Origin of the sequence: Streptomyces sp. NPDC001530 (assembly GCF_042894545.1) — a bacterium.
In the GTDB taxonomy this organism is placed as follows: domain Bacteria; phylum Actinomycetota; class Actinomycetes; order Streptomycetales; family Streptomycetaceae; genus Streptomyces.
On the sequence record NZ_JBIAVS010000020.1, the window covers coordinates 167017 to 217546 of the forward strand.

Genomic DNA, 50530 nt, shown 5'->3' on the forward strand with positions numbered 1-50530 from the left:
CAGCCCTTCGACGCCGTGGCGCAGGAGGGGCTCAAGCGTCTGGTGCACACCATCGAGAACCCGGATGCGGACCCCCTGCCGTCGAGCGACCCACCGGTCGACCTCATCATCCGCACCTCGACCGCGCCACCGCCGAGCCGGACGACCCCGGCCCGCGGACGGCGTACCGCCTCCCGTGCCCGCGGGGGCACGCACCATCCACCGCTCCCGAACGGAGGCCCGTCCACCCCGTAATGCGCACCACCGGTCGGCCCGGGCAACACACTTCACGGCCGGGCGTGTGCCCCCAAGACCAGCCGCTGTACCGGTCGCGCCCGCGCCCTTCCGGACGACCCCCGTCGCACGGGCGACGCAGGCCGCTTCTGAACGCAGCGGGACCTGAGTCAGGTTTCTGAATCTGCTTCCGCTCCCCCCTTCTCTCCCCCGGCCGCGGCCTTCACCCGCGCAGCACGTGGAACGCACGCCGGTCCCCGTCCACGAGGACGTGCACCAGACCGCGTCGGCGTTCAAGCCCCGGTCGTCACGTCCGCGCCTTGCCTCCACCACGCCACCGCACGCCCTCGCCAGGCGTGCCGTCACCTACGCCATCGGCGGGAGTTCACCATGCCCACATCCACGTCCGTATCCAGCCCTTCTCCGATGAGCCGTCGGCTGTTCCTCACCGCGACGGGAGCCCTGTCGCTGGGCGCCGCTCTCACAGCGTGCGGCGGCGGTGACTCCGGCGGTTCCTCCGCCTCCGCCAAGCCGGTCAGCCAGGCCGACATCGACAAGGCGATGAAGACGCCCACCGAGCTGACCTTCTGGACCTGGGTCCCGAACATCGACAAGGAGGTCGCCCTCTTCGAGAAGAAGTACCCGGCCATCAAGGTCAAGGTCGTCAACGCCGGCCAGGGCGTCACGCACTACACGAAGCTGCGCACCGCCCTGAAGGCCGGCAGCGGTGCTCCGGACATGGTGCAGATCGAGTACCAGGCCATCCCGACGTTCACGATCACCAACAGCCTGCTGGACCTGCGGCCGTACGGCGCCTCGGGGCTCAAAGGTCAGTTCGTCGACTGGACTTGGGGCCAGGTCAGCGGCCCCCGGGGCGAGGTCTGGGCGATACCGCAGGACACCGGCCCGATGGGCATGCTGTACCGCAAGGACATATTCGACAAGCACGGCATCCAAGTCCCCGAGACCTGGGACGAGTTCGCCGCCGCAGCACTCACACTCCACCGGGCCGACCCGGACGTCTACCTGACCAACCTCGCGGCGAACGAACCCGCCGCGTGGCACGGCCTGCTGTGGCAGGCGGGCGCCAAGCCGTACACGACGTCCGGCAAGAGCACCCTCTCCATCAGCGTCGACGACGCGGTCTCCAAGAAGCTCGGCGAGTACTGGGGCGGGCTCGCGAAGGAAGGGGTCATCAGCGCCGATCCGGACTTCGCCGACGCCTGGTACGCCGGGTTCAACAAGGGCAAGTACGCCACCTGGCTCACCGCGGCCTGGGGACCGGCCTTCCTCTCCGGATCGGCCAAGTCCACCGCCGGCAAGTGGCGGGCGGCCCCGCTGCCGCAGTGGGACGCGGCCAAGCCGAGCTCGGGCAACTGGGGCGGCTCGACCACCGCGGTCATCCGCTCGACCAAGAACCCCATCGCGGCAGCGGTGTTCGCGCAGTTCCTCAACAGCGACCCGGCCAGCGCAAAGATGTTCGCCACCGAGCAGTTCTTCTTCCCGGCCACCAAGGCGCTGCTCACGGACGCGGAGTTCGTCTCGGACGCCCCGCCCTTCTACGGCGGACAGAAGGTCAACCAGGTCTTCGCCCACATCAGCTCCACGGTCAACTCCTCCTTCCCATGGCCGCCGTTCCTCGACCAGGCGGCGACCGACTGGACCGAGACGGTCGGCAAGTCCCTCGCCGACAAGACCGACACGGTCCGCGCGCTGGGCACCTGGCAGACGCGGCTGACCACGTACGCCAAGAACCAGGGCTTCACCGTCAAGGGGGGCTGAGATGGCCTCCCCCAAGTACTCGGCTGCGCTCGAACAGGGGGCACCCCCATCCACCGCGGCCCGCGTCAGGAGGAAGCGCCGTACGGCCGGGCCGCTCTTCGTCGCCCCCTTTCTGGTGCTGTTCCTCCTGCTCTTCCTCGCCCCGCTCGGCTACGCCGCCTACCTCAGCCTGTTCCAGGAACGCCTGGTCGGCGGGACGGTCTTCGTCGGGCTCGACAACTACGTGCAGGCCCTGGGCGACCCCCAACTCCTCCACGGCGTCGGACGGGTCGCGCTGTTCTTCGTGATCCAGGTCCCTGTGATGCTGCTGCTGGCGCTGCTGTTCGCCCTCGCGCTCGACAGCGGGCTGCTGCGGCTCGCGCGCGTGATCCGGCTGGGCATCTTCGTCCCGTACGCCGTGCCGAGCGTGGTCGCCGCGCTCATGTGGGGCTATCTGTACGGGCCGGACTTCGGCCCGTTCGCCCAGCTGAGCCGGAAGCTGGACCTGCCGGTCCCCCACTTCCTCAGCGACGGCTGGATGCTCGGCAGCCTGGCCAACATCGTGACCTGGGAGTTCGTCGGCTACAACATGATCATCCTGTACGCCGCCCTGCGCACCATCCCCCAGGAGCTGTACGAGGCGGCCGCGGTGGACGGCGCCGGCGCCTGGCGAATCGCCTGGTCGATCAAGCTGCCGGCGCTCCTGCCGGCGCTCCTGCTCACCCTGCTGTTCTCCGTCATCGGCAGCTTCCAGCTGTTCAACGAGCCGAGCCTGCTGATGAAGATCGCCCCGGACGTCATCAGCAGCTCCTACACCGCCAACCTCTACGCCTACTCCCTTGCCTTCACCGGCCAGCAGGTCAACTACGCGGCCACGGTGTCCTTCCTCCTCGGCCTCGTCATCGTGATCGCCTCCTACGCCGTCCTGCTCACCGCGAACCGCAGGAGGACCCCGTGACGACGACAACCCCGGCGCCGCCGGTGGCACCGACGGCGGCGAAGCCGGTGCACACCGCTCCTTCCAAAAGGCGCCCGGCCCGCCGCAGTACCCCCCTCACCATCGCCATGCTGGCCGCCCTGGCCTACTTCCTCCTCCCTCTGTTCTGGCTGCTGATCGCCTCGACCAAGAACACCCAGGACCTGTTCAACAGCTTCGGCCTGTGGTTCTCGCACGCCCCGCAGCTGCTGGCGAACGTGAGGGAGACCTTCACCCAGGACGACGGGGTCTTCGTGCGCTGGCTGCTCAACACGCTGATGTACGCCGTCGTCAGCGCGCTCGGGGCCGCGCTGCTCGCGGCGGCCGGCGGCTACGGGTTCGCCAAGTTCCGCTTCCGCGGCGACCGGGCCGCCTTCAATCTGGTCCTCGGCGCCGTCATGGTCCCGACCACCGCGTTGGCGATCCCGACCTACCTGCTCTTCGCCAAGGCGGGTCTGGTCAACACCCCTTGGGCCATCATCCTGCCCTCCCTCGTCAACCCGTTTGGCCTCTACCTCATGCGCATCTACGCACAGGACGCCGTCCCGGACAGCATCCTGGAGGCCGCCCGTATCGACGGCGCCGGCGAGGCCCGGATCTTCTTCCGGATCGCGCTCAGGCTGCTGGGCCCCGGCCTGGTGACGGTCCTGCTGTTCACCCTCGTGGCGACCTGGAACAACTACTTCCTGCCGCTGATCATGCTCAACGACCCGGACCTGTACCCCATCACGGTCGGCCTCTCCTCCTGGGCCGCGCAGGCGCAGAACGGCGGCGCCGGCGCCAGCAGCGACATGCTCGCGCTCGTCGTGACCGGCTCCCTGATCTCGATCCTTCCCCTCGTCGTGGCCTTCCTCCTGCTCCAGCGGTACTGGCAGAGCGGCCTGGCCACCGGCGGCGTCAAGCAGTAGGACACGCAGCCCTCGTATCACTCCCTGTCTTCGGAGGTTCCCTTCATGGCGGCTCTGCCTGCCCGCGTCCTCTTCGGCGCCGCGTACTACCACGAGTACCGGCCCCCCTACGGCACCGACCGCCCCGACGAACGCCTCAAGACCGACCTCGACCTCATGGCCGACGCCCATGTCAGCGTCATCCGGGTCGGCGAGTCGGTCTGGTCGACCTGGGAGCCGGAGAACGGACGGTTCGACCTCGACTGGCTGCAGCCGGTGCTGGACGGCGCCCACGAGCGCGGCATCTCCGTCGTCCTCGGGACGCCGACGTACGCGGTGCCGCCGTGGCTGGCCCGCCAGTACCCGGAGATCACGGGCGAGCGGCACACCGGTGAGCGCATCGGCTGGGGCGCCCGCCAGGAGGTCGACTTCACCCACCCCGCCTTCCGCTTCCACGCCGAGCGGGTCATCCGCAAGATCGTCGCACGGTACGCCGAGCGCCCGGCGGTCATCGGCTTCCAGGTCGACAACGAACCGGGCAACGAACTGCTCCACAACCACGGCGTGTTCCAGCGCTTCGTCGACCACCTGCGCGCCACGTACGGCGACGTCGAGACCCTCAACCGCGAGTGGGGCCTGGTGTACTGGTCGCACCGGCTGTCGACGTGGGCGGACCTGTGGACGCCGGACGGCAACGTCCAGCCGCAGTACGACGTCGCGTGGCGGGAGTTCCAGGCCCGTCAGGTCACCGAGTTCATCGGCTGGCAGGCCGACATCGTCCGTGAGTACGCGGGCCCCGAGCAGTTCGTCACCACCTGCATCTCCTACACCCGCCCCGCGGTGGAGGACGACGAGCTGACCGACCGCCTCGACATCGCCTCCGGCAACCCGTACTACGACATGCAGGACGGCCTCCTTCTCCCCGAACCCACACCCGACGACCACGAGCAGAAGTGGCGGACCACCGGCGTCTGGGCGCTGTACCAGACCGCCGACTGGATGTTCTCCTCGCGCCAGGAGCCGTTCCTGGTCACCGAGACCAACGCCGGTTCCATCGGCGAGCCGTGGCACAACCGTCCCGCCTACGACGGGCAGTGGCGGCAGGCCGCTTGGGCGCTCGTCGCGCGCGGGGCCCGCATGATCGAGTACTGGCACTGGCACACGTTGCACTTCGGCGCGGAGACCTACTGGGGCGGCATCCTGCCCCACACCGGTCGGCCCGGTCGCACGTACGCCGAACTCGCCCGTCTCGGAGCCGATTTCGAGAAGGCGGGCCCCCTCGTCGCGGGACTCGAGCCGGACGCCGACATCACGATGGTCTACTCGACGCCGAGCAAGTGGCTCATGCAGAAGTACCCGCCGCTGGCCAAGCCGGACGGCGAGCCGGACCCGGCGGCCTACCACGGCATCTTCGATCCCTTCTACCGAGGCGCCTTCGACGCCGGCCGCCAGGTCCGCATCGTCCACGCCCGCCAGCTGCACGACCCGCGCGACGAACGGGAGGGCCTGACCCCCGAGGAGGCCGTCCGCCGCCACCCCGTCCTCGTCGTCCCGGCGTTGTACATCGCCGCCGACTCGACGCTCGACTGGCTCGCGGCCTACGCGGAAGCGGGGGGCCACCTGGTTCTCGGCCCGCGCACCGGCTACGCCGACCACGGGGCCAGGGCCCGGCACGAGCCGGCGCCCGGGCGGCTGGTGGAAGCGGCGGGCGTCCAGTACGACGAGTTCAGCAACCTCGTACGTGACATCCCGCTGCGCACCGCGCCGGACAGCCCGCTGAAACTGCCGCAGAACGCGACGGCGACGCGCTGGGCGGACGGTCTGACCGTCACCGACGCCGACGTACTCGCCGCGTACGACCACCCGCACTTCGGCCGCTGGCCCGCGGTCACCACCCGCCGCCACGGCGCGGGCCGCGTCACCTGCGTCGGCACCGTCCCCGGCCGCGACCTCGCCCGGGTACTGGCTGCCTGGCTGGCACCCGCCCCCCGCAGCGCCTGGCGGGACCTCCCGGCGTCCGTCACCGCGACGACCGGCACCTCCCCCGACGGGCGCCGCATCCACATCGTCCACAACTGGAGCTGGGAACCCGCGAGCGTCCCCGCACCGGTGGACCTCTCCGACGCCCTGAACGGCACGTCCGTCCCCACGGGCACGGCGCTGGACCTCGGCGCCTGGGACGTACGCGTGTTCGTCTCCTGATCCAACCCTGGTGAACATCACCGTGGTCAACCCCGAGGAGGGGCTATGCAGAGAAGAAGGCTGGGACACGCACTGGGAACCTTCGCCGCGGCATCAGCGATGCTGGCGATCCCCATGACCAGTGCGCAGGCGTACAACCCGACGGGCGGGATCCTCTACCAGCTCGGAAACGAGCCGTGCCTGAAAGGGCGGGGCAACTGCGCGATCTATCCGAAGTCCGCGCAGCTGCCGAGCGGACGTCTGGTCGCATCGTTCGAGAAGTCAACTGTCGTACCGGAGACGGGAAGCGCCGACAGACAGACGCTCCCCGTGTACAAGAGCGACGACCACGGAACGACGTGGCAGCCGCTGTCCGAGGTCAAGGCTCCGGCGTACCTCTCCAGCGACCCCAAGTACGCGAAGTACACGAGCAACTGGACGAACCCGTACCTCTACGCGCTTCCGCAGGACGTCGGAAACCTCAAGCAGGGCACGCTGCTCCTCGCGAGCGTCGTGTCCGGCGACGACTACTACTACCGCGAGCACAAGGCAGCCGACCCGAGCTGGACGCCGGCCAACGACGGAGACCGCAAGGACCTGGCGATCGCCCTGTACTCCAGCACCGACGACGGCGTGACCTGGAAGGTCGTCAACGTCATCGCGACCGGTGGCTGGCAGGGCGGCAGCGCGGGCGCGCTCGGCCAGAACATCGCGGGCGCGAACACGAACAAGCAGGCGGATCCGCTGTGGGAGCCGTACCTGATGGTCTACAAGGGCAGGCTCGTCGTCTACTACTCCGACGAGAACGACTACACCGGCTTCGATCCGGCCACCGGCGTCCCGACGTTGGACCCCGCGAACGACACCGCCAAGGATTCGCTCGGCCAGATCCTCGTCCACAAGACCTGGGACGGCCGCAGCGCGACGTGGAGCGCTCCCGTCGTCGACCTCGCGGGACTGACCCAGGACATGGGAGGCGGCAAGACCGAGATCGGCGGCGGGCGTCCGGGCATGACGAACGTCGTCCGGACGACCGACGGCAAGTGGCTGCTCACCTACGAGTACTGGGGCGGCGGAGCCAACACCAGGTACCGGATCGCCGACAACCCGTTGGAGTTCTACCGCGGCTCCCCCACCGGCGAGGGCGTCACCTCACTGCCGGTCGACGCCGGCTCCCACGCTCTCGCGACCGGCGGCAGTCCGGTGATCATCAGGCTTCCCGGTGGGCGCCTGGTGTACAACGCCGCAGGCAGCGGCAATGTCTGGGTCAACGAGAGCGGACGCAGCGACGGTGTCTGGAAGGAATACCAGACGACCCTGGGGTCCGGCTACAGCCGCAACCTGCAGTACGTGGAGGGCACCGGCCGCATCGCGATACTCCGCAACCAGGGCACATCGACGCTCGCCTACGCCGAGGTCGACCTCGGTCACTCGGCCGGCGCGTACTACCAGCTGGTGAACCGGAAGACCGACCAGGTGATCGGCACCGGGAGCAGGACCAACGACGCGAACATCGGTAACGGCGACGTCCCTGACGTCGTCCTGGAGGACCCCGGCTCGGCGACGAACATGGACACCCAGTACTGGCACATGGAGACCGAGCCGCAGGGCGCCGTGACGCTGCTGAACAAGTCGGGCGGCCGCGCAGCAGCCATCTGGACCGGCAACGCGACGGTCGGCCAGCGGATCGGCCAGTGGGTCGACAACAGCGCCACCGGCAGCTGGAACCTCATCAAGACCAACGACGGCTTCTACAAACTGCAGGCAGTCAAGAACACGAACCTCTACCTGACCGGCGCGTCCGACGGGGCACCGCTCACCTTGCAGAACGCGATCGCGGACGGCTCGCAGGAGTGGGAGCTCGTCCAGTAAACGCCCACCTCCGGGGACCTGCCGAAGGACCAGCGGTCGGCAGGAGATGGTGCCCCACGAGTCGGCGGGACTCGTCCGGTGAGCAGGCGCGGGTCTGACCGGCATCGGGCTACGTAGCCGACAACCACGCGATGCACCGGCAGCCAGTCACGCTCGCTCCGTCCGCAGGTCAACCCTGGCGCCTTCGCCGCGGTCTTTACGAGGGCGGCCGGAAGGGGCGGGGGATTGTTGCTTCAGGGGGCGGAGCTGTGAGGGACGGTGAGCGTCGGCAGCCGCTGCTCTCGGTGCTCCGCGCGGCGTTGTTCGTACGGCGTACGCTGCGAGGCGAGTGGCACGGCATGGTGGTGTTGCCCGTGCGGCAGCTCCGGCGGCGTGGGCTGTCGGGCCTTTCGTTGGCGTTCGTGGCCGCGTTCGGTGTCATCTTCTTCCACGACCTCGCGCAGCGCCCGGCCGGCGCGGTGGTGGTGTGGCGGCTCGGCGGCGTCAACGCCGACCTGCCGCTTTGGCTGGCCCTGCTGCGCACTCCGGTGTCGCTGTACGTCCCCGCCCTCGATCTGCCGGTGTGGGCGGGCATCACCCAGCTCTTCCTTGCCTTCGCCCTGGCCGAACTCGCGCTCGGCCGTGCCCGGACGCTGGCCATCGCGTACGGCACCACGCTGGCCGGGACCCTCGCCGTGCGGGTGATGATCGCGCTCGGCCCGGGCTGGTGGGGCCTCGGGCTGCCGCCCGAGACGGGACAGGTGCTCGACACCGGGCCGTCCGCCGCGGTGGTGGGTCTGTTCACCTACCTGTCGGTCGTCCGGCGTGCTCCGGTGGTGTTCACGCTCACCGGTGGGTCGATGGTGTGGGAGTCGATCGCCGCGCCCAATCTCGCCGGCCGCGAGCACCTGATCGCGGTGGGCGCCACGATCATCCTGGGCCTGTACCACCAGCACCGTGGCCGACACGGCTCCTGCCGCGTGGACGATGCGGCAGGGTCCGCTGCCGCGGAGGACAAGCGGGCGGCCCCCGCCGCCGCAACTGCGACGGACGCGCTCCCTCGGCACGCCCCATCGACCGAAGTCAGTGGCGCACCTCGGCCATTGATCAGGCTTCAGGCCAGCTGCCTTACCCGCCATAGCGCGAGGAGCCGAGAGTCACCTGGTGACCGGCAAGGCTGATCTCGACGCCTTGCGCGGTGGCGCGCGCCGCGGTGAAGCCGACACCCGCCGGGAGGCTCACGCGCCACACCGTGCTGGCCCGTTCGGCACCGGGCACGGTCAAGGAGAGTTCGCTGCCCTGCGCCAGCAACGTTCCGGTGCTGTTCAACGGCGTCCCGCCGACCGTGCCGGAGACCTTGACGCGCGCTGCCTGGCCACTCGATCCCGGGGCCTGGGACACCTGGAGCGGGCCACCGTCGCCCGCAAGCCGCGTCACCACGCCGGACAGCTCCTTGTACGAGAGGGTCAGCGTCCCGGTCGCGAGGTTCGCCTCCGCGCTGCGCGCCGTCAGCGATCCCACCTTCACATCACGCAGGTCGAGGCGCAGACGGTCGATGTGCAGATAGCCGCCCTGCGCATTGGTCGTGGTGTCGACGTAGAACTTCCCCGCGGTCAGCGTGACATGGCCGAAGTCACCGCCGGCCGCCTGGGTCAGGAACGGGAAGCCCTCGATCCCCACGTCCAGATAGCCGTCGGTGGTGTTCTCATAGCCGTACTTCTCCTTCGCGAGCTGCGCGGCCTCCTTGTCCGCGTAGTGCACGGCCACGCGGTCGATCACCGTGAACAGCACGGCCAGCACCACTACGGTGATCGCCAGCACCTTCACCCATCGACGTCCCACGCCGAACCCCCATGCCGTTTACGCCTGTTGCAGGCGAGCCGTGTGGGGCGATCATGCACTGACCCGGGACCTGGCACCAGCCCCCCCGATCTGGACGCCAGACCTCACTCCTGCGTGTCCGCGTGCGTGGCAGGCGTGCCAGTCTGAGGGTGCAACCGTGCCCAAAGGCAGGACATGTCTCGCCTGCAGGCTGGTGCCGCCTCAAAGGCGCCGGCGCGGCCAGGGTTTCGGCCGTTGGGTGAAGCGTGGTGCCATGGTCGGTGGGAATGCCCCGGTTGTGGAGCGGCGACATGCAGGCGACAGCGCGCTGATCAGCACCGTGGTGAGCGTGACGAGGATGCCGCACTGGGTGAACTGCCAGAAGCTGATGAGCTGGCGGTTGCGTTCGGCGACACCGAGGACAACGACGTTGGCGGAGACACCGATGGCGCTGGCGTTGCCGCCGAGGTCGGCGCCGAGGGCCAGAGCCCACCACAGCACGTGGTGGCTGTCGCCTGCGGCGCCGATGTCCTTGACCAGGTCGGCGGTCATGGGGGCCATGGTGGCCACATAGGGGATGTTGCCGATGATCCCGGACAGCAGTGCGGAACCGACCGGCAGGGTGAGAGCGGCGCCGAGTTCACGGCCGCCGGTGGCATCGGTGAGCGTGCGGGACAGCTCGCCGATGCCACCGGTCGATGAACGCGCCGACCATGACGAACAGCCCGGCGAAGGAAGGCCGGCGTGGGCCACTCGACTTCTCGGAGCACCTCCGAGCACTGGCGCCGGATCACGGCCAGGGACCAGCCCGCGCGATCAGCTGCAGCAGGAGGGCCCGCCGCACGAAGGGCCTGACTCGACGACCGGCAGCGGCGCAGCCAGGACCGTCGTCGTTACGGCCGTGACCGGTTTGGTGGCGCGCACGATGGCGGAGTGCATGCTGTCGGCGACCTGACGAGTCGGTGTGATCTCCACGTTTGTGAACCCGGCCGCCTCCAGCCCCTGCCGGTATTCGCCGAAGGACAACGCCCCGGCGATGCAACCGACGTAGTCCCCACGCTCGGCGCGCTGCTTCGGGGTGAGGTGGTCGTCCGCGACGACGTCCGAGACGCCGATACGACCGCCAGGGGCGAGCACCCGGAACATCTCGGCGAACACGGCCGGCTTGTCGACGGACAGGTTGATCACACAGTTGGAGATCACGACGTCGACGGTGTTCGCGGGCAGCGGTACGGACTCGATGGTGCCCTTGAGGAACTCCACATTCGTCGCGCCCGCCTTCTTCGCGTTGGTCATGGCGAGCGCGAGCATCTCCTCGGTCATGTCCAGGCCGTACACCTTGCCCCTCGGCCCGACGCGGCGCGCGGAGAGCAGGACATCGATCCCGCCGCCCGAACCGAGATCCAACACCCGCTCCCTCTCGCGCAGTTCGGCGACGGCGAGCGGATTGCCGCAGCCGAGGGAGGCGGCGAGCGCCTCCGCGGGCAGCCCCTCGCGGTCCTCGGCCGCATACAGGCCGGGGCCGAAGTTGTCGTCGATCTCGATGCTCGCGGAGCCGCAACACGCGGTGCCACCCTGGGTGACCTGGACGGCGGCAGCGGCGTAGCCGGCCCGGACCTTCTCGCGCAGTTCGCTGCTGCTCGCCTCGGCCATGACCAACCCTCCACTGATTCGACGCCTATGGAAACAACGCTCCCTCTTGAATCGACAGCTGTCAACATAGAGGAACGTCTAATCACTCCGTTCCTCGGGCCAGAGGTCTTCCCCCCGATCAGCAACAGGTGGTCTCCCGGCCCGGCGATCCAGGTCTGCAGTCCGCGCGGGAGGTCCGGCAGCCGGTCACCGGCGCGGCGGCCCGCGCCGGGGCGCGCGGTCCGGTCGCAGACAGCGGGCTGCGCCGGTAGTGGGTGCCGAGCTCGGAGAGGGTACGGAAGGCGGTAGCGCGCAGGCGGAGGGCGATGATGAAGGCCCGGTCGGTGAAGAGCAGCACGCTGCGGCCGACCGGGGCGCGTTCGGCCCCGTAGGTGTCGAGCACGTCGTCGGGTGCAGCGCCTCGGCACACGTACGCCAGCTTCCAGCCCAGGTTGATCGCGTCCTGGATGCCGGTGTTCATGCCCTGCGCGCCCGCCGGACGGTGAATGCGGGCGGCATCCCCGGCGAGGAAGACCTGTCCGGAGCGGTAGTGGGTGGCGCCGCGCTTGTGCAGCCGGAACACCGTCATCCACACCGGATCCCGCAGCCTCAGCCCCTCCCCCACGTGGACCGGTCGGTGATCGCCTGCAACTACCCGAGCGTGACCTCCGCATCCAGCGCTCCACGCGGCCGCATCGCCAGCATCCGCCGACTCGCCGGCGTCTCGAGCGGAAAGAAGAACAGCATCCCAGCGGCGATCACGGGTACGGCGGCAAGAAGTTCGTGGCCGCGTACGCCGTCGATGCTGATGTCGGGCGTGTTGGGCAGGCGTGGCTTCACGGGTCCGCTGCGAAGGCAGATGCAGCAGCCCCCTTCGTCCCCTGGGCCACCCGGTTGCGCAGGAAGACAGACCACCTGTCCCGTCCAGGGTTGTACGGCAGCAATATATGGCGATCGTCTCCTGGAGGCTCTCTCGACGAATGGGCTCGTCACCCTGGTCCTCATCGCGTTCTTCGCGCGGCTGACAGCAGTGAACGCCCGTGGTGTGCCGCAGGCGGAGTGCGGGCTCACCGACGCGTACGCGAGGGCGCCCCAAGCATGCCGTGCGCGGCTGGCGCAGCAGTGTGCTCCCAGGGTGGCGGCCTGAAGGGTCTACCGCTGGTCAGGGGGCCATCAGACCCTCCGCCATCGACCTTTGCGAGCGAGACTGTCAGTGGGGCCACCGTCCTGATTCGGTGCCGTGGACGCCCCGTCGCATCGGCCCGAACGGAGGACCGCCTGCTTCAGCCCGCAGGAGATGGCGATGAAGAGCTCGGTACGGATGGGACAAGTTTTCGGGGTGCCGCTGCGCATCCACTGGACGGTGCCTCTGCTCGTGGTGCTCTTCGGGTATGGCCTGGGCAGCCAGACGCTCCCCGTCTGGATCCCGGACCAGTCGAACGCCACCTACACGGTCGCTGGCCTGGCCGGGGCTCTGCTGCTTCTGGGCAGCCTGTTGGCTCACGAGGCCGCGCACGCGCTCACGGCCCGGAGGAAGGGCATCGAGGTCAAGAGCATCACCCTCTGGGCGCTGGGCGGGCTGACCGAGATGGGCAGGCCGCGGGCGGCGGGCGCAGCCTTCCTGGTGGCCGTGAGCGGGCCGCTTGCCAGTCTGATTGTCGGTGCGGCGGCGCTCGGGGCGGGGATCGCGCTGTCCGGCTGGGCGGTTGGTGCCGCCGTCCTGGTGTGGCTCGGCTGGGTGAACTTCGTCCTGGGCGTGTTCAATCTGCTGCCTGCCGCACCGCTCGACGGTGGACGCGTGGTGCAGGCGCTGATGTGGTGGCGTACCGGAGATCGGGACCGGGCCGACCGAGCAGCCGCACGCAGCGGGCAGGTCCTCGGCATCGTGCTGATCGCCGCCGGTTGGATCCTCGTCCTGCGCGGCGCCCCGAGCGGTTTGTGGCTGACGGTCATCGGTTTCTTCGTCGTGATCGTCGCCGGCGCGGAACGCCAGCGCGCCAAGCTGGCCCCAGCCCTGCGGGGCGTGCGAGCCAGCGAGGCCATGGCAACTCCCGTCGAGACCTGCCCGGACTGGCTGACCGTGCAACGCTGCGTCGACGACGTGGCCCTGCCGGCCCGCCACGCGACGCTGCCCCTGATCGACTTCGAAGGACGCCCTAGCGGCCTGCTCCACCTCCCGCAGCTCGCAAGGATCCCCGCCGCGCAGCGAGAAACCTCCCGCGTGCGCGACGTGGCGACCCCGCTGTCGCAGTGCACCACCTGCGCACCGGACGACCTCCTGGAAGATGTCGTCGAAAAACTCCGCCCGGGCAGCGGCATGCGCATCCTCGTCACCGACGGCCAGCGCCTCGTCGGCATCATCACCTCGCGTGACATCACTCGAATCGTCCAGCGCCACGCACTCCGCGGCACGGAGAGCAGGTGACTACTCCCGGATTGTGGACAGAGGTCCCACACAGCAAGGCCAGATCCAGGAGCTGACGCCGTACAGCGCCGTTCATACAGACCATCACCGCAGGCTTTTTGGGGCGGCTTGCCGTTCGTGCCGGGCGGCCGGGCGGGGCCACAGACCAGGGGGAGATGCGGCGTTGGGCGTGGGCGGGCGCCCTGTGTGACACGTTCCAGAGCCGTCTCCCTCCGCCGGTCCCAGGCCAGGACGGTGAGCGCCTGGTCGATGTCCGCCGCTCGGCTTCGGCCTTGACCGAGGCGAGGGAGGCGGCAACCGAGCGGGCGGCCACGGCGGCGCCCCACCACTGGCCAGGGCGCCAGAGGTCGGTGCCCGTCCGCCCCTCATAGGCCAGCCGGGTCCCCGATACGGTGTCGGTCAGCACGAAGGACTCGGTCACTTGCGGCACCGGGCCGCGGACGAGCTGGAAGTCGATGCGTTCGGGGCGGGTGAAGCGCACCGTCTCGATCGTGGTCGCAGTCAGCCGGCCGCCCGCGACGGGGGGGTGAAGTGCTCGGCCAGCACCAGGTCGATGCCGCGCTCCAGCACGTTCAGCTTCGGTGCACTGCCGGCTATCTCCCCGGACCGGGCAGGGCGCCGGTGGGTGATGGCGTTTGCGGCCTCACCATCCTCCACCGGCACGTTCGCCCCCCATCCCGCGGGCGGCGTAGCGAGGGTCGGCGGGTAGTACGCCACCTCAGGCACGGGAATGCCCCGGGCCGATGGGGCCGGGGCATCCGGGACGAGGGGCCGCCGCCCGCGCGGCGGGCACCCGGGGCTGGGGCGGCCGCCGCCCGATACGGGGGCATCCGCAGTTGGAGGTGAGCGCGAGCGGGCCCGGCTGCCGGCCTCCCGGCCCGCACCCAGCGACCGCACACCAGCCCGCACCCCCCAGGGGCCGGACATCAGGCGGGGAAAGCCTTGCCCATCAGCACGGATCAGTCCCCGGCACGGTACGCCCGTATCCACTGGTCGATCTCATCCGCCGACATCTTGTACTTCCCGGCAGCCCGCGCGCTCGTCGTGTGCCCGTGCAACACCACCAGCACGATCCGCACCTTGTCCGCCGGCGTCAGCTCCTCCTTCGGCTTGTCCGGCAGATCCTCGAACCGGGTACAGCCCTACGTACCGGGCTTGCCAGGCTCCCCCGACTCACCAGCACCGTCACCGCTGCCGCCGTCACCACCCCGTACCGCCATCACCACCATTACCGCACTCACCACCATCACCGCTGCTCCCGCCGTCCGCAGCACGGCCGAGCAGGTCAGCAGCCCCGGCCCGCTGTCCCGGGCCCGCAGCAACCGCATGCGATGCCGGTGCGTCAAACGCGATACCGACGGCGGAAGCCAATGAAGCCACCACCAGGACGAAGCAACGTCGCCCAAATCGCCTCACCATGGGAAATCTCCGTTCTCCTCCGCCGGCGGGGGCGGAAGCCCTGGGCTTCCACCCCCGCCGTGCGGGCGGTCACGGCCCGGACGGGACAAACCGTCCGGGCTACTGGATGTGACAGTCGCCAGAAGCAACCGTCGCGGACCGCGTCGCCACCGGCACCGCCGTCGCCACACCAAGCCCACGCCCGGAACGGCCCTTCTCACCACGGCTGCGGATCAAACGAGTCATGACTTTCTCCAACTCACACAGAGGAAATTTCTTGACGGGCAAAAGAAGAAAAGTTCTCGGAAAGGAAATCCGACTTCACCCCGCAGCCCCCGATTTCCTTCCGGCGGGGCCGCACAACCAGTACGCCCCACCAGCACCACCACGGTCACGTTCCTGAAAGTCGTGACTTGTCCCAGCCATAAACATCAGGTAAAAGCGGGCAAACCCACACCAGCAGCAGCCCGCCACTCCCCCGGACGCACCCGGCTGCTCAGGTTGCTGAAGGCGCCGGCGGTGCCGGACCGTGCTCCGCGGGTGCTGGGGGTGGACGAGTTCGCGTTCCGCAAGGGCTGCACCTATGGCACCGTGCTGGTCGACACCGAGGTCACTTCACGCACCGCGTGGCCACACGCGTCGTTCGTGGGTTCACGAAACTGCGGCCAGAGCCCCGAAAATCCACGGCTCTGCTCGTAGTCCCAAGGTGGTTCGGCTTTCATACGGTGTGGGCTCAGTGAACGGAGAACCCGCCGTCGACGAAGATCGCCTGCCCGGTGACGTAGCCGGAGGCGCGGCTGGCCAGGAACACCGCCGCTCCGGCGAAGTCCTCGGCCAGGCCGTTGCGCCCGACCATCGTGCGCGCGGCCAGCGCCGCCACCTTCTCCGGGTCGGACGACAACCGCGCATTGAGCGGGGTCATGACGAAGCCGGGCACCAGCGTGTTGCAGGTGACGCCGTGTGGCGACCAGGCCTCGGCCTGAGAACGGGCCAGCGACTCCAGCGCCCCCTTGGAGACTCCGTAGGCGCCGCTGTGGACGAACGCCCGGTGCGCCTGCTGGGAGGTGATGTGGATGATCCGCCCGAAGCCCCGCTCGGCCATGCCGGGCCCGAACCGCCGGCCCAGCAGGTAAGGCGCCTCCAGGTTCACCGCCATCGTGGCGTCCCACGTCTCCTCGCCCAGCTCGTTCATCGGCGGCCGCAGGTTGATCCCGGCGCTGTTGACGAGAATGTCGGGCTCGCCGAACACTTCGGCTGCCTGCTCCGCCGCCGCGCGCACCCCGTCGCGGGTGCTGAGGTCGGCGCTCACCCAGGCCGCCCGGCAGCCGTCCGCCACCATCTCGTCGACCGTGGCGGACAGCTCCGCCTCCTTGCGCGCCACGATCACCACGCTCGCCCCCGCCCGCGCGAGAGCCCCCGCGATGGCTCGGCCGATGCCGGAACTGCCACCCGTCACCACGGCGACCCGGCCATCCAGCGAGAACAGTTCGGAGAGGTAACTATGCGAGATCATGCCCGCACCCTAGACGGCGCGTCCACGGCGACAGTGCCAGGGGCGGAACGCATGGGATGGGGAGATCAACTGAGCAGGTTTGGCCATCCCATGAGGACCTGGCGGGGAAATCAAAGAGCACCATCAGCCCCCGGACACGACTAGGCGGTTGAGCTGGCAACTCGGCCTCGTCCAGCAGGCCGCACTCCACCGCGCCGCCCATCCGCAGCGGGCGGGGAGGCGGCCAAGGTCCAGAACCTAGCCGGTGAGCTGGGGCGGGGCGGCTTCGTAAGGGCGCCGGTCCCGGATCAGGGCCCACAGGACTCCGTGGCGGCCCGGATGCGGGCAGCGGCTATGCCAACGGGACCAGCCAAGCTGGCATCCGCACCTCCACGACCGAATGGGCTCGGTATTATCCGCGCGCCGCTGGCTGTCGAGGCGGGGGCTCGTGTGCGACCGGAGGTTGGAACGTGGCGACGGATGTCTGGGGCGTGTTGGACGAGGCGCAACGCCTGCCGTGGTCGTTCACGCCTTTCCAGTGCGTCGGCCCACTGAAGTTCGGTATGACACATGACCAGGCCCGGGCCGCTGTGGACGGCGTCCTCAGAGTCAGCGTCTCGCAAGGCCATGCGGGCAATGAGGCATGGGCCGAATTCTGCCTTGAGCAGCGTCCCGGCACGAGGTTCTCTGGGCCTGCGGTCACCGCATATTACGACCAGTCAATTGGCCTGGCAGGCATCGCGGTCAACGCACTACGTGGCCCGCAGGTGACATTGGAGGGGATGCGGCTGGTGGGGCAGGTGCCATCACACCTGGAAGATCAGTTCACTGACTACCTCGCAATGCACAGCAAGGAGTTGCGGTACTCGCAGTGCGCCGATCCGTGCTCGTCACAGCTCGGGCTGGTACTGCGGGTCCAGCGGGCTGGCGACCTGGTGTTGAGCCGGCCTGTGATGGTGGCTGAGGCATGGGCCGACCGCTGCTGGGATACCACCGAAGGCGGCATCCCCCCAAAGGAGTGGAAGACCTTCGAGTGGTGACAGCGCGGCAGCTCTCTGACTGCCGGACCCCGGCATCACGCTTCCAAGCCCCGCACTTTTCGGTCAGTCGGTGACGTCCAGGCCGGTGCTGGCGAGGCAGCTGTCGATCACGTCGGGGCGGTACTGGCATAACGGTCCTGCAGGATTGGAGGGCGTCTATCAGTAGCCTCATTCCGAAGGCGCCATCCCGTCATTAATGCGCACGGGCTCGGGGTCTTTTTCCTTGGGCAATTTGCGCATAGTTCGAAGCGGTGACAGGAAGCTTGGGAGGATGCTCACCGTCATGCCGACTGCACCGATCCACAATGTAACTGTTGCTCCAAACACAGAGCCCGAGGCTCCACCCAAAACTCCGCCTAGAGGAATTCCGCCCCAGGACACGAATCGGGCTGTCGCACTCATCCGGCCCAAGAGTCGATCTGGCGTGAGGGCCTGCTGGAAGCTTGCTTGAGCCACAACGCGGACGACTCCACCCAGCGAAAGAGCCGAGAGTCCGATCGCAGCCACATACACGCTCCAACCCGGTCGTGCCAACGGCATCAGGACTGTCAGCGGGCAGGTGGCAAGTGGCGCGAGCCAGATGACCGGACCTTGTCCGACCCGATTCGAGACCCTTGTTGCCAACAGCGCGCCCAGCAAGGCACCGCAACCCATTCCCGACAGAATGAGGCCGATACCGAAGGACCCGAGGCCTAGCTCCCTCGCCAAGAAGACCATCAACATGGTTTGATACATGACCAGGAAGAGGTTGAATATCGCATCCCCCAGTATGATTGCACGCAGGACGGGATGCTTGAGAACGAACTTCAACCCCTCCTTGATTTCCCGACCCAGTTGAGGGTGCTTGCTCGACTCTGGCTTCCGTTCGCGTTTGCTGATGCTGATCGCGAGTAGACCCGATATAGCCATCCCGACCGAGCTTGCCAAAAGTGTTGCAGGGGCTCCGATCCAGCCAATCATCGGCCCTGCTAACCCCGGCCCACTGATACTGGTCACCGAACGTATTGCCGAGAGTTTTGAGTTTCCTTCAACAAGATTACTGCGGCCCACCAAGTGCGGCAGATAGCTGACGTACGCGACATCGAAGAAAACAGTCAGCGCTCCATGAACCAATGCGACTGCGTAGAGCCACCAGATTGTCAGAAGGTCTGCCCACCAAGCCACCGGTATCGTCAAGAGGACCAGCGCCCTCGCAAGATCAGTGCTGATCATCACCGATCGCTTCCGCATGCGGTCCACCCACGCGCCTGCCGGCAGCCCGACCAGGAGCGAGCCTGCCGTGGTCATCGCGGTCAGCACTCCGACCTGGAACTCATCAGCATGCAATGCCACGATTGCAACCAGAGGCAACGCCAGAAAGATGATGCGATCGCCCAGCTGGCCGAGCGCGGTGGCGGCAAACAAACGCCCGAAGTCCGGGTCGCATAAGAGTCCAAGCCGGGAGGGTATTGACATTCGAGTTACCTACCAAACATGAGACTTCACAAATTATTACGTCAACCTAGCGGATTGTTACGAGGTTCTCGAGGGGCCCGAGAAGGATTCGCTTAATATCCATGCTGGACTTAATCGGACTAAATGTTGTCCCGAAAGTCATCTACAGGGTGATGGCTGACCTGCTCGTTGTTGGGGTATCGGAGGCGATGGGATTGTGCAGGTCGGTGATGCCGAGGGGTCAGTTCTGGTTCACCGGCCAGACCGCCGCCGGATCGCAGTGGGCCGGGCACGCCGGCAGGTAGACCTCGTTGCCAAGAAACAGCCCGTAGGTGTCGGTGCCGACGCTGTAAGGCTGCTCTGGTTGGCCGGGGTTGACGGCGAATTCCATGTACTCCGGCACCTGGCAGACGTACACCAAATCCGCGCCGCATGCGCACCTGTAGTACTCGGGATCCTGCGCCCAGGACGGCGTGCCGCCCACCTTGAACGTCGCGGCTCCGAGCCCTCGGGGGTTGGGGGTGTCCACGAAGGGTTGCAGCGTCAGCGGCAGGGCGCACAGGGACGGTTCGGCCTCCGGGACCGGCAGCGCCGCGTGGCGCTGGAGCAACACGCGCCAGAACGGACCGCGGGTAGGGCGGCTGCGGAGCGTCCCAGTACCGGGGCACGAGCCGACCATCAGCCAACTCGGGGTCGGATGCGTCGTTGTGTGTACGGCAGTGGAAAACCAACAGGTGGTCTCCGCCGAAAAGCTCCAGGTCCGGGGGGATATCGAACTGGAAGAACAGAGCCATCCGCTCACCACAAAAACACTCGGGCCAGTCCTGGGCGTCATCGAGGAAAGGCCAGTCGCCCACTGAGTTCCGCGTGGGCAGGTCCAGCGGCTCGGTTCCGACCTCGATCGCGTAGGCAGGCAGCACCGCCCGCATCTTCCTCACCCCCGTTCGACCATCCGCTCACCCTAACAACGGCTGACACAATGAACGCCTGAGCATCCAGTCGGCCTCACCGGGCTGGATAGGTCCTGCGAGTCCTGAACAGGTGGGGGCGGGCGATGTTCGATGTAGCCCTGTTGGCGGCGGGGAAAGCGAAGGCATCGATGCGAGTGCCGGGCTTGTCCGGGTTGTTGCTGCTGAGCTTGGGGAGGGTGTGGTGGGGATTGTGGTGGGGATGGCCGCGGACGTGTTGATCTTCGCCACCGTTTTGACCTCAGGCTCTCCGGCACCACGGGGCGCGTTCAGATCGCAGGGGTTGCCGCCCTGACCCTGCTGTGGGCCGTCAATCTCCTGGTCTCCAGGCCACGTCAGCTGCGTGCTTTCGGGTCCGCCGTGCCGGCCGACGATCCTTCGGTCTGCAGCAGGCCGCGGAGCAGGGTCGGCATCTGCGGCTCGGCTGCATTCGCGTGGCGGCGTTTGTTCGAGCCGAGTTCGCCGGCCGCGTGCAGTTCGGCGAGCAGGGCGCGTGCAGCTTCTCGAAGACCCCGGCCTCGTGCCACCGCCCGAGTCGGCGCCAGCAGGTCTGTCCGGAGCCGAACCCCAGCTCCAGCGGCAGCAGTTGCCGGCTGATGTCGTTGTAGAGCACGTACAGGATGCCCTGGCAGGCACAACCGGTCATCCACCAGCATGGGACCGGGAGCATTCCGCGGCCGGGGCGGTAGCAACGGCTCGATCAGCGCCCAGAGTTCGTCATCCACGATCCACGGCCGGTTCCCCACACCCCACGAACGGCGCGACGGTCATGGTGTGGATGCGGTCTCGCACCTCCATGGAGTCGATCACCTCCTGCATTGTGGCCTCGCCCCTGGGCGAGGCGTGGCCGGCGGCGGTGGTGACCGCGAACTCGTGCTCGGCCGGGGCGAAGCGGGCGGCCTGGTCGATCTCGCGGACCACGACCTGCGGATGGTGGGGCGGCCGGTGTCCCGGAGTACCTGGCGGGTGTCGTTGTACGACGTGATGAGCATGCCCGCGGTGTACTCCAGCCGGTCTGCCTCCAGGTGCGCGAGGTACTCGACGACCCCGGAACGGTCCTTGGCGGCGCAGGCCCGCATCAGGCGAGCGCCCGCCACATCGCCTTCTTCGTCCGGGGGCGGTGAGCTCCTGGAAGTCCTTTGATCGAGGAGTACGCGCGACACAACGATCACGCGGACCTGCTAAGCGAGCGGATCGACGGAGCCTGCATCCGCGGCACAAGGCCAGACTCATGCCGGCCGGCCGATGACACGCCGGCGGACGCAGAAACGCGAGCTGCCGACCGGCAGACGCTGAAACGCGAGCTGCCGACCGGCAGACGCTGAAACGCGAGCTGCCGACCGGCAGACGCTGAAACGGGAGCTGCCGGTGGTGCAGATCCGCACTCCTGCGGGGGAACTCGCCCACTGCGGAGGCCTCCGAGGAGGCGCCGGCTGTGTTGTGCCGCAGGCGCGTCCCCCAAGGTTCAAAGGCTCAGTGTGATCGCGGCGGCGACACCGCCCAGGCCGAGGGCAAAGGCGGCCTCGCCCCAGCCGCCCGCGCCCCAACGGAAGAACCGGTCGAGAGCGAGCCGGCCCGGGCCGATGGCAGCGATAGCCAGGGCAACCACGGCGATGCAGACGCTGTACTCCACGCCGCCGTCCGCCTCCCACAGACCATGAGCGCCCGTGACGGTCGCCATGGCATTGATCATCACGCCGATCAGGGCGGCGGCCGCGAGCGGAGTGAACAGCCCCACGGCCAGGCCGAGGCCACCGAGGAATTCGGACAGGCCACCGATCACGGCGAAGAGATTTCCCGGGTGGTAACCGAGGTCGGCGAACCCCTTGCCGGTCGCCGTCAGGCCGGCACCCCCGAAAAACCCGAACAGTTTTTGAGCGCCGTGCGCGGCCATCAGCAGTCCGAAGGTCAGTCTGATCAACAAAAGGCCCCAGTCGGCGGCGGACGACGTCGCCGACGTGGTGACGTGCGCTCGCGATTCCGTAGGGCTCAAAAGACGGTGCAAGATGCGGTTCGTATTCATTTCACTGCTCCGGAAAGAACGCCGGAACGGGCGTACCCCCACCTCGGACAGACGCCGAGGCACCGGTCGGTGGTAAGCCCTGCGCAGCATCGCAGAGCACAGACCACCCCTGCCGATCCTTCCGCAGCGACCATGATCATGCATCTGGGCGCCCGCCACCGTACAGCACACACGGCAACCGCAAACGACCAACTCCGCCGGAGGTGTCGATGTGCCCACCGACACCCCCACCGAGCCGACGAAACGGCCACACGGCCTCCGGGGCACCACCGTGCCCCCGCCCCGCACGACGGCCCAGCTCCCCCATCCACCCAGCGCCCCAACGGCCTGCCGGCTCCCGGGCGCCCGCGACGATCATTTCGGTGCAGTCACCACCTGTCGACGACACCCGCGACCAGTAGATGGCGGACGACCTGCGTAACGGCTCCTGGCCGGCGTGTCAGGAGCATGCCGTCGGGTCCTCCGCTCTGGCCAAGCAGGCGTGAGAACGCTGGAGGCAGTACGCGCGCACCTCCTCCTCGCCGACGTCTGCGAGGTTGAACCCGTCCGGCGCGGAGCGCTGCCCGATTCGCGTGGCGCAGGGCCGCCTGACCATGCTCGACCGCGACCCCTCGCCATACGACGGTCAGGCGGAGGGTGTCAGCCCACGCGGCCGGCCCGGGTCGGCAGCCGGTGACCTTGATCCCCGCACAGGAGACCTCACACCGTGAACTCCCGTATCACCGTGTTCCGGAACACTGCCGGACCGCCGATCGTGAACAGCGCGAGCCCGGTGTCGACGAGATAGGGGAACGCCTCCATCGAGTGCACGTACCGGCCGTCGTCGACGAACACCTCGACGGACGTGCGGTCCACGAGGATCCGTAGCTTTACCTTGCGCGCGGACGGGTCGAACGGGGTGTGACTCTCCTGCCACTTGCCCGAGGTGTCGGGGTTGACGGCACCGCGCCGATTGACGAACGCGTAATCGCCGTACACGCCCGCGTCGATGTGCCGGCTGCCGTCGGCCGAACGGCGCAACTGCACGCCCACGCCCGCGAGTTGGTCCCAGGTGATCTCGCAGGTGAGCTCGTAGGCGACGCCGGCGTAGTCCAGCACGCGGCTGCCGTCGACCTCCAGGTCGCCGAGGCGCACCGTGCGCGAGACGTGGTCGTCCAGGGCGGCGATCGGCCGCGAGGCAAGGTAGTACGTACCGGAGGCGGCACGCTCGAGCGTGATCTCGCGGACGATCGAGTCGGTGCCGTTGAAGCCGTCGCAGTCGATCGTCGGAGTGATGTTCGGGTAGTCCCAGTTGTTCAGCCAGCCCATGGCGTACCGAGTACGCGGGTCGAGGGAGCCGTCGGCGCGGCGCTTGTCGAAGGTGACGGCTCCGTACCAGTCGAAGCCGTGGTCGAGCCACTGGGGGTCGGCGTCGGCGGCGGTGAAGGCGTTTCCGTCGAAGGAGCCCGTCCAGTAGGCGTATGTGTTCGGCAGCCCGGAGCCCTTGCCGTTCGCGCTCACACCCAGGACCCACGTCGCCCGGCCGTCCGCCGCCGTGATGCGGAACAGGTCGGGGCACTCCAGCGTCCCGATCCCCTCCTTGACGAAGCCGCCCGCGTACGTCCACTTCTTGAGGTCGTCGGAGTGGTAGAAGCCGATCTTCGTGCCCTCGGCGAGCGCCATCACCCACCGGTCGCGCTCCTCGTCCCGGATCACCTTGGGGTCGCGGAAGTCGCGCACGCCGGGGTTGGGCAGGACCGGATCGGTGCCGTGGTGGGTGAAGGTGCGGCCGCCGTCGGTGGAGTAGTACAGGTACTGCGCCTGTGAGGTGGGCCCGTCGTCGTGGGACATCGTCGCGATGACGACGACTGCGCCCGCGCCGAAGCCCGCGGTGCCGTCCTCGTCGATGACCGCCGAGCCCGACCAGACGTCCCCGTTGGGGGTCGTGTCTTTGGGCACGGCCACCCCGCGGTCCCTGAAGGAGACCAGGTCGGTGGTGGTGGCCAGGCGCCACGCGGTGCCGACGGCTCCGGTGAAGTAGTCCGCGTTGTACAGGTAGTAGTAGTGGTACTCGCCGTCGATCCAGACCGGTCGCTGCGGGTCGTTCTTCCACGTGTCGGGGACCGTGAAGTGGTACTCGGCGCGGTAACTCGCGCCGGGTCTCGCCCCCTTCGGCCGGGCTGAGGCCGGTACCGCGGGCAGCGCGACAGCTGCCGCTCCCGCGGCCGACCCGGCGAACAAGGCTCTCCTGGACATCCCACGCATCACGCATCGTTCCTCTCGTGCGAGTCATGCGAACGGCGGCTCTTGTGGAACCAGGACTGTAGACCTAACTCGTTAAAGGTCAAGCGTTCGCGACCCTTGACAGGGCCGTGACCCGCTTCACATCATCTGGGGCATCGCCCCTGAACTAACACGAGTTAGGCCTGTCCGATGACCGACTCGCACCTCTCCCGCCGCACACTGCTGCGGTACGGCGCCTACGGAGCGGGAGCCGCCGCCCTGGCCGGCACCGCCGCGAGCTGGGACCGGCTCACCGGAGCCGACATCCCCGGCCGTGATGACGGCTCCCTCGTCGTCGCCACCCTCGGCTCCGCCTTCGACCAAACCGCCGTCCGCACCCTCAGCGAGGGCTTCCGGAAGCTGCACCCCGACATCAGGCTCCGGATCAACGCCGTGCAGGCCGTCGACTGGTCGGACTTCTTCGCGAAGATCCTCACTCAGATCGCCGCGGGCACCGCCCCCGACCTCGTCTACGTCGCCACCGAGGGCGTCCAGCTGTTCGCCCAGCGCCTCGGCGTCCCGCTGGACCGCTGGGTGAAGCGGGACGCGGCCGAGCTGCGCGAGTACTTCGCCGACGTCCACCCCTCGCTGGTGGAGTCCATGATGTACGAGGGGAGCCTCTACCAGCTGCCGGTCGAGTTCAACGCGGCCGACATGTATCTCAACAAGCAGGTGCTCAAGCGGGCGGGCGCGGAGTTCCCGCCCGCCGACTGGACCCGCGACGACTTCACCGCGCTGCTGCGCGACATGAAGCGCTCCAGCGGCTCCCACTTCACGCCGTACTTCTGGACCAACCGGCTGTGGGGCGGCGTGGTGCCCTGGCTGTTCGCGAACGGCACCAATCTGCTCGCCGAGTCCAAGGCACCCGGCGGCTCCTGGCTGTGGGACACCTTCTACCCGGCCGCCGAGCGGCGCGGGCGCGGAGGCGGCTTCCGGTGGACCACCCCGCAGGCCACCGATATCCGCGTGGAGGAGGCGTACGACTACCTCGCCTCCCTCATCCAGGAGGACCTGTGCACCCGCCCCGAGGGCGGCAACGGCAGCAACCTCGTCGGCGTGTTCTCCACCGGCCGGGTCGGCGTCACGCCCGCGGGCGGATTCTGGGCCGGCGGACTGCACCTGGCGGGCATGCAGCCCAGCGGCTACGACGTGCAGTACTTCCCGCGTTGGCGCACCCAGCGCCACCAGTTCGGCGCGGCCGGCTACGCGCTGCTGCGCACGTCCAAGAAGCAGGACGAGGCCTGGGAGTTCATCAAGTACGCCGCCCGCAAGGACACCCTGACCCAGCTCTTCAAGGGCAACCAGACCACCCCGGCGCGCCGTTCGATGCTGACCGGTGCCCGCTACCAGAAGACCGGCCCGGCGCACTGGCAGGTCTTCTACGACACCCTCGACCAGTTCCCCGACACCGGGCCGATCCCCGCGCCGCCGCAGGTCGCTGAGGTCGAGCAGGTGCTGCTCAAGCACACCGGTACCGCCCTGGCCTCCCCGCGGGCGGTGCGCCCCGCGCTGCGCCGGATGCAGGGCGACCTGGAGAAGGCCATGGAGCGTGACGTATGACGAACACCCAGATCCCGGCCGTACGACCACGCCCGGCGGCACCGCCCGCCGTCGCACCGCGGCCCTCCGTCCGCGACCGCGGCACCCGGCTGCTGGCCGCGCTGTTCCTGGCGCCGACGATCGTCGGCATCGTCGTCTTCACGGTCGTCCCGATCGTCGGTTCGGTCGTCCTCAGCCTCTTCCACTGGAACGTGATCGACTCGCCGAGCTTCGCCGGAGGGGCCAACTACCGTGAGGTGTTGGGCGATTCGACCGTGCTGGTCTCCTTCCGTAACACCCTCGTGTTCATGGTGTTCGCGGTGGCGCTGCAGTTGCTGATCGCCCTGGTGCTGGCGCTGGCCGTCAACGGGCGGATGCCGGTGTGGCTGCGGTCGGTGTTCCGCTCGGCGTTCTTCTTCCCGCTGGTGCTGTCCGCCGCGTCCATCTCGGTGGTGATGAAGTACCTGTTCAATCAGGACTTCGGGGTCGTGAACTGGCTCCTCGGTCTCATCGGGATCGCCCCGGTACCGTGGTTGACGTCGGAGAACGCGGCGATGGCCGCCGTCATCCTCGTCTACGTCTGGCAGCAGTTCGGCTTCTCCTTCCTGCTGTTCGTCGGAGGCCTGAACAACATCCCCAAGGAGATCCACGAGGCAGCCGCCCTGGACGGCGCCACGGGCCTGCGCAAACACCTCACCGTCACGCTCCCCCTGCTGTCGCCCACGCTGCTGGTCGCGTCGGTCGTCGGCATCATCAACGCGCTCCAGGTCTTCGAGCAGCCGTACGTCCTCACGAACGGCGGGCCCGGCGACTCCACCAGGACCGTTGTGATGGTCATCTACGAGAACGCCTTCGAGCAGCTCCGGTTCGGCGAGGCGTCTGCCGTGGGCGTGCTGCTGTTCGTGCTGATCATGGCGGTCACCGCCCTCCAGTTCCGGCTCAGCCGGCGTTTCGTCCACTACCAGTGAGCCGGGTGAGTCCCATGAGCCAAGCAACGCTGTCCCTGAGCCGTACGCGGCACGCAGTCGCGCCCTGGGCACGGATCGCCGGGCTGACCGTGTGCGCCCTGCTGACGCTCGGGCCGGTCATCTGGACGGTCTCCACGTCACTGCGCACCCCGGCCGAGTCCTTCGACCTGCCACCGAGGATCATCCCGACGCATCCCACCGCCGAGGCATACCGCGGGGTCTTCGACCAGATCGACGTATGGCTGCTCGCCCTCAACTCCACCCTCGTGACCGCGCTGATCGCCGTGGGCCAGATGATCACGGCGGGTCTGGCCGGATACGCCTTCGCACGCCTCGAATTCCGTTTCAAGAAGCCGCTGTTCGGGCTCGTGCTGGCGACCATGATGGTGCCGTTGCAGGTCACCATCGTGCCGGTGTTCCTGGTGCTGAAGTCGATGAGCCTGACCGACACCCTGCTCGGTCTGATCGTCCCGGCCTTCCCGACCGCGTTCGGCACCTTCCTGATGCGCCAGTACTTCCTGGGCATGCCGAAGGACCTGGGCGAAGCGGCCATGCTCGACGGCGCCGGGCCCTGGCGGATCTTCCGGTCCGTGTACGCGCCGCTGGCCGCGCCCGGCCTCGCCATCGTCGGCGTGCTGGCCTTCAACTACCACTGGAACGAGTTCTTCCGGCCACTGATCCTCGAGACGTCCAGCCAGAACTACACACTGCCGCTGGGTCTGGTCTCCCTCCAGGGCAACCTCGGTACCGGCTCCATCTCGGTGGTCCTCGCCGGTGTCGTCCTCTCCATGATCCCCGCCGTCGCCGTGTTCGTCGTAGGCCAGCGCCCTCTCCGCGAGGGCATCACCTCCGCAGGAGTCAACCGTTGAGCCTCACCGCTCCGCCCCAGGACCCCAACGCGCCACGTTTCAGGGTCCGTCCGCCCGCCAACTGGATCAACGACCCCAACGGGCCCTTCCGTTGGCGCGACCGCTATCACCTCTTCTACCAGCACAACCCGGACGCTCCGGTGCACGCGAACATCCACTGGGGTCACGTCTCCAGCCGCGACCTCGCCCACTGGGACCACCATCCGGTCGCGCTCACCCCGACGCCCGGCGGCCCGGACGAGGCGGGCTGCTGGTCCGGGTGCGTGGTCGACGACGGGGGTGTGCCGACCGCCGTGTACACGGGCGTCGACCGCCACCACACCGGTCTCGGCACGATCTGCCTGGCGCGGGCGGCGGACCCCGACGACGACACGCTCACCAAGTGGAAGCCGCTGCCCACGCCGGTGGTGACCGGCCCGCCGCCCGGTCTGGACGTGGTGATGTTCCGCGACCCGTTCGTCTTCCTGAGTGGCGGCCGACGCTGGGCCCTCGTGGGGGCAGGACACGCCGACGGTACGCCGTCGGTCCTGCTGTACGGCTGCGATGACCTGGCCGACTGGAAGTTCTCGGGAGTCCTGGTCGACGGCAACGACCCTGTCGCGGCCGATGCGTTCGGTGACAAGGCGGCCGGCTGGGAGTGCCCCCAGATGTACGCGACGGCGAGCGGCGCATGGGTGCTGGTGGTGTCGCTGTGGGACGGAGATCCGCGCGCCACCGGCTACCTGACGGGGCGTCTGCAGCCCTGCGGCGACCGCGAGTTGCGTTTCGAGGCGCGGGCCGGCGGCCGGCTCGACCACGGGCGGGACTTCTACGCGCCCGCCGTGCTCCAGGAGGCGGACCGGGCCCTGATGTGGGGCTGGTCCTGGGAGGCGCGTGAGCAGAGCGAGGCCGTGCGCGCCGGATGGGCCGGCGTCCTCACGGCGCCCCGGGTGGTGGACGTACACCCGGACGGGTCGCTGCGGGTCGCCCCGACCCAGGAGCTCGAACTGCTGCGCGCGGCCGAGCCGTTTGTCACCGCACCGGGCCGGACCGTGCTCCCGGAGGCGTACGACCTGAGCGTCAGCGCCCGCGCCCGGACGACCGTCAGTCTGCTGCGGTCCGCCTCGGGCCGGGAGCTGGCCATCCGCCTGGATCCGGAGGCGGGCACCGTGACGCTGGACCGCGGCGGCTGGCCCCGGACGGGAGCCGAGGGGGCGGCCCCGCCGATCGAGGTACGGGTGCCACCCCGGGGGGAGCTCCGGATCCGGGTCCTCGTCGACGGCTCGTTGTACGAGTTGTTCGTCGACGACCGGGCCACGGTCACCGAGCGGGTCTACTCGCGCCCCGACGACGTACAGGAGCTCGTCGTGACGGGATCGGCGGCGGCCGTCACGGGGTGGGAGCAGGTCCCACCGACGCGCGGCTGATCACGGGGCAGGCGATGCGCCGCGTGGTGGCGGGGGGCGTCCGGCCGGTTTCGATGGCGTCGAGGAGAAGCCGTGCTGCGGCCTCGCCCATCACGCGGTGCGGCAGCGCGACCGTGGTGAGGGGCGGAGCGAGGAAGGCGGCCATGTGCTCCTGGTCGTCGTAGCCCACCACCGAGAGGTCGCCGGGAACGGCCATCCCGAACCGGGTCGCGGCGTGCAGGACACCCGCCGCGACCCGGTCGTTGTAGCAGAAGATCCCGGTGGGACGACGGTCGACAGCGGCCTCGCCGAGCAGCCGCTTCGCACCCTCGTAGCCGCTGGAGATCTCGCCTCCGGTGCGTACGACCCATTCCCTCGGGATGGTGATCCCTTCCGCCCGCAGCGCGTCCCGGAAGCCGCGCAGGCGCTCGGCCGACGCGATGTCGTCCAGGCCGCCGACCACAGCGATCCGTTGGTGACCCTGGTCGAGGAGCAGGCGGGCCGCCGTACGACCTCCGGCGCGTTCGGCGGGGATGACGGCGGGCAGGGAGTTGTCCTCGGGCAGGCAATTGGCGAGCACGGAGTGGGTACGGTGCAGTCCCTCGGGGACGCGGACGCGGCGCAGGGACATGGCCGCGTAGATGATGCCGTCCACGCGGCGATCGAGGAGTTCGGCGACCGCCGCGTCCTCCTTGGCCGGGTCGCCGCCGGAGTCGACGGTCAGGACGAGGTGCTCGCTGTCCCAGGCGGTCTCCATGGCGCCGCGCAGCAGCCGGCCCGCGAAGGGCGAGGACGCGATCTCGTCGGTGACCAGGCCGATCACGCCGGTACGGCGGCTGCGCAGGCCGCGGGCGACGGGGTCCGGGCGGTAGCCGAGATGGGCGGCGGCCTGGCGGATGCGTTCCTGGGTGGCAAGCGAGAGGTTGCCCTCGGCACGGCCGTTGAACACGAAGGAGACCGCGGTGTGCGACACACCGGCGAGCCGGGCGACGTCCCGGGACGTGGGACGCCCGGTGCCCGTCGTGTGCCTGTCCTCGGTGCTGCCCATGCCGTCCGCTGCCCTCATCCCCCACCCGCCCGGTTGATCACTGCCCACCCTATCGGCGTACCGGGGCGGCGGCGCTGTCCGCGTGGCCGTCCGGGCGCAGACGGAGCGGGATCGCATCACTTATCAGTTTGACGACTTGGTCGAGGCGGCTCTGGCTGCGACTGGGGACGACTGCGGTGGCGCCCGCCGTGAGTGTGCCCCCTCCTGAAGCCTCCCTGCCGCGGGGGTTGAGTGGGAAGAGTCACGTGCAATTGAGTTGTGCACAACTTAATTGCTTCATAAGTTCGCAGTGAACACACCGCCCCCGCCTGTACCCCGGGGGCGAGTGCCGCCAGCAGGAGGGGAGCCAGGTCATGGATTTCGTGAAGTTCGAGGCCTACCAGCCGATCGAGCGCCCGGGATACGAGGAGGAACTCGCCGAAGTCGTCCGCAACGTGGGCCAACGCACCCGCGACTCGGTCCGAACCGAAGGGGTCGGGCGTGCCGTGCGTACCGCTCACGGCAAGAGCTACGGGCTGGTGAAGGCCACGGTCCGGATCCTGGAAGCACCGCGGGCCTACGCGCAGGGCATCTTCGCCCAGCCAGGCAGCTTCGACGCCGTCGTGCGCTACTCGAACGGACTCGGCCATCTGCGGGCCGACTCCCTGCTGGGAGCCGCCTGCGGAATGGGGATCAAGATGTTCGGCGTGCCCGGCCGCTCACTGCTGCACGACGAAGCCGAGGCGACGACGTTCGACCTCAACCTGATCAACAACCGCGTGTTCTTCGCCAACACGGTGCACGACTATCTGATGATCGAGCCGCTCTTCGCCCAACTCCCTGACGCCCTGCTGAACCCGGCAACCCGACGGCAGTGGCTTGCGGACTTCCTCACCCGCCAGGGGACACTGGAACGGGACCAGTGGCTGTGGGACGAACTGTTCGCGATGATGTCGTTCACCCAGGTTCCGCGGAAGAACCTGCTGTCGTACACCTACAACAGCATGGGCGCCTTCCGCCATGGCGACTACATCGCCAAGATTCGCACCGCTCCGACACAGCAGTCCCTGGCGGGCCTGGCGCACGGCGATGTGGACGTGCTGGCCGACGGCGAAGCCTTCCGCAACACTCTGGTGACCGAAGCGGGAGAGCGCGACCACGCCTTCGACCTGCAGGTTCAGCTCAACGTCGATCTGGAGCGCATGCCGGTGGACAACACATCGGTGGAATGGCCGGAGCAGCTCTCCCCCTGGGTGACCGTGGCTCGCGTCGACATCCCCCGACAGGACATCTCCCGTGCGGACAACCTGTCCGCCGCCGACAGCACGTCGATCACCCCCTGGCGCTCCCGTGAGGAGCACCGGCCCATCGGGGAGATCATGCGAGTGCGCGAGGAGGTCTACCGGCGCTCCTCGATCGAGAGGCACGGCATCAACGGGCAGCGGCGGCAGGAGCCGGCCACCAGCGCCGAACTCCTCGGCTGACCCGCCCGTCGCCGCCGGTCCGATGCTGCGTCCGGCAGGCCGGGCGGCATCGCGGCCTCGGCGCTGACCGGTTGGCGGGCCCTGCCTGGGCCAAGGCCCGCACCCGGTGCCGTAGTCCGGAACGGGTTCTGCCGGCCGGAGAACCGCCCGGCCGGGCCCGGTGGAGAAGGCGGCGGCACGGTATGTGCGGTGCCGCCGCCGGGGCCGGGCGCTCAACCGGGCGATGCCGACAAGTGGGAGAGGATGCCGCACACCTCGTCCACGATCTCCCGCGCCTCCGCCTCGTCCGCGCAGTCGCCGAGTTCCCGCGCCGCCCCTCCGATGACGGTGGTCAGCACGATCACCCGTACCCGGCCCGCGCGACGCCGCTCGTCCACCTCCAGGAGCCGGGCGTTGCGCCGCACCCACGCACGGTCCCACTGCCGCCGCAGTGCATCGAAGCCCGCCGGGCCGTCGTCCTCCACGAGCAGCCTGCTGATGCGGCGGTTCTCCCAGGCACCCTCCAGGTAGGCCCTCGCTCCCTCCACGAAGAGGGCGATGGGGTCTTCCACCCCGCGGCTGCGCGCCTCGGCCAGTACCCCTGCGGTCCGGCGCTCCTGTTCCTCCCGGAACTCCTCCCACAGCGCCAGGTACAGCCCCTTCTTGCCGCCGTAGTGCTGGAAGAGGCTGCCCACGGGGATGCCGGAGCGCGCCGCGATTTCGATGAGGCTGGCGTCGGTGTAGCCGCGCTCGGTGAACACCTCCAGCGCCGCGTCCAGCAGCGCGCACCGGGCCGAGCGGTCCGGCGCGGCAGGGATTCCCTGCACGGCCGGCCGCTGATGTTCGGCGTTGTTCCATGCCGGCTCAACGGTCTCACTCACCGCCTGTCCTCGCCTTCTTGGGCCCCGTCGCGGATGGCGAGGGCGACCAGTAGTTCCAGGAGGTCCGCGATCCGGCGCGGATTACGGCCGGTACGTTCCTCGATCCGGCGCAACCGGTAGTGCGCCGTGTTGTGATGCACGCGCAACCGGTCGGCGGCCAGGCGCAGGTTCAGGTCCGCGTCGGCGAACGCCCGCACCGTGGCCGCCAGCGTGTCCCCGCGCCTGCGGTCCTCCTCCAGCAGCGCGCTCACCCGGGGGTCGACCAGCTGACGGGCGATGTCGTCGGCGCGCAACGCCAGATAGTCGAACGGGGACAGCCGGGGCAGCGCCGCCACCCCGCCCCCGAGGGGAACCAGTTCGAGCGCTTCCCGGGCCTCCTGGTAGGCACGCGGCAGTTCGGACGCGCCGCGGGCGACCGTGCTGATGCCCATGGAGAGCACGTTGCCCTCCCGGGCGAGCCGCCGTTGTACGGCGTCGAAGTGCGCGCACACGTCCTCTTCGTCCATGCCGGCACGCACCATGGGCACGGCCACCACCTCACCGTGGCGCACGACCACCAGGGTTCTGCTGGCCCAGAAACCCGCGACGGTGATCGCCGCGCTGGTGGCGTAGCCGTTCTCGGCCAAGTCCGTGTCCCCGGTGCGGGTGTCGCGGACGCAGGCGGCCACGACCACCATCATCGGAGAGTGGGGCCCGATGCCGTAGGCCTGCGCCGCGGCGAGCAGCGGACCGCGGGTCGGCGCCACACCCGCCAGGAGCTGCTCCAGCAGGTCCCTGCGCTCCCGGTCCGCGTCCGCCACCACGTGCTGCTGGTACTCCACATAGGCCTGCGCCGCATGCGTGCTGGCGAAGTCCACGTACCGCATCAAGGGTGTGACGAGGGACAACGCCGCCTCCTGCGCCGCGGGTGACGTGCCCGCGCATTCCAGCACCGCGTCCCAGAAGACCTGCCGGCCGACCCGGAAGGCACTGATCCAGTCCTCCAGGGCGAAGCCCGCGCGGGCTCTGCGCATGGCCGCGGCGCGGCTGAAGACAAGGTCCTCCGCGGCGATGTCCCGCTCGCCCGCCAGCACCGTCAGTTTGATCCTGTAGTGCGAGAGCACCTGGTCGCGTACGTCGTCGAAGAACCGCTCGTCCTGCACGGCGTACGACGGGATCTCCTCGCGCATGACCGCCACAGCGGTGTCCGCCACCTCCTCGACCCGGTCCTGCACGGCGCGCAGGATCCGCCGCCGCTCCTGGCGAAGCGGTTCGGGGAGAGCAGGGGTGCCGACGACGAGCGCACGGGGCATGGCGCAGATCGTGGATCGCAGGGTCGTGTCCCGTCAACAGTTCCCGTGGCGGAGATTTCCGCGGGACTGTGCGCGGCGAACAAGTCACCGGTCGTGAAGTTGGGTGCTCGCACCCAATGTGCGCCCGGAAGGCGCCCCCTACTGTGACGGCTCTCCCACCCCCCAGGGGACCTCGGAAAGGGCGTCACACATGCTCGCGGTCGACGGTATCACCGTGCGCTTCGGCGGGATCACGGCTCTGGACGGCGTCGCGTTCGCCGTCGAGGCGGGCACCGCCGTGGGGCTCATCGGGCCCAATGGAGCCGGAAAAACGACGTTGTTCAACTGCCTCACCCGGCGCTGCGCACCCGATGCCGGAACGGTGCGGTACGAGGGCGAGGACCTGCTCGGTCTCGCCCCGCACGCCGTGGCCGGCCGCGGCATCGCCCGCACTTTCCAGAACCTGGGCCTGTTCCCACGGCTCACGGTCCGGGAGAACGTCATGGTCGGCGCGCACAGCCAGGGCCGCGCGGGACACCTCGCCGCGGCACTGCGGCTGCCCCGCGTCCGGCGGGAGGAGGCGCGACTGCGCGGCCAGGCGGACGAGTTGCTGCAGCGGCTGGGGCTGTCGGACGTCGCCGACCAGCCCGCCTCCGGACTGCCGTTCGGCACGCTCAAGCGCGTGGAGCTGGCCAGAGCGCTGGCGGTACGGCCCCGGCTGCTGCTGCTGGACGAACCCGTCAACGGTCTCAGCCACGGCGAGGTCGACGCGTTCGCGGACCTGGTGCGCGCCGTGCGACAGGACTTCGACCTCACGCTCGTGGTGGTCGAGCACCACATGGGTTTCGTGATGGGCCTGTGCGACCAGGTGGTGTGCCTCGACTTCGGCCGCAAGATCGCCGAGGGCCCGCCGGAACAGATCCAGCGCGACCCGGCGGTCATCGAGGCGTACTTGGGGGTCGCTGCATGAGCGACCACACCTCCGACCGGTCCGAGGACAGCATGCCGGGGACGGATCCGACGGGCCAGGATCATCCGGCCGAAGAGCACGTCGCCGCCGCGGCAAAGGGCGCCCCCGAGAGTCACGGGGGCGGGCACACCGCGGCCGGGGCCTCGGCCGAGCCGGACTTCCTGCGGGTGTCGGACCTGCACGCCGGATACGGCCAGGCCCGCGTGCTGCAGGGCCTCGACTTCTCCGTCGCTCGGGGAGAGGTGTGCGCCGTCCTGGGGCCGAACGGCGCGGGCAAGACCACGACCCTGCGGGCCTTGTGCGGCATGGTCCGCGGCCGCGGCTCGGTGACGCTGAACGGCAGGCAGCTGCTGGGCCGCTCCCCCGAGCAGGCCGCCAGGCTCGGTGTGGCGCACGTACCCGAGGGCCGGGGCACCTTCAACGAGCTGACCGTCGAGGAGAACCTGCGCATCGGCGCGCACCTGCGCACCAAGGGCATGCGCCGCAGCAGAAGTGAACGCGCAGGCGTGGCCGCCGACTTGGAGTCGATCTACGCCTACTTCCCCAAGCTCCGCCAGCGCGCCCGCCAAGCCGCGGGCACTCTCAGCGGCGGCGAACAGCAGATGCTCGCCATCGGCAGGGCGCTCATGCTGCGCCCCGCCCTGCTGCTCCTCGACGAGCCGTCCCTGGGACTCGCCCCCCTGGTCACCCGCGAGCTGTTCGAGATCGTCCGTGCCGTGAACGAGGAGGAACGCACCACCGTGATCGTCGTCGAGCAGAACGCCCACCTCGCGCTGGACATCGCGCACCGGGCCCACGTCCTGGAGGCCGGCCGCCTGGTGCTGTCCGGACCGGCCGGGCAGATCCGCGAGGACGGGCAGGTCGCCGAGGTGTACCTCGGGGTCTCCGTCCGTTCCCGGCAGGGTCGGTGAGCACCGTGACCGAACTGCTCCAACAAGTGGTCGAGGGCGTCGGTGCCGGAGCGGTGTACGCCAGCCTGGCACTCGCCCTGGTGCTGATCCACCGGTTCACCGGCATCGTCAACTTCGCCCAGGGCGAGCTCGCCATGCTCTCCACGTACGTGGCATGGCAGTTGACGGCGTCGGGCCTGCCGTTCTGGCTGGCGCTGCCGGTCACCCTGGCGGTGTCCTTCCTCGGCGGCATGCTGGTGGAACGGGTGATCATCCGGCCCGTGGAGGGCGCCCCCGAACTGACCATGGTCATCGTCACGGTGGGCTTGTTCATCTTCGTCAACGCGGCGGCCGGACTGATCTGGTCGTTCACCGTCAAGGACTTCCCGCAGCCGTTCCCCGACGGCGGCATCGACCTGGCCGGGGTGAGCGTCGACTGGTCCACCCTCGGGATCATCGGCGTGGTGGCCGCCGTGATGGGACTGCTCTACCTGCTGTTCCAGCACACCTCGGTGGGCCTGGTCATGCGGGCGGTCGCCGCCAATCCCGCCTCCGCCCGGCTCTCGGGCATCCGCGTGGGCCGGGTGCTGATGCTCGGCTGGGGCCTGGCCGCGACGGTCGGCGCGGTGTCGGGCGTACTCGTCGCCCCGCTGCTGTTCTTGGAACCCAACATGATGGGCGGGGTCCTCATCTACGCGTTCGCCGCGGCCACCCTCGGCGGCTTCGACAGCCCGGTCGGCGCGGTCGTCGGCGGACTGCTGGTGGGCGTCGCCGAGACGCTGGCCGGGGCGTACGTGGACGTCGTCGGCGCCGACCTCAAGATCGGCGTACCGCTGGTGATCATCCTGGCGGTGCTGCTGGTGCGGCCCCAGGGCCTGTTCGGACGGGCGGCGGTGGAGCGGGCATGAGCACCAACACCGGGATCCTCCGCACCGACGACGCCCGCGCCCGGCGCCTGCGGGCCGCCCTCACCGCACTGGCCGCGGCGGCCGTCGCTGTCGCCGTGCCGTTCTACTTCGCTCCCTTCCAGGTCTTCCAGCTGACCATGGTGCTGCTGTACGCGGTGGCGCTCGCCGGACTGAACCTGCTGGTCGGATACGGCGGGCAGATCTCCCTGGGGCACGGCGCGTTCTTCGCGGCCGGCGCCTACACGGCGGCGGTCATGCTCGACCGGTTCGACACCGGCCATCTGGCCACGCTTCCGGTCACCGCCGTCGGATGCTTCCTGCTCGGCCTGGGCTTCGGAGTGCCCGCACTGCGGCTGCGCGGGCTGTATCTCGCCCTGGTCACCCTCTCCTTCGCAGTGTTCCTGCCGCCGTTGCTCAAGCGGCTCGAACCGGTGACGGGCGGCTCCATGGGCCTGACCGTGGACAAACCGGAGCCGCCCGCCTGGAGCGGACTGGCCGAGGACCAGTGGATCTACTTCCTCGTCCTCGCCGTCGCCGCGGTGGCGCTGCTGGTCGCCCGCAATCTGCTGCGGTCCCGGGTCGGCCGTGCGCTGCTCGCCCTCCGGGACAACGAAAGTGCTGCGGAGGTGATGGGGGTGCGGCTGTCGCTGCACAAGACCCTTGCCTTCGCGTGGAGCGGGATGTTCGCGGGTGTCGCCGGCTGTCTGTACACGTGGGTGATCGGCTTCGTCTCGCCCGACTCCTTCAGTTTCGTCCTGTCCATCACGCTTCTGGCGGGTCTGGTGGTGGGAGGGCTGGCATCGCTGTACGGACCGCTGCTGGGAGCGGCGTTCGTGATGTACGTGCCAAGCGTGGCGCAGGACCTCAGCGAGGCCGCACCCGGTGTGGTCTTCGGGCTCCTGATCATCGCGGTGATGTACGTGGCCCCGACAGGACTCGCCGGTCTGGTGGGCCGCGTCCGGGGCGCAGCCGCCCGTCACCTCGCCCGCAGCCGCGCCACCGACCTGACGCGGACGCCCGAGCCCCCGCCTTCCGCGACTCTTGCGGATCCCACACCACCCGAAGCCGAACCCGTAGGCACACCGCCCCGCACGGAAAGGGATTGACGTCTCTCCCTCGTCAACGAGGGGAATTCTCACCGCTCGCGCCGTAAGGGATTCCGCTTCATCGCCGACTACCCACCCGGAGTTCTCCGTTGAGGTCTTCCACCGGCTCCACAGACAGACACCGGCGGCCCGACGGCCAAGAGGTTCGGGACCACACGATCGCCAGAGGCTCCGCCGTCTTCGCCACAAACGCCGTATGCAAGTGCCGCAGGGCCTGCCGGAGCGACCGACGAGACCTCAACTTGTGACCGCAGGTACTTGGTAATGGACGCCGATCCGCCCTGACGGGGAATCGCTTTTCTCTTCCCTGCTCCTCAGGAGCCCGTTTCCCCTCCGCCCTGAAGGGCCGGAGTACCCATGGAGGAATCCCGATGAATCGCATGCGCAAGAAGACCGTTCTGCGGGCGGCCGCCGCCACGACCGCAGCCCTGCTCACCGCCACCGCCTGTGCCACCCAGCGAGGGCAGGAGGACAAGGGCACCACCGCCGGCGGCGCGTGCAAGGGGCAGCAGACCACCGGCATCACCGACAAGACCATCAAGCTGGGCGGGATCTACCCCCTGTCGGGGCCCGCCTCCGCGTACGGCACGATCAGCGAGGGCGTGGAGGCCTACTTCAAGTACGTCAACGACAAGGGCGGTATCGACGGCCGCAAGGTCGAGTTCGTCGTCCGCGACGACGGCTACCAGCCGCCCAAGGCTGTGGAGGAGGCCCGAAGACTGGTCGAGCGGGAGAAGGTCTTCGCCGTCTTCCAGACCCTGGGCACCCCGTCCACGGCGGCCGTGTGGGACTACCTCAACCAGCAGAAGGTGCCGCAGCCCTTCGTCGCCACAGGCGCCTCTATCTGGGGTACGGACGACAAGCACCCCTGGACCATTGGCTGGCAGCCCAACTACGTGGCTGAGGCACGGGTGTACGCCAAGTACCTCAAGGACACGAAGCCGAAGGCGAAGGTCGCGGCCCTCTACCAGAACGACGACTTCGGCAAGGACCTGCTCGGCGGGTTCGAGAAGGCCGTCGCCGGCAGCGGCATCAAGGTGGTCGCCAAGGAGAGCTACGAGGTCACCGACCCGTCCGTCTCCGCGCAGATGGCCAACCTCGCCCGCTCCAAGGCGGATGTGCTGCTGAACATCACCACACCCAAGTTCGGCAGCCAGGCCCTCGCCGCCGACGCGAAGAACACCAAGTGGGACCCGCTGCACATCGTGAACAACGTGTCCTCCTCCGCCGCCGTCCTCAAGCCGGTCGGGTTCAAGAACGTCCAAGGCGTGGTCTCGGCCACCTACTTCAAGGACCCCGCCGATCCGCAATGGGCCGACGACCCGGAGATAAAGGCATACCGGAAGGCGATGCGGAAGTACGCACCGGACGCCGACCCCGCCAACCAGTTCAACGCCTACGGCTGGGCCGTCGCCTCCAGCCTCCACCAGGCCCTCGCCGCGATGAAGTGCCCGACCAGGGAGGGGTTGCGGGACGCGGTGCGCAACCTCAAGGAAGTCAAGGCGGGCATGCTACTGCCCGGCGTCACCTTGGCCACCGGGCCCGATGACGCCTTCCCGATCGAGACGATGCAACTGATGCGGTTCAAGGGCGAGCGCTGGTCGCTCTTCGGTCAACCAGTGGACACACGCAAGGAGTTCGGCCCGATCACCCACTGAGGCGCTCGATCCGATCACTCACTGAGGGATTCAGGCCGGTTCCTCACGGCGGTGGAGACGGGCCGGGTCGTTCTGAGGCCCACCCCCCTCCGGCCGGTTCCCGCGGGCTGCCGAGAGCAGACGCGGGGACCGGGCGACCGGTCGCCAGCGGCCCATCGCCCGCCTTCCACGAGCTCGTTTCTCCGACTACCACCAAGGGCTGATCGACCCCGGCCGCCGCACCCGCGACCTGGTCCGGCGGCTCAAGGCCCTCTGCCACAACGTCACCCTCACACCCAGCGCCCCCTGACCAGCCCACCCCGCCAGCGAGAAATCCCTGAGCATGGGGGCGGCGTACGACGGCTCCCCGAGCAGACCGGTCAGGCTCCCGGCCGGCCGCAGGAGCCGTTGTCGCCTCGAAGAGGGTGGTGTGGGCGGCAGCATGCGGCTCCGTCAGGACGGCTGCGCGGCGGCCCGGCAGTCAGGGCACACACCCCAGAAGGTCACGGCGGCTTCCTGGATGTCGTACTCCTCCGGCAACTGTGCCTCCATACAGGGAGCCGCACCCACCGTGCACTCGACGTCACGGATGGTGCCACAGTCGCGGCACACGAAGTGGTGGTGGTTGTCATGGCGCTCGACCTCGTAGCGGGCCGGGTGACCGGCAATCTGGGTGCACCGGACCAGGCCGGCGTCCGTGAGGGCCCGCAGCACGTTGTAGGTGGCCTGCAGAGACAGGCGGCCCGTGACCCGCTGAGCGCGCTCGCGCAGGGTGTCGGCGTCGAGGTGACCGGCCGACTCGTAGACAGCCATCAGCATGGCCATGCGTTGGGCGGTCACCCGCATACCTGCCGTGCGCAGCCGTGCCGCGGCCAGCGCCATCGGTTCCTCGACGGTCGGTGAGGTTGTCATGCGGCCTCGCCCTTCCAGTCGCCCTTCAGTGGCACCAGGCGGTCCAGGCCGCTCTCGCCTCTCCACGGTGCGTTCTGGTCGTCCAGAGCATCCATCCACTCCACGTCGAGTGTGTCCGCGTGGACGGGGAGCTCGAACCATACGGTCTTCCCTCTGGGCCCGCTCTCACAGCCCCACCGTGCGGCCAGCATGTCCACGAGGGCCAGCCCGCGGCCGCCCTCGTCCTCGGGGCCGGCCTCGGTCGGGCGGGGAGGTTCCAAAGAACCATCACTGACCGAACAGCGCACATCGGGCCCCGGCTCGAGCGTGAGGTGCAGCGGTCCGGCGGCGTGCCGCAGCGCGTTGCACACCAGCTCGCTCACCAGTAGTTCGGCGGCCGGGACGAGCTCGCCGAGACCCCATCGGGGCAGTACGTCGCGCACGGCGGTCCTCGCCAGACCGCACGCGGTCGGCGACCACGGCAGAGCCCAGGCCCCGACCTCGAATGATTTCTCGCAGGTCAAAGCCACAGGCTCGTGGGGCGCGGGCGGAGCGAAGCGCTGAGGGCAAGGGGCAGCCGCGTCAGCGATCGTTCCGCCCAAGCGGGGGTCTCGGGGGACTGTGCGGTCCATGAGGACACCCCTTCGGGGGACGGTTGCCATCTCCCTTTCGAGGGTAGGCCTTCTCTGGAGTCAGTCAAGTCTATGGAGAGAATCGCCTTTCCTGATTGCTCCAAGTTACTGGAGACGCTTCAGCCCGATGAACGCGCTCAAGGCCGTCGAGCGCCCGTGCTGCACCGCACGTACGATCCCGCTCGACCGCCGGTCTCCACACTGCTGTGCCACGGCAGCACGGCCTCCTTCTCCTCGCCCTCCGTCAGAGCTCCCCACGTCGCCACGGCTGCTCGCGTCGGGGCGTGCTGCAAGGTGGTGAGGAAGTTCGCACCGGGCGCCGACCCACCAACCTGTTCAGCGGCAGGAGTTCGACCCGATCACGCGCTGAGGCGTTCGGGCCAGGTCCTCACGGCGGTGGGGCGGGCCTGGCCGTTCGCAAGGCCCGCCCCCGAAGCGCGCGGCGCGTCCGGGCGCACAGTTCTCTCTGACCTGCGTCCCGGCCCGCAGCGGCATAGACACCCCGCTACCTACACGAACGGCCGCGAGCGTTCTCAGGCGCCCACGGGTTTGCCCGGGCCGGGGACATTGCGGAAGCGGAACGGCTCCGGTTCGCGGCCGGCCTGAATGAACCAGCACTCCCCCGTGCCGTTGCCGGTGATGATCCGCAGCACCGTGTCCGCCACGACTTCAGCCGGGATGACTGGCATTTGCTGCTCGGAGAGCATGTCGCGCAGGTGGTCGATGATCCGCGACTCGGCGAACCCCGGGCAGACCGCGTTGAAGCGCACGTTCTCCGGCGCGAGCGCCGGCCCCAGGGAGCGTGCGAGCCCTACGACCGCATGCTTGTTGGCCGCGTACAGGGGATCGAGCGGTACCGCCGCCAGGCCCGCCAGGGACGCGGTCGCCACGATCGACCCTCCGCCGCGGGCCCGCAGCGCCGGCAGCACCGCGTGGGTGCCGAAGACCACACCGTCGAGGTTGGCGCCCATCGCCCGGCGGTAGCGCGCCAGGTCGAAGTCCTCGCCGACGCCGCATCCGGTCGCCACTCCCGCGTTGAGGAACGCGATGTCGACACCGCCGTACTGCTCCTGGGCGAAGTCCACCAGCGCGCGGTTGGCGTCGAGGTCGGAGACGTCACACGCGCGGAAGCGACCGCCGACCATGTCGGCCACCTCCCTGCCGCCCTGCGCGTCGAGGTCCGCAACGACCACCTGCGCCCCCGCCTTCCCCAGCGCCAGCGCCGTGGCCCGGCCCAGTCCGCTGGCACCGCCGGTGACGATCGCCACCTTGCCCTGGAGCCCGGCGCCGTCCGACTGGTCTCCCCGCGGGGCGGCGGCCCCGCCCTCGGCCGCGGTCACGCCAGCTCCAGCACGAGCTTGCCGACGTTCTCGCCGCGGAACAGCATCTGCAACGTCTCGGGGAAGTCGTCCACGGTCCCCCTCACCACATGTTCCTTGACCTGGATGCGGCCGGCGCCGATCCAGGCGGAGATCTCCTGCGCGGCCTGCGCGTAGCGCTTGGCGTAGTCGAAGACGACGAAGCCCTCCATACGGGCGCGGCGCACCAGCAGCGTGAGGTAGTTCGAGGGGCCCTTGACCGGGGTGTCGTTGTTGTACTGACTGATCGCACCGCAGACCACGACGCGCGCGTGCATCGCCAGCCGGGTCAGGGCGGCGTCGAGGATGTCTCCTCCGACGTTGTCGAAGTAGACGTCGATGCCGTCGGGGGCGTGCTCGCGCAGCGCCTTTTTCACGTCGTCGGCGCGGTAGTCGATCGCCGCGTCGAATCCCAGCTCGTCGGTGAGCAAGGCGCACTTCTCCGGTCCTCCGGCGATGCCCACGACCCGGCAGCCCTTGGCCTTCGCGATCTGGCCCGCGATGGTCCCGACCGCGCCGGCCGCCCCCGACACCACGACGGTCTCGCCGTCCTTCAGCGCCCCGACGTCCAGCAGGCCGAAGTAGGCGGTCATGCCCGGCATACCCAGCGCCCCCAGATACGTCGAGGGCGGGGCGAGGGAGGTGTCGATCTTCAGGGCACCCCGGCCGTCGGAGACCACGTACTCCTGGACGCCGAACGTGCCGACCACGTGGTCACCGGGCTGGAAGTCGGGGTGGTTGGATGCGGTGACCTCGATGACCGATCCGGCGCGCATCACCTCACCGATGCCCACCGGCGGCAGGTAGGAGGGGCGGTCGTCCAGCCAGCCCCGCATGGCCGGATCCAGGGAGATGACGCGCGTCCGGCCCGCAAACCGGCCCGGGCCCGGGTCCTCCACTGGCCCCGAAAAGTGCTCCCAGTCATCGGGTTTCACCTGGCCCACGGGTCGGGCTGCCAGACGGATCTGGCGGTTGGTCGCAGACATCACGCCTCCTGTTGTTCGCGGCTCCAGGCGAGAGTACCGACCAGTTGGTATGCGAAGGATCGTGACGTTCACCACACGCCACCAGTGACCCTGCCCGCGACTACCGCCGGCGCCCCGTGTCGTGTGGCGCCCCTGCTGGACCAGTACAACAGTGGCGCGCCCAGGAGCTCGCAGAGGGCTGCGCGTTCGGCGGGGCGGCGGGGGCGACGGGGGCGGCGGTCTATGCTGCCCGGCGCTGTGCCGATCGGCCGGGTGGCCGGACCGGTCAGCGAGTCGGGGCCGGGTGCTCGCTCCTGTCCTTCCGGTCGCGCTCGCGCAGCAGTCGTGCGGTCTGCTCGGACACCGGAGCGGCCAGCAGTGCGGTGACCAGGTCGACCAGCCGACTGGTGAACAACCGGTCGTCCCTGCGCGGGCGGGCGGCGGCCCGGGCGGCGAGTTCGGCGTGGCAGAAGCGCATCGCGGTGAAGCGGGTGTGGAGCACTGCCGTCGACTCGGGAACCAGCAGAGGCTCCACCAGGCGCCGCCAGGGATAGATGCTCGACCCCTCCGTCACCACGACCTCGACCAAGGGTTCCGGGCGGTTGAGCAGTTCGGCCACGATCTGCAGGAACTCGCGGCCTCCGTCGGGATCGGCGAGCTTCGCGGCGGCCGGCAGCACCAGCGCGGTGGCGAGGGAGCGAAGATCGGCGATCCCGCTGTCTTCGTACTGCCGCAGCAGCACCTCCCGGCCGGCGTCCACCGCGGGGAGGTGCTTGTCGAGGACGGCCCGCAGCAGCCCCGCCCGGTCGCCGAAGTGGTACTGCAGGGCCATCGCGTTGCGCTGGCCGGCGGCCCGCTTGATCTCGTTCAGTGAGACACCGTCGACGCCCTTCGCCGCGAACAACTGCTCGGCGGCCCGGATGAGTGTGCCGCGGGTGTCGCCGGCCTTCCGCCCCCGAGGCGACGTGGCCTGCGTCTCATGTGCTGTCACGGCTGCCCATGGTAGCTTCACCCCGCCAAAGTAATACGCGTGCATTAATAATTGATCCGGGCCTCTTGACGTGCTGTGCCTGCCCTGGGACTTCGCGACCGAGCCCGAGGCCATGCACATCACCACTCGGGCGTCCTCGTTCTGCGCGGACGCCGCCCTGGGCCTGTATGGAGGAATCCAGTGAAGGCACTGACCTACCGCGGCCGCCACGACATCCACTACGGGGACGTCCCCGACCCGGCTGTCACCAGCCCCACCGACGCGGTCGTCCAGGTCACCACGGCCGGTATCTGCGGCAGCGACCTGCACATCTACGACGGCAACGGGTTCAGCCCGGAGATCGGCTACACCCCGGGACACGAATGCGTCGGCGTGGTCGTCGAGACCGGCGACCAGGTCACCCGCTTCAAGCCCGGCGACCGGGTCCTGGTTCCCGCCTCGGTCGGCTGCACCCTGTGCAGGACGTGTGCGAGGGGGCTTACCGCCAGGTGCGAGCGTGCCCATGCCCCGACGGATCTGTGCTACGGAGTGAGCCCGCAACTTCCGGGCAGTCAGGCCCAGGCCCTGGCGGTGCCCCATGCCGAGGTCAACCTCGTGCACCTGCCCGAAGGCATCTCCGACGCGGCCGCCATCGTCCTGACGGACAACGCCCCCACGGCCTGGTACGGCTGCCGCCGCGCCCGCATCCAGCCCGGCGAAACGGTCCTGGTCATCGGCCTGGGCCCGGTCGGCCTCATGTCCGCGCAGTCCGCGTTCGCGATGGGTGCCGCCCGTGTGCTGGGCGTGGACCTGGTCGCGGAGCGCCGTGCCTTCGCCACCACCCTCGGCGTCGAGCCGGTGGAGGGCGAGGACGCACGGACGGCCATACGGGAGATGACCGCGGGACGCGGACCGGACGCCGTGGTCGAGGCCGTGGGCTCGGACGCCACCATCGAACTCGCCCTCAAAGCCGTCCGGCAGGCAGGACGGGTCAGCGTCATCGGGGTCAGCCACAACAAGGCCTTCCCCTTCCACATGGGTCTGGCCCAGATCAAGGAGCTGGAGTTCGCCATCGGCCTGTGCTCGACCCATTACGAACTCCCTGCCCTGATCCCCCTCGCCCAGGCCGGCCGCATCACGCCGGAGGTCGTGGTCTCCCACCGCTTCGCCCTCTCCCAGGGCCCCGCAGCGTACGAACTGTTCAACAGCCGCGCCGACGGTGTCCGCAAGATCCTTCTCGACCCTGCCCGTTGATCCGCCTCGCCCGGAGGCGCCCGTTCGGCGCCCCTGCGAGCGCCACCACAAGACGAGAACCGCGTGCCGCACCACGGAGCGTGTGTGGCATCGAGCCCGAAACGTAACGTACAGCTGGCTTACCTGGCATTCCGACCAGTCGGTATCGTGCGCCGCCGCACGCATTCTTCCCAGCTCACCTCCATGGCTCCGAGCCGCACTGGAAGGCCACGCGATGACATACGCCGACGACAACCGGTATCCGCCATCAGCACCGACGGGATGGCCACAGCCGCAGACCGAGCCCTTTGCGCACGCCCCTCGGCACGAGTCGTACGGGCGGGATCCGTGGCAGGAGTCGCACGGACACGACGCCCCTCGCCACGACTCGTACGGATACGACGCCTCTCCATACGACTCGTACGGGCAAGCCCCTCGGCACGAGCCGTACGCGCACCAGACCCATCGGCACAGTGCCGACCTCGCCGCCCTCCGCTCGGCCTACCGCCTGCTCCGCCGGGTCTCCACGCTCACCGCGCTCGGCTCCTTCGTGGTGTACGTGGTGCTGTCCTGCTATGCGCCGGACCTGATGGGGTCCAAGATCGTCGGAGAACTGAGCCTGGGCATGGCCCTGGGGGTCCTCCAGCTCGTCGTCACCTTCGCTGCGGTCCTCTGGTACGGACGCAGCGCACAACGCTCCGTGGACCCGTTGGCGCGGGTTGTCAGGGAGCGGGCGGTTCGGCCGGGCCGGGACGCCGGGGTGGCGAGATGAACGACTTCAGCTCCGGTACGCAGGCCACCGTCCTGATTCTGTTCTCCGCCTTGGTCACTTTCACGCTGCTGATGTGCGTGATGGCGGGACCGGATCGCGACGACCTGACGAACTTCTACACCGGCTACCTCTCGCTCACGCCGCTCAAGAACGGCCTGGCGATCGCGGGCGACTACATCTCCGCGGCCACGGTGCTGAGCACCACGGGCATCATCGCGCTCGCGGGATACGACGGCTACGTGCTGGCGGTCAGCACCGCCATGTCGCTGGTGCTGCTGATGTTCCTGCTGGCCGAACCCCTGCGCAACGCCGGCAGGTTCACCATGGGCGACGTCCTGGCCCGCAACATGCCCGGGCGGGCCGTCCGTATCGCCTCCTGCGTGGTGACGCTTTCGGCGACCCTCCCCTTCCTGGTCGTCCAGCTCTCCGGGGCCGGGTCGCTGCTCACCTTCATCCTGGGCCTCCCGCATGTGGCGGGCGCCAGGACGGTGTGCATCGTCCTCGTCGGCAGCCTGATGATCATCTACGCGGCGATCGGCGGCATGAGGGGCACCGCGCTCATCCAGATGATCAAGATCGTGTTCCTGCTGGGCACCAGCGTCGCCGTCGCCGCCCTGGTCCTGAACCGCTTCGACTGGAGCCCCGGCGACCTGCTCCGGGCCGCCCAGCACGGCAGCGGCGCGGGCCCCGCTTTCCTCCAGCAGGGGCTGCAACTGGGCACCTCGGCCGGTAACCGGCTGGACTTCGTCAGTCTCCAGATCACCGTGGTCCTCGGCGTGGCCTGCCTGCCGCACATCACGATGCGCCTGTACTCCGCCCGGGACGTGCCCGCCGTGCGCCGCTCCATGTCGTGGGCGGTCGGCACGGTCACCACGTTCTGCCTGCTCGTGATCATCATGGGCACGGGCGCGGCGGCCCTGGTGGGATCCCGTTACATCACCGCGGCCGACCCGCACGGCAGGACGTCGGTGCTCATGCTGTCCCGGGCGCTCGGCGGCGACGCCGCCTCCGCGGGCGCGACGATTCTCTACGCGGCCGTGGCGGGCACGGTGTTCATCACCCTGCTGTCCTCGGTCTCGGGAATGACCCTGGCCGCGGCCTCGTCGCTCGCCCACGACCTGTTCGCCCATGCGGCGCGGCGGGGACAGGCGGCACCGCGTACGGAGATGACAGTGGCGGCGTGGACGAGCGTGGCCGTGGGAACCGTTGCCATCATGCTCGCCACCCTGGTCCAGAACTGGGACGTCGGTGTGCTGACCACGCTGGCGATCTGCATCGGGGCGTCGGCGGTGGCCCCCGCGTTGACCTACTCCCTGTTCTGGCGAGGATTCACGCGCACCGGCCTGCTCGCGAGCCTCTACGGCGGCGCGACCTGCGCTCTGGTGCTGATGGTCTTCTCCAAAGCCGTTTCGGGCACGCCGGCCGCCGTGTTCCCGAACGCCGACTTCGCCCTGTTCCCCATGCAGTCCACCGGCCTGGTCTCCATACCGTTCGGCTACCTGGCGGGCTGGCTGGGCAGCCGTCTGGACCACCGACGCCGCGCCGCCGAGAGCCACGAGAACCGACGGCTGTACGAGGAGAGCGAGGCACGGCTGCTCGCCGCAGCCGAATGACCACGGCGCCGGGGAGGCCCCGCGCCCGGGGGCTTCGGCCCCCACGGCGGCCGCCCTCGACCGCGGCGGGCTACGGCAGCGGCCTGGGCGCCGCCGCTGTAGTCCGCCCAGCGGCTCCGAGCGCGCCGCGCGGACCCTCATGGCCGCCGCAGGTCGACGCCTTTTGCGCTCCTGCCGTCAACGACGCTGTAAGAGGGCGGACAGAAGCAGTGCTCAGGAGAGCGGGTGCCTGGTCCGACTGCCATGACCGCTCCGGGCGGGATGGCAGGGATCAACGGGCGGCGAGCTCAGGCGGGCGGGCGCCGTCACGGCCGCTCGTTCGGAATCCTGATCTCCGCCCAGATCGGCTTCCCTCCGGCCCGGTGGCGCCTGCCCCAACGCTCGGCGAACCGGGCGAGGAGCAGCAGGCCGCGCCCGCCTTCGTCGCATATGCGGCCTCGCCGCATGAGCGGGGCGGTGCCGCTGCCGTTCACCGGGCTGAGCCCGCACACCTTCGGCACGTTGGTGACTCAGCTGCGCCGTGAGGGTGCCGGCGCGCCGGGCCGTGGCCGGCCCCGGAAGCTCCCGCTTCACGACCGGGTACTGCTGGTGGCCGCGTACTGGCGGACCAACCCCGTTGTTCGGGGTGTCGAAGCCGACGGCGGACCAGGTCATCGACCACCTCGGACCGAAGCTCGCTCCAGCCGCGGCGCCGCTTCCGCAAGAACACCGTGCTGGACGGCGAGTACTTCGTCGGCTGACGCGCGCCTGGCGGCGGAGAGACGCAGGTCACATTCGTCCATGTCACAGGGGGTCGGGCTACCCCGTCCCAGGGGCGTAGGCACTGACGACCACGGAGGAGCACACCATGGACGCGCGACTGAACTTCTTCACCGGCCCGACCGCTCCCAAGGCCTTCAGGTACTTGATGTCGGCGGGCAAGGCGCTCAAGGACATGCCGCTGCCGGCCGCGACGCAGGAGCTGGTGGCACTTCGCGTGAGCCAGATCAACGGCTGCGCCGTCTGCATCGACATGCACACCAAGGAGGCCGCCGCTGCCGGCGAGACCTCGGTGCGGCTGAACCTGGTCGCGGCGTGGCGGGAGGCCACGGTCTTCACCGAGGCCGAGCGTGCCGCGCTGGAGCTGGCGGAGCAGGGGACTCGGGTCGCGGATGCGGCCGGTGGGGTCAGCGACGAGGTGTGGGCGTATGCCGCCAAGCACTACGACGAGGAGCAGCTCACCGGCCTGGTGGTCCTGGTCTCGTTCATGAACATGGTGAACCGGCTGAACATCATCACCCGGCAGCCGGCCGGCAACTACGAGCCCGGGCAGTTCCACTGAACGGGATCAGCAACTGGCTCGGGGTCCGGCTGCGGGCCCCGGGCCCCCGGGCTCGGGGCCGTTACTCTGGCCGGCCGGTGGTCCGGATGATCACCGGAAGATGCCTGCGCCGGCGAGTACGGCCGGGTGGGAGGGCTTCAAGGGGAGGGGATTCGGCGTGAGCAAGGTCGAGGAGTTCGAGGAGCTGCGGCCGCTGCTGTTTTCGATTGCCTATCGGATTCTGGGCAGCGTGAGTGAGGCCGAGGACGCGGTGCAGGAGACGTGGCTGCGCTTTGACGGCTCGACGACCCGGCCCACGTCGACCAAGGCATTTCTGTCGGCCGTGGTGACACGGATCTCGATCGATGTGCTGCGCTCCGCGCGGGTGCGGCGGGAGGAGTATGTGGGCCCGTGGTTTCCCGAGCCACTGCTCTCCGACCCTTATCAGGATCCGGCGCGGTCGGTGGAGCTGGCCGACTCGGTGTCGATGGCGGCGCTGCTGCTGCTGGAGCGGCTCAGCCCGCTGGAGCGGGCGGTTTTCTTGCTGAGGGAGGTGTTCGGCTTCGGGTTCGACGAGGTCGCCGCGGCGGTGGGGCGGTCGGAGGCAGCGTGCCGGCAGCTGCTGGTGCGGGCGCGGCGGCATATGGAGGCCGGGCGGCCGCGCTTCGAAGCGGACGGGCAGGAGCGGCAGGAGCTGGCGACGCGGTTCTTCGACGCGCTGAAGGACGGCGATGTGGGCGGGCTGCAGGATCTGCTGGCCGCCGATGTGCAGCTGGTCGGAGACGGCGGCGGCAAGGCCCCGCAGCTGGCCAAGGCCATCATGGGCGCGGAGAACGTGGCCCGGGTACTGGGCACGGTCTACCCCTGGCTGATCCGGATCGACGTGTCGTTCGCGCCGCACGAGGTCAACGGCCAGCCGGGCGCGATCTTCCGCGACCGGGACGGCAAGGTGCTCCACACCATGGTCCTCGAGGTACTCGACGGGCAGATCCAGACGATCCGCTCGGTGATCAACCCCGACAAGCTCGGGCACCTGGGCCCAGTAGCGGACGCCTGGGCCATCGCCCGCGAGGTGAAGCAGGCCCGTCGGCAGCCGAACTGACCTCGAGAAGTGGTCCGGGCCGGCTCATTCACCGGCAGCTCATGTCAGCAGCCGCAGGTGGCCAGTTCGCCTTTCCGGCGAGGCTGAGGTTGTGCAGGCGGACGATGCCGGGCATCGCGTGGTGCACGCCGTCGCCGCGGAGGCGGCAGTCGCGCAAGATCTTCCAGGTCTTCATGCGGGCGAAGACGTGCTCGACGCGGGCCCGGACCTGCTTGTGGCTCCTGGTGTGCGCCTGCTTCCAGTCGGGGAGTTCTTCGCGTTTTCCGCGCGGCATACGGAATGACGCCTCGCGACTGGCAGGTTCACGGCCTGTCCGGTGAACGACCCTGGCTCACATTCGGTGGTAGCGGAGGGTGACGTTACCCGAGGAGGATTCGGTGGCGGAGCAGGGTGAAGCCTGCTCTGCCGTACATCTG

At 69.3% G+C, this 50530-nt stretch carries 47 protein-coding genes and 3 pseudogenes (1 of these 50 cut by a window edge); 25 read left to right on the forward strand and 25 right to left on the reverse strand.

Annotation, left to right across the window (positions count from 1 at the left end; translation table 11 throughout):
- From ACFY0T_RS36110 to ACFY0T_RS36140, 7 genes are all read left to right on the forward strand, one after another.
- Positions 1 to 234 carry the end of a LacI family DNA-binding transcriptional regulator gene (locus tag ACFY0T_RS36110; RefSeq protein ID WP_388880513.1) on the forward strand. It extends 906 nt beyond the left edge of the window, so 234 of the gene's 1140 nt are visible here — the last part of the coding sequence; the start codon falls outside the window, past its left edge; the stop codon is at positions 232 to 234.
- A 369-nt stretch (positions 235 to 603) separates the two neighbouring features.
- On the forward strand, positions 604 to 1995 hold the full coding sequence (locus tag ACFY0T_RS36115; protein WP_388880516.1) for an ABC transporter substrate-binding protein: 1392 nt from the start codon (positions 604 to 606) through the stop codon (positions 1993 to 1995).
- A 1-nt stretch (position 1996) separates the two neighbouring features.
- On the forward strand, positions 1997 to 2932 hold the full coding sequence (locus tag ACFY0T_RS36120; RefSeq protein WP_388880519.1) for a carbohydrate ABC transporter permease: 936 nt from the start codon (positions 1997 to 1999) through the stop codon (positions 2930 to 2932).
- Positions 2929 to 3858 carry a carbohydrate ABC transporter permease gene (locus ACFY0T_RS36125; protein WP_388880522.1) on the forward strand — a complete coding sequence of 310 codons (930 nt, stop codon included), beginning with the start codon at positions 2929 to 2931 and terminating at the stop codon, positions 3856 to 3858. The genes ACFY0T_RS36120 and ACFY0T_RS36125 overlap by 4 nt, the downstream gene beginning before the upstream one ends.
- Positions 3859 to 3903: 45 nt before the next feature.
- A complete protein-coding gene (locus tag ACFY0T_RS36130) occupies positions 3904 to 6039 on the forward strand; it encodes a beta-galactosidase (protein WP_388880525.1) in 2136 nt (711 codons plus the stop codon).
- Positions 6040 to 6084: 45 nt separating this feature from the next.
- Positions 6085 to 7890, forward strand: coding sequence for an RICIN domain-containing protein (locus tag ACFY0T_RS36135; protein WP_388880528.1), 1806 nt, complete (start codon positions 6085 to 6087; stop codon positions 7888 to 7890).
- Between the two features lie 248 nt (positions 7891 to 8138).
- On the forward strand, positions 8139 to 9050 hold the full coding sequence (locus ACFY0T_RS36140) for a hypothetical protein (protein ID WP_388880531.1): 912 nt from the start codon (positions 8139 to 8141) through the stop codon (positions 9048 to 9050).
- Here the strand turns inward: ACFY0T_RS36140 and ACFY0T_RS36145 are convergent.
- The 5 genes from ACFY0T_RS36145 to ACFY0T_RS36165 all read right to left on the reverse strand — a co-directional run bounded on the left by ACFY0T_RS36145 (position 8998) and on the right by ACFY0T_RS36165 (position 12162).
- Positions 8998 to 9711, reverse strand: coding sequence for a DUF2993 domain-containing protein (locus ACFY0T_RS36145; RefSeq protein ID WP_388880534.1), 714 nt, complete (start codon positions 9709 to 9711; stop codon positions 8998 to 9000). The two genes, ACFY0T_RS36140 and ACFY0T_RS36145, sit on opposite strands and share 53 nt — an antisense overlap.
- Positions 9712 to 9912: 201 nt before the next feature.
- The gene (locus tag ACFY0T_RS36150; RefSeq protein WP_388880537.1) at positions 9913 to 10443 is read right to left on the reverse strand and encodes an SLC13 family permease; all 531 of its coding nucleotides are present in this window, start codon (positions 10441 to 10443) and stop codon (positions 9913 to 9915) included.
- A gap of 63 nt (positions 10444 to 10506) precedes the next feature.
- Positions 10507 to 11343, reverse strand: a complete 837-nt coding sequence (arsM, locus tag ACFY0T_RS36155) for an arsenite methyltransferase (RefSeq protein ID WP_388880540.1) — start codon at positions 11341 to 11343, stop codon at positions 10507 to 10509.
- A 118-nt stretch (positions 11344 to 11461) separates the two neighbouring features.
- The gene (locus ACFY0T_RS36160) at positions 11462 to 11911 is read right to left on the reverse strand and encodes an FAD-dependent monooxygenase (protein WP_388880543.1); all 450 of its coding nucleotides are present in this window, start codon (positions 11909 to 11911) and stop codon (positions 11462 to 11464) included.
- A gap of 62 nt (positions 11912 to 11973) precedes the next feature.
- On the reverse strand, positions 11974 to 12162 hold the full coding sequence (locus tag ACFY0T_RS36165; protein WP_388880546.1) for a hypothetical protein: 189 nt from the start codon (positions 12160 to 12162) through the stop codon (positions 11974 to 11976).
- 463 nt (positions 12163 to 12625) lie between these two features.
- Between ACFY0T_RS36165 and ACFY0T_RS36170 the strand changes: the two genes are divergently transcribed.
- Complete coding sequence (locus ACFY0T_RS36170) at positions 12626 to 13747, forward strand: site-2 protease family protein (protein ID WP_388880549.1); 1122 nt, start codon at positions 12626 to 12628, stop codon at positions 13745 to 13747.
- Positions 13748 to 14248: 501 nt separating this feature from the next.
- Here the strand turns inward: ACFY0T_RS36170 and ACFY0T_RS36175 are convergent.
- The 4 genes from ACFY0T_RS36175 to ACFY0T_RS36190 form a co-directional block, all read right to left on the reverse strand.
- Positions 14249 to 14410: a hypothetical protein gene (locus ACFY0T_RS36175; RefSeq protein WP_388880552.1), complete on the reverse strand. Its 162-nt coding sequence runs from the start codon at positions 14408 to 14410 to the stop codon at positions 14249 to 14251.
- A gap of 296 nt (positions 14411 to 14706) precedes the next feature.
- On the reverse strand, positions 14707 to 14868 hold the full coding sequence (locus ACFY0T_RS36180) for a helix-turn-helix domain-containing protein (protein ID WP_388880659.1): 162 nt from the start codon (positions 14866 to 14868) through the stop codon (positions 14707 to 14709).
- Positions 14869 to 14889: 21 nt separating this feature from the next.
- Entirely contained in the window at positions 14890 to 15075 is a 186-nt protein-coding gene (locus ACFY0T_RS36185; protein WP_388880555.1) for a hypothetical protein, read from the reverse strand.
- Between the two features lie 803 nt (positions 15076 to 15878).
- Positions 15879 to 16658 (reverse strand): SDR family NAD(P)-dependent oxidoreductase, encoded by a 780-nt coding sequence (locus tag ACFY0T_RS36190; protein WP_388880558.1) that lies wholly within the window; start codon positions 16656 to 16658, stop codon positions 15879 to 15881.
- A gap of 449 nt (positions 16659 to 17107) precedes the next feature.
- On the opposite strand from ACFY0T_RS36190, the gene ACFY0T_RS36195 reads away from it, so the two are divergent.
- Positions 17108 to 17677 carry a hypothetical protein gene (locus ACFY0T_RS36195; protein WP_388880561.1) on the forward strand — a complete coding sequence of 190 codons (570 nt, stop codon included), beginning with the start codon at positions 17108 to 17110 and terminating at the stop codon, positions 17675 to 17677.
- A gap of 168 nt (positions 17678 to 17845) precedes the next feature.
- Here ACFY0T_RS36195 and ACFY0T_RS36200 read toward each other — a convergent pair whose 3' ends face one another.
- The 6 genes and pseudogenes from ACFY0T_RS36200 to ACFY0T_RS36225 form a co-directional block, all read right to left on the reverse strand.
- The gene (locus tag ACFY0T_RS36200) at positions 17846 to 19132 is read right to left on the reverse strand and encodes an MFS transporter (protein ID WP_388880564.1); all 1287 of its coding nucleotides are present in this window, start codon (positions 19130 to 19132) and stop codon (positions 17846 to 17848) included.
- A gap of 220 nt (positions 19133 to 19352) precedes the next feature.
- Positions 19353 to 19724, reverse strand: coding sequence for a hypothetical protein (locus ACFY0T_RS36205; protein ID WP_388880567.1), 372 nt, complete (start codon positions 19722 to 19724; stop codon positions 19353 to 19355).
- An 810-nt stretch (positions 19725 to 20534) separates the two neighbouring features.
- Positions 20535 to 20807, reverse strand: a pseudogene (locus tag ACFY0T_RS36210) (transposase); the annotation flags it as partial.
- Complete coding sequence (locus ACFY0T_RS36215; protein ID WP_388880570.1) at positions 20797 to 21000, reverse strand: hypothetical protein; 204 nt, start codon at positions 20998 to 21000, stop codon at positions 20797 to 20799. The gene ACFY0T_RS36215 and the pseudogene ACFY0T_RS36210, both read right to left, overlap by 11 nt.
- Before the next feature lie 544 nt (positions 21001 to 21544).
- Positions 21545 to 22102, reverse strand: a complete 558-nt coding sequence (locus ACFY0T_RS36220) for a DoxX family protein (RefSeq protein ID WP_388880573.1) — start codon at positions 22100 to 22102, stop codon at positions 21545 to 21547.
- A gap of 699 nt (positions 22103 to 22801) precedes the next feature.
- Positions 22802 to 24346, reverse strand: coding sequence for a glycoside hydrolase family 32 protein (locus tag ACFY0T_RS36225; protein WP_388880576.1), 1545 nt, complete (start codon positions 24344 to 24346; stop codon positions 22802 to 22804).
- A 168-nt stretch (positions 24347 to 24514) separates the two neighbouring features.
- On the opposite strand from ACFY0T_RS36225, the gene ACFY0T_RS36230 reads away from it, so the two are divergent.
- Genes ACFY0T_RS36230 through ACFY0T_RS36245 form a run of 4 tightly spaced genes read left to right on the forward strand, consistent with a single transcriptional unit; the run spans position 24515 to position 29146 of the window.
- Positions 24515 to 25924, forward strand: coding sequence for an extracellular solute-binding protein (locus ACFY0T_RS36230; protein WP_388880579.1), 1410 nt, complete (start codon positions 24515 to 24517; stop codon positions 25922 to 25924).
- Positions 25921 to 26871 (forward strand): carbohydrate ABC transporter permease, encoded by a 951-nt coding sequence (locus ACFY0T_RS36235; RefSeq protein WP_388880582.1) that lies wholly within the window; start codon positions 25921 to 25923, stop codon positions 26869 to 26871. Before ACFY0T_RS36230 ends, ACFY0T_RS36235 begins: the two co-directional genes overlap by 4 nt.
- Positions 26872 to 26885: 14 nt before the next feature.
- Positions 26886 to 27740 carry a carbohydrate ABC transporter permease gene (locus ACFY0T_RS36240; protein WP_388880584.1) on the forward strand — a complete coding sequence of 285 codons (855 nt, stop codon included), beginning with the start codon at positions 26886 to 26888 and terminating at the stop codon, positions 27738 to 27740.
- Positions 27737 to 29146 (forward strand): glycoside hydrolase family 32 protein, encoded by a 1410-nt coding sequence (locus ACFY0T_RS36245; RefSeq protein ID WP_388880586.1) that lies wholly within the window; start codon positions 27737 to 27739, stop codon positions 29144 to 29146. The genes ACFY0T_RS36240 and ACFY0T_RS36245 overlap by 4 nt, the downstream gene beginning before the upstream one ends.
- Here ACFY0T_RS36245 and ACFY0T_RS36250 read toward each other — a convergent pair.
- Entirely contained in the window at positions 29109 to 30173 is a 1065-nt protein-coding gene (locus tag ACFY0T_RS36250; RefSeq protein ID WP_388880589.1) for a LacI family DNA-binding transcriptional regulator, read from the reverse strand. The genes ACFY0T_RS36245 and ACFY0T_RS36250 overlap by 38 nt on opposite strands.
- A 353-nt stretch (positions 30174 to 30526) precedes the next feature.
- Here ACFY0T_RS36250 and ACFY0T_RS36255 point away from each other — a divergent pair, with 353 nt between their 5' ends.
- Positions 30527 to 31636, forward strand: a complete 1110-nt coding sequence (locus tag ACFY0T_RS36255; RefSeq protein WP_388880592.1) for a catalase family protein — start codon at positions 30527 to 30529, stop codon at positions 31634 to 31636.
- 212 nt (positions 31637 to 31848) lie between these two features.
- On the opposite strand, the gene ACFY0T_RS36260 is transcribed toward ACFY0T_RS36255, so the two are convergent.
- Positions 31849 to 32496 carry a TetR/AcrR family transcriptional regulator gene (locus ACFY0T_RS36260; protein WP_388880594.1) on the reverse strand — a complete coding sequence of 216 codons (648 nt, stop codon included), beginning with the start codon at positions 32494 to 32496 and terminating at the stop codon, positions 31849 to 31851.
- A complete protein-coding gene (locus ACFY0T_RS36265) occupies positions 32493 to 33788 on the reverse strand; it encodes a PucR family transcriptional regulator (protein ID WP_388880597.1) in 1296 nt (431 codons plus the stop codon). The genes ACFY0T_RS36260 and ACFY0T_RS36265 overlap by 4 nt, the downstream gene beginning before the upstream one ends.
- 190 nt (positions 33789 to 33978) lie before the next feature.
- On the opposite strand from ACFY0T_RS36265, the gene ACFY0T_RS36270 reads away from it, so the two are divergent.
- The 5 genes from ACFY0T_RS36270 (at position 33979) to ACFY0T_RS36290 (ending at position 39299) form a co-directional block, all read left to right on the forward strand.
- Positions 33979 to 34737 (forward strand): ABC transporter ATP-binding protein, encoded by a 759-nt coding sequence (locus ACFY0T_RS36270; RefSeq protein ID WP_388880599.1) that lies wholly within the window; start codon positions 33979 to 33981, stop codon positions 34735 to 34737.
- Complete coding sequence (locus ACFY0T_RS36275) at positions 34734 to 35648, forward strand: ABC transporter ATP-binding protein (protein ID WP_388880602.1); 915 nt, start codon at positions 34734 to 34736, stop codon at positions 35646 to 35648. The genes ACFY0T_RS36270 and ACFY0T_RS36275 overlap by 4 nt, the downstream gene beginning before the upstream one ends.
- Entirely contained in the window at positions 35645 to 36535 is an 891-nt protein-coding gene (locus ACFY0T_RS36280) for a branched-chain amino acid ABC transporter permease (RefSeq protein WP_388880605.1), read from the forward strand. Before ACFY0T_RS36275 ends, ACFY0T_RS36280 begins: the two co-directional genes overlap by 4 nt.
- On the forward strand, positions 36532 to 37641 hold the full coding sequence (locus tag ACFY0T_RS36285; RefSeq protein WP_388880608.1) for a branched-chain amino acid ABC transporter permease: 1110 nt from the start codon (positions 36532 to 36534) through the stop codon (positions 37639 to 37641). The genes ACFY0T_RS36280 and ACFY0T_RS36285 overlap by 4 nt, the downstream gene beginning before the upstream one ends.
- Positions 37642 to 38012: 371 nt before the next feature.
- Entirely contained in the window at positions 38013 to 39299 is a 1287-nt protein-coding gene (locus ACFY0T_RS36290; RefSeq protein ID WP_388880611.1) for an ABC transporter substrate-binding protein, read from the forward strand.
- 432 nt (positions 39300 to 39731) lie between these two features.
- On the opposite strand, the gene ACFY0T_RS36295 is transcribed toward ACFY0T_RS36290, so the two are convergent.
- From ACFY0T_RS36295 to ACFY0T_RS36315, 5 genes are all read right to left on the reverse strand, one after another.
- Entirely contained in the window at positions 39732 to 40190 is a 459-nt protein-coding gene (locus ACFY0T_RS36295) for a Fur family transcriptional regulator (RefSeq protein ID WP_388880614.1), read from the reverse strand.
- Positions 40187 to 40831, reverse strand: a complete 645-nt coding sequence (locus ACFY0T_RS36300; protein WP_388880617.1) for an ATP-binding protein — start codon at positions 40829 to 40831, stop codon at positions 40187 to 40189. The genes ACFY0T_RS36295 and ACFY0T_RS36300 overlap by 4 nt, the downstream gene beginning before the upstream one ends.
- 503 nt (positions 40832 to 41334) lie before the next feature.
- Positions 41335 to 42141: an SDR family oxidoreductase gene (locus ACFY0T_RS36305; protein WP_388880619.1), complete on the reverse strand. Its 807-nt coding sequence runs from the start codon at positions 42139 to 42141 to the stop codon at positions 41335 to 41337.
- The gene (locus tag ACFY0T_RS36310) at positions 42138 to 43145 is read right to left on the reverse strand and encodes an NADP-dependent oxidoreductase (protein WP_388880621.1); all 1008 of its coding nucleotides are present in this window, start codon (positions 43143 to 43145) and stop codon (positions 42138 to 42140) included. The genes ACFY0T_RS36305 and ACFY0T_RS36310 overlap by 4 nt, the downstream gene beginning before the upstream one ends.
- A gap of 265 nt (positions 43146 to 43410) precedes the next feature.
- Complete coding sequence (locus tag ACFY0T_RS36315; protein ID WP_388880623.1) at positions 43411 to 44115, reverse strand: TetR/AcrR family transcriptional regulator; 705 nt, start codon at positions 44113 to 44115, stop codon at positions 43411 to 43413.
- Positions 44116 to 44295: 180 nt separating this feature from the next.
- Here ACFY0T_RS36315 and ACFY0T_RS36320 point away from each other — a divergent pair, with 180 nt between their 5' ends.
- The 3 genes from ACFY0T_RS36320 (at position 44296) to ACFY0T_RS36330 (ending at position 47712) form a co-directional block, all read left to right on the forward strand.
- Positions 44296 to 45348: an alcohol dehydrogenase catalytic domain-containing protein gene (locus tag ACFY0T_RS36320; protein ID WP_388880626.1), complete on the forward strand. Its 1053-nt coding sequence runs from the start codon at positions 44296 to 44298 to the stop codon at positions 45346 to 45348.
- A 214-nt stretch (positions 45349 to 45562) separates the two neighbouring features.
- On the forward strand, positions 45563 to 46099 hold the full coding sequence (locus tag ACFY0T_RS36325; RefSeq protein ID WP_388880629.1) for a DUF485 domain-containing protein: 537 nt from the start codon (positions 45563 to 45565) through the stop codon (positions 46097 to 46099).
- Positions 46096 to 47712, forward strand: a complete 1617-nt coding sequence (locus ACFY0T_RS36330) for a cation acetate symporter (protein ID WP_388880632.1) — start codon at positions 46096 to 46098, stop codon at positions 47710 to 47712. Before ACFY0T_RS36325 ends, ACFY0T_RS36330 begins: the two co-directional genes overlap by 4 nt.
- A gap of 305 nt (positions 47713 to 48017) precedes the next feature.
- On the opposite strand, the gene ACFY0T_RS36335 is transcribed toward ACFY0T_RS36330, so the two are convergent.
- Positions 48018 to 48212, reverse strand: coding sequence for a hypothetical protein (locus tag ACFY0T_RS36335; protein WP_388880671.1), 195 nt, complete (start codon positions 48210 to 48212; stop codon positions 48018 to 48020).
- Here ACFY0T_RS36335 and ACFY0T_RS36340 point away from each other — a divergent pair.
- The 3 genes and pseudogenes from ACFY0T_RS36340 to ACFY0T_RS36350 form a co-directional block, all read left to right on the forward strand.
- Positions 48142 to 48428 (forward strand): annotated as a pseudogene (locus ACFY0T_RS36340) (transposase family protein); the annotation flags it as partial. The gene ACFY0T_RS36335 and the pseudogene ACFY0T_RS36340 overlap by 71 nt on opposite strands.
- Before the next feature lie 131 nt (positions 48429 to 48559).
- Complete coding sequence (locus tag ACFY0T_RS36345) at positions 48560 to 49033, forward strand: carboxymuconolactone decarboxylase family protein (RefSeq protein ID WP_388880635.1); 474 nt, start codon at positions 48560 to 48562, stop codon at positions 49031 to 49033.
- Between the two features lie 157 nt (positions 49034 to 49190).
- The gene (locus tag ACFY0T_RS36350) at positions 49191 to 50114 is read left to right on the forward strand and encodes an RNA polymerase sigma-70 factor (protein ID WP_388880638.1); all 924 of its coding nucleotides are present in this window, start codon (positions 49191 to 49193) and stop codon (positions 50112 to 50114) included.
- A gap of 28 nt (positions 50115 to 50142) precedes the next feature.
- Here ACFY0T_RS36350 and ACFY0T_RS36355 read toward each other — a convergent pair.
- Positions 50143 to 50388 (reverse strand): annotated as a pseudogene (locus ACFY0T_RS36355) (transposase); the annotation flags it as partial.
- Positions 50389 to 50530: the final 142 nt, after the last annotated feature.

Coding starts and splice junctions, on each gene's coding strand:
- ACFY0T_RS36330 (WP_388880632.1), top strand. CDS start 46,096: ATGAACGACTTCAGCTCCGGTACGCAGGCCACCGTCCTGATTCTGTTC.
- ACFY0T_RS36300 (WP_388880617.1), bottom strand. CDS start 40,831: ATGGCAACCGTCCCCCGAAGGGGTGTCCTCATGGACCGCACAGTCCCC.
- ACFY0T_RS36115 (WP_388880516.1), top strand. CDS start 604: ATGCCCACATCCACGTCCGTATCCAGCCCTTCTCCGATGAGCCGTCGG.
- ACFY0T_RS36225 (WP_388880576.1), bottom strand. CDS start 24,346: ATGCGTGGGATGTCCAGGAGAGCCTTGTTCGCCGGGTCGGCCGCGGGA.
- ACFY0T_RS36290 (WP_388880611.1), top strand. CDS start 38,013: ATGAATCGCATGCGCAAGAAGACCGTTCTGCGGGCGGCCGCCGCCACG.
- ACFY0T_RS36325 (WP_388880629.1), top strand. CDS start 45,563: ATGACATACGCCGACGACAACCGGTATCCGCCATCAGCACCGACGGGA.
- ACFY0T_RS36310 (WP_388880621.1), bottom strand. CDS start 43,145: ATGTCTGCGACCAACCGCCAGATCCGTCTGGCAGCCCGACCCGTGGGC.
- ACFY0T_RS36285 (WP_388880608.1), top strand. CDS start 36,532: ATGAGCACCAACACCGGGATCCTCCGCACCGACGACGCCCGCGCCCGG.
- ACFY0T_RS36255 (WP_388880592.1), top strand. CDS start 30,527: ATGGATTTCGTGAAGTTCGAGGCCTACCAGCCGATCGAGCGCCCGGGA.
- ACFY0T_RS36230 (WP_388880579.1), top strand. CDS start 24,515: ATGACCGACTCGCACCTCTCCCGCCGCACACTGCTGCGGTACGGCGCC.
- ACFY0T_RS36135 (WP_388880528.1), top strand. CDS start 6,085: ATGCAGAGAAGAAGGCTGGGACACGCACTGGGAACCTTCGCCGCGGCA.
- ACFY0T_RS36200 (WP_388880564.1), bottom strand. CDS start 19,132: ATGTCAATACCCTCCCGGCTTGGACTCTTATGCGACCCGGACTTCGGG.
- ACFY0T_RS36170 (WP_388880549.1), top strand. CDS start 12,626: ATGAAGAGCTCGGTACGGATGGGACAAGTTTTCGGGGTGCCGCTGCGC.
- ACFY0T_RS36160 (WP_388880543.1), bottom strand. CDS start 11,911: ATGACGGTGTTCCGGCTGCACAAGCGCGGCGCCACCCACTACCGCTCC.
- arsM (WP_388880540.1), bottom strand. CDS start 11,343: ATGGCCGAGGCGAGCAGCAGCGAACTGCGCGAGAAGGTCCGGGCCGGC.
- ACFY0T_RS36185 (WP_388880555.1), bottom strand. CDS start 15,075: ATGCGGTTGCTGCGGGCCCGGGACAGCGGGCCGGGGCTGCTGACCTGC.
- ACFY0T_RS36240 (WP_388880584.1), top strand. CDS start 26,886: ATGAGCCAAGCAACGCTGTCCCTGAGCCGTACGCGGCACGCAGTCGCG.
- ACFY0T_RS36190 (WP_388880558.1), bottom strand. CDS start 16,658: ATGATCTCGCATAGTTACCTCTCCGAACTGTTCTCGCTGGATGGCCGG.
- ACFY0T_RS36250 (WP_388880589.1), bottom strand. CDS start 30,173: ATGGGCAGCACCGAGGACAGGCACACGACGGGCACCGGGCGTCCCACG.
- ACFY0T_RS36220 (WP_388880573.1), bottom strand. CDS start 22,102: ATGAATACGAACCGCATCTTGCACCGTCTTTTGAGCCCTACGGAATCG.
- ACFY0T_RS36345 (WP_388880635.1), top strand. CDS start 48,560: ATGGACGCGCGACTGAACTTCTTCACCGGCCCGACCGCTCCCAAGGCC.
- ACFY0T_RS36235 (WP_388880582.1), top strand. CDS start 25,921: ATGACGAACACCCAGATCCCGGCCGTACGACCACGCCCGGCGGCACCG.
- ACFY0T_RS36295 (WP_388880614.1), bottom strand. CDS start 40,190: ATGACAACCTCACCGACCGTCGAGGAACCGATGGCGCTGGCCGCGGCA.
- ACFY0T_RS36275 (WP_388880602.1), top strand. CDS start 34,734: ATGAGCGACCACACCTCCGACCGGTCCGAGGACAGCATGCCGGGGACG.
- ACFY0T_RS36130 (WP_388880525.1), top strand. CDS start 3,904: ATGGCGGCTCTGCCTGCCCGCGTCCTCTTCGGCGCCGCGTACTACCAC.
- ACFY0T_RS36120 (WP_388880519.1), top strand. CDS start 1,997: ATGGCCTCCCCCAAGTACTCGGCTGCGCTCGAACAGGGGGCACCCCCA.
- ACFY0T_RS36265 (WP_388880597.1), bottom strand. CDS start 33,788: ATGCCCCGTGCGCTCGTCGTCGGCACCCCTGCTCTCCCCGAACCGCTT.
- ACFY0T_RS36270 (WP_388880599.1), top strand. CDS start 33,979: ATGCTCGCGGTCGACGGTATCACCGTGCGCTTCGGCGGGATCACGGCT.